The sequence below is a fragment of the Microbacterium lacus genome, from assembly GCF_039531105.1.
Taxonomy (GTDB): Bacteria; Actinomycetota; Actinomycetes; order Actinomycetales; family Microbacteriaceae; genus Microbacterium; species Microbacterium lacus.
The window spans coordinates 796,631-852,083 of sequence record NZ_BAAAPK010000001.1 but is presented as its reverse complement, the minus strand read 5'-3'; the positions used below and the strand labels follow the sequence as shown (position 1 = coordinate 852,083).

At 68.9% G+C, this 55,453-nt stretch carries 61 protein-coding genes (1 of these 61 only partly in view); 18 read left to right on the top strand and 43 right to left on the bottom strand.

Annotated elements, in window-relative coordinates; all coding sequences use genetic code 11:
* The 10 genes from ABD197_RS04075 to ABD197_RS04030 form a co-directional block, all read left to right on the top strand.
* On the top strand, window positions 1-1,080 hold the 3' portion of the coding sequence (locus ABD197_RS04075; RefSeq protein ID WP_344051864.1) for a UDP-glucose dehydrogenase family protein. 231 nt of this gene lie to the left of the window's left edge; only the last 1,080 of its 1,311 coding nucleotides appear in the window; its start codon lies beyond the left edge, outside the window; the stop codon is at window positions 1,078-1,080.
* Between the two features lie 281 nt (window positions 1,081-1,361).
* Entirely contained in the window at window positions 1,362-1,679 is a 318-nt protein-coding gene (locus tag ABD197_RS04070; protein ID WP_344051862.1) for a hypothetical protein, read from the top strand.
* Entirely contained in the window at window positions 1,592-2,599 is a 1,008-nt protein-coding gene (locus ABD197_RS04065) for a nucleotidyltransferase family protein (RefSeq protein ID WP_344051860.1), read from the top strand. The genes ABD197_RS04070 and ABD197_RS04065 overlap by 88 nt, the downstream gene beginning before the upstream one ends.
* A gap of 107 nt (window positions 2,600-2,706) precedes the next feature.
* Window positions 2,707-3,498, top strand: coding sequence for a response regulator transcription factor (locus tag ABD197_RS04060; protein WP_344051858.1), 792 nt, complete (start codon window positions 2,707-2,709; stop codon window positions 3,496-3,498).
* Window positions 3,495-5,165 carry a sensor histidine kinase gene (locus ABD197_RS04055; protein WP_344051856.1) on the top strand — a complete coding sequence of 557 codons (1,671 nt, stop codon included), beginning with the start codon at window positions 3,495-3,497 and terminating at the stop codon, window positions 5,163-5,165. The genes ABD197_RS04060 and ABD197_RS04055 overlap by 4 nt, the downstream gene beginning before the upstream one ends.
* Window positions 5,165-6,259, top strand: a complete 1,095-nt coding sequence (locus tag ABD197_RS04050) for a hypothetical protein (protein ID WP_344051854.1) — start codon at window positions 5,165-5,167, stop codon at window positions 6,257-6,259. Before ABD197_RS04055 ends, ABD197_RS04050 begins: the two co-directional genes overlap by 1 nt.
* Before the next feature lie 211 nt (window positions 6,260-6,470).
* Window positions 6,471-7,268: a hypothetical protein gene (locus ABD197_RS04045; RefSeq protein ID WP_344051852.1), complete on the top strand. Its 798-nt coding sequence runs from the start codon at window positions 6,471-6,473 to the stop codon at window positions 7,266-7,268.
* 190 nt (window positions 7,269-7,458) lie between these two features.
* Window positions 7,459-8,286 (top strand): hypothetical protein, encoded by an 828-nt coding sequence (locus ABD197_RS04040; RefSeq protein WP_344051850.1) that lies wholly within the window; start codon window positions 7,459-7,461, stop codon window positions 8,284-8,286.
* A 104-nt stretch (window positions 8,287-8,390) separates the two neighbouring features.
* On the top strand, window positions 8,391-9,914 hold the full coding sequence (locus ABD197_RS04035) for a tyrosine-protein kinase domain-containing protein (protein WP_344051847.1): 1,524 nt from the start codon (window positions 8,391-8,393) through the stop codon (window positions 9,912-9,914).
* A gap of 218 nt (window positions 9,915-10,132) precedes the next feature.
* The gene (locus tag ABD197_RS04030; protein WP_344051845.1) at window positions 10,133-11,281 is read left to right on the top strand and encodes a glycosyltransferase; all 1,149 of its coding nucleotides are present in this window, start codon (window positions 10,133-10,135) and stop codon (window positions 11,279-11,281) included.
* A gap of 518 nt (window positions 11,282-11,799) precedes the next feature.
* Here the strand turns inward: ABD197_RS04030 and ABD197_RS04025 are convergent.
* Window positions 11,800-12,492, bottom strand: a complete 693-nt coding sequence (locus ABD197_RS04025; protein ID WP_344051843.1) for an endonuclease/exonuclease/phosphatase family protein — start codon at window positions 12,490-12,492, stop codon at window positions 11,800-11,802.
* Window positions 12,493-12,726: 234 nt separating this feature from the next.
* Here ABD197_RS04025 and ABD197_RS04020 point away from each other — a divergent pair, with 234 nt between their 5' ends.
* The 3 genes from ABD197_RS04020 (at window position 12,727) to ABD197_RS04010 (ending at window position 15,343) form a co-directional block, all read left to right on the top strand.
* Complete coding sequence (locus ABD197_RS04020; RefSeq protein WP_344051841.1) at window positions 12,727-14,034, top strand: HNH endonuclease signature motif containing protein; 1,308 nt, start codon at window positions 12,727-12,729, stop codon at window positions 14,032-14,034.
* Between the two features lie 283 nt (window positions 14,035-14,317).
* Window positions 14,318-15,145, top strand: coding sequence for a signal peptidase I (lepB, locus tag ABD197_RS04015; RefSeq protein ID WP_344051839.1), 828 nt, complete (start codon window positions 14,318-14,320; stop codon window positions 15,143-15,145).
* Window positions 15,146-15,184: 39 nt separating this feature from the next.
* Entirely contained in the window at window positions 15,185-15,343 is a 159-nt protein-coding gene (locus tag ABD197_RS04010; protein ID WP_344051837.1) for a hypothetical protein, read from the top strand.
* Here ABD197_RS04010 and ABD197_RS04005 read toward each other — a convergent pair.
* The 4 genes from ABD197_RS04005 to ABD197_RS03990 all read right to left on the bottom strand — a co-directional run bounded on the left by ABD197_RS04005 (window position 15,324) and on the right by ABD197_RS03990 (window position 18,999).
* Window positions 15,324-16,163, bottom strand: coding sequence for a universal stress protein (locus ABD197_RS04005; RefSeq protein WP_344051835.1), 840 nt, complete (start codon window positions 16,161-16,163; stop codon window positions 15,324-15,326). The two genes, ABD197_RS04010 and ABD197_RS04005, sit on opposite strands and share 20 nt — an antisense overlap.
* Before the next feature lie 66 nt (window positions 16,164-16,229).
* Window positions 16,230-16,745, bottom strand: a complete 516-nt coding sequence (locus ABD197_RS04000; protein WP_344051833.1) for a hypothetical protein — start codon at window positions 16,743-16,745, stop codon at window positions 16,230-16,232.
* Window positions 16,742-17,617 (bottom strand): tRNA pseudouridine synthase A, encoded by an 876-nt coding sequence (locus ABD197_RS03995; RefSeq protein ID WP_344051831.1) that lies wholly within the window; start codon window positions 17,615-17,617, stop codon window positions 16,742-16,744. The genes ABD197_RS04000 and ABD197_RS03995 overlap by 4 nt, the downstream gene beginning before the upstream one ends.
* On the bottom strand, window positions 17,614-18,999 hold the full coding sequence (locus ABD197_RS03990; RefSeq protein ID WP_344051829.1) for an ATP-binding cassette domain-containing protein: 1,386 nt from the start codon (window positions 18,997-18,999) through the stop codon (window positions 17,614-17,616). Before ABD197_RS03990 ends, ABD197_RS03995 begins: the two co-directional genes overlap by 4 nt.
* A gap of 178 nt (window positions 19,000-19,177) precedes the next feature.
* Between ABD197_RS03990 and ABD197_RS03985 the strand changes: the two genes are divergently transcribed.
* Entirely contained in the window at window positions 19,178-20,329 is a 1,152-nt protein-coding gene (locus ABD197_RS03985) for a glycosyltransferase (protein WP_344055786.1), read from the top strand.
* A 90-nt stretch (window positions 20,330-20,419) separates the two neighbouring features.
* Here the strand turns inward: ABD197_RS03985 and ABD197_RS03980 are convergent, their stop codons facing one another.
* Both ABD197_RS03980 and ABD197_RS03975 read right to left on the bottom strand, forming a co-directional pair.
* Window positions 20,420-21,850 carry a mechanosensitive ion channel domain-containing protein gene (locus tag ABD197_RS03980; protein ID WP_344051827.1) on the bottom strand — a complete coding sequence of 477 codons (1,431 nt, stop codon included), beginning with the start codon at window positions 21,848-21,850 and terminating at the stop codon, window positions 20,420-20,422.
* Window positions 21,850-24,003: an adenylate/guanylate cyclase domain-containing protein gene (locus ABD197_RS03975; protein ID WP_344051825.1), complete on the bottom strand. Its 2,154-nt coding sequence runs from the start codon at window positions 24,001-24,003 to the stop codon at window positions 21,850-21,852. The genes ABD197_RS03980 and ABD197_RS03975 overlap by 1 nt, the downstream gene beginning before the upstream one ends.
* A 160-nt stretch (window positions 24,004-24,163) precedes the next feature.
* On the opposite strand from ABD197_RS03975, the gene ABD197_RS03970 reads away from it, so the two are divergent.
* Entirely contained in the window at window positions 24,164-26,065 is a 1,902-nt protein-coding gene (locus ABD197_RS03970; protein ID WP_344051824.1) for an acyltransferase family protein, read from the top strand.
* A gap of 3 nt (window positions 26,066-26,068) precedes the next feature.
* On the opposite strand, the gene ABD197_RS03965 is transcribed toward ABD197_RS03970, so the two are convergent.
* Window positions 26,069-27,049, bottom strand: a complete 981-nt coding sequence (locus ABD197_RS03965) for a GNAT family N-acetyltransferase (RefSeq protein ID WP_344051823.1) — start codon at window positions 27,047-27,049, stop codon at window positions 26,069-26,071.
* 272 nt (window positions 27,050-27,321) lie between these two features.
* On the opposite strand from ABD197_RS03965, the gene ABD197_RS03960 reads away from it, so the two are divergent.
* Complete coding sequence (locus ABD197_RS03960) at window positions 27,322-28,287, top strand: type IV toxin-antitoxin system AbiEi family antitoxin domain-containing protein (protein ID WP_344051822.1); 966 nt, start codon at window positions 27,322-27,324, stop codon at window positions 28,285-28,287.
* 235 nt (window positions 28,288-28,522) lie between these two features.
* On the opposite strand, the gene rplQ is transcribed toward ABD197_RS03960, so the two are convergent.
* The 32 genes from rplQ to ABD197_RS03800 all read right to left on the bottom strand — a co-directional run bounded on the left by rplQ (window position 28,523) and on the right by ABD197_RS03800 (window position 47,095).
* Entirely contained in the window at window positions 28,523-29,092 is a 570-nt protein-coding gene (gene rplQ / locus ABD197_RS03955; RefSeq protein WP_344051821.1) for a 50S ribosomal protein L17, read from the bottom strand.
* A 40-nt stretch (window positions 29,093-29,132) separates the two neighbouring features.
* A complete protein-coding gene (locus ABD197_RS03950) occupies window positions 29,133-30,122 on the bottom strand; it encodes a DNA-directed RNA polymerase subunit alpha (RefSeq protein WP_344051820.1) in 990 nt (329 codons plus the stop codon).
* Window positions 30,123-30,295: 173 nt separating this feature from the next.
* Window positions 30,296-30,694, bottom strand: coding sequence for a 30S ribosomal protein S11 (rpsK, locus tag ABD197_RS03945; protein ID WP_150448852.1), 399 nt, complete (start codon window positions 30,692-30,694; stop codon window positions 30,296-30,298).
* A gap of 29 nt (window positions 30,695-30,723) precedes the next feature.
* Complete coding sequence (rpsM, locus tag ABD197_RS03940; RefSeq protein WP_344051816.1) at window positions 30,724-31,098, bottom strand: 30S ribosomal protein S13; 375 nt, start codon at window positions 31,096-31,098, stop codon at window positions 30,724-30,726.
* Between the two features lie 162 nt (window positions 31,099-31,260).
* Window positions 31,261-31,377 carry a 50S ribosomal protein L36 gene (gene rpmJ, locus ABD197_RS03935; RefSeq protein WP_056224002.1) on the bottom strand — a complete coding sequence of 39 codons (117 nt, stop codon included), beginning with the start codon at window positions 31,375-31,377 and terminating at the stop codon, window positions 31,261-31,263.
* A gap of 64 nt (window positions 31,378-31,441) precedes the next feature.
* The gene (gene infA, locus ABD197_RS03930) at window positions 31,442-31,663 is read right to left on the bottom strand and encodes a translation initiation factor IF-1 (RefSeq protein WP_017201569.1); all 222 of its coding nucleotides are present in this window, start codon (window positions 31,661-31,663) and stop codon (window positions 31,442-31,444) included.
* A 146-nt stretch (window positions 31,664-31,809) separates the two neighbouring features.
* Window positions 31,810-32,499 carry a DsbA family protein gene (locus ABD197_RS03925; RefSeq protein ID WP_344051812.1) on the bottom strand — a complete coding sequence of 230 codons (690 nt, stop codon included), beginning with the start codon at window positions 32,497-32,499 and terminating at the stop codon, window positions 31,810-31,812.
* A gap of 8 nt (window positions 32,500-32,507) precedes the next feature.
* Entirely contained in the window at window positions 32,508-33,353 is an 846-nt protein-coding gene (gene map, locus ABD197_RS03920; protein ID WP_425560997.1) for a type I methionyl aminopeptidase, read from the bottom strand.
* A complete protein-coding gene (locus ABD197_RS03915) occupies window positions 33,350-33,943 on the bottom strand; it encodes an adenylate kinase (protein WP_344051810.1) in 594 nt (197 codons plus the stop codon). The genes map and ABD197_RS03915 overlap by 4 nt, the downstream gene beginning before the upstream one ends.
* Entirely contained in the window at window positions 33,940-35,262 is a 1,323-nt protein-coding gene (secY, locus tag ABD197_RS03910; RefSeq protein WP_344051808.1) for a preprotein translocase subunit SecY, read from the bottom strand. Before secY ends, ABD197_RS03915 begins: the two co-directional genes overlap by 4 nt.
* A 100-nt stretch (window positions 35,263-35,362) precedes the next feature.
* On the bottom strand, window positions 35,363-36,007 hold the full coding sequence (gene rplO / locus ABD197_RS03905) for a 50S ribosomal protein L15 (protein WP_344051807.1): 645 nt from the start codon (window positions 36,005-36,007) through the stop codon (window positions 35,363-35,365).
* The gene (gene rpmD, locus ABD197_RS03900; protein WP_039402995.1) at window positions 36,007-36,192 is read right to left on the bottom strand and encodes a 50S ribosomal protein L30; all 186 of its coding nucleotides are present in this window, start codon (window positions 36,190-36,192) and stop codon (window positions 36,007-36,009) included. Before rpmD ends, rplO begins: the two co-directional genes overlap by 1 nt.
* Window positions 36,192-36,860 (bottom strand): 30S ribosomal protein S5, encoded by a 669-nt coding sequence (gene rpsE / locus ABD197_RS03895; protein WP_425560996.1) that lies wholly within the window; start codon window positions 36,858-36,860, stop codon window positions 36,192-36,194. Before rpsE ends, rpmD begins: the two co-directional genes overlap by 1 nt.
* Before the next feature lie 20 nt (window positions 36,861-36,880).
* Window positions 36,881-37,240 carry a 50S ribosomal protein L18 gene (gene rplR, locus ABD197_RS03890; RefSeq protein WP_344051801.1) on the bottom strand — a complete coding sequence of 120 codons (360 nt, stop codon included), beginning with the start codon at window positions 37,238-37,240 and terminating at the stop codon, window positions 36,881-36,883.
* 2 nt (window positions 37,241-37,242) lie between these two features.
* Window positions 37,243-37,779: a 50S ribosomal protein L6 gene (rplF, locus tag ABD197_RS03885; protein WP_344051799.1), complete on the bottom strand. Its 537-nt coding sequence runs from the start codon at window positions 37,777-37,779 to the stop codon at window positions 37,243-37,245.
* A 6-nt stretch (window positions 37,780-37,785) separates the two neighbouring features.
* Entirely contained in the window at window positions 37,786-38,184 is a 399-nt protein-coding gene (gene rpsH / locus ABD197_RS03880) for a 30S ribosomal protein S8 (RefSeq protein ID WP_344051797.1), read from the bottom strand.
* 73 nt (window positions 38,185-38,257) lie between these two features.
* Complete coding sequence (rplE, locus tag ABD197_RS03875) at window positions 38,258-38,848, bottom strand: 50S ribosomal protein L5 (RefSeq protein WP_344051793.1); 591 nt, start codon at window positions 38,846-38,848, stop codon at window positions 38,258-38,260.
* The gene (gene rplX, locus ABD197_RS03870; RefSeq protein WP_344051789.1) at window positions 38,848-39,207 is read right to left on the bottom strand and encodes a 50S ribosomal protein L24; all 360 of its coding nucleotides are present in this window, start codon (window positions 39,205-39,207) and stop codon (window positions 38,848-38,850) included. The genes rplE and rplX overlap by 1 nt, the downstream gene beginning before the upstream one ends.
* A 3-nt stretch (window positions 39,208-39,210) precedes the next feature.
* Window positions 39,211-39,579, bottom strand: a complete 369-nt coding sequence (rplN, locus tag ABD197_RS03865) for a 50S ribosomal protein L14 (protein ID WP_045278746.1) — start codon at window positions 39,577-39,579, stop codon at window positions 39,211-39,213.
* Between the two features lie 35 nt (window positions 39,580-39,614).
* The gene (gene rpsQ / locus ABD197_RS03860; RefSeq protein WP_344051784.1) at window positions 39,615-39,998 is read right to left on the bottom strand and encodes a 30S ribosomal protein S17; all 384 of its coding nucleotides are present in this window, start codon (window positions 39,996-39,998) and stop codon (window positions 39,615-39,617) included.
* The gene (gene rpmC, locus ABD197_RS03855; RefSeq protein WP_344051782.1) at window positions 39,998-40,312 is read right to left on the bottom strand and encodes a 50S ribosomal protein L29; all 315 of its coding nucleotides are present in this window, start codon (window positions 40,310-40,312) and stop codon (window positions 39,998-40,000) included. The genes rpsQ and rpmC overlap by 1 nt, the downstream gene beginning before the upstream one ends.
* A complete protein-coding gene (gene rplP / locus ABD197_RS03850; protein ID WP_344051780.1) occupies window positions 40,312-40,731 on the bottom strand; it encodes a 50S ribosomal protein L16 in 420 nt (139 codons plus the stop codon). The genes rpmC and rplP overlap by 1 nt, the downstream gene beginning before the upstream one ends.
* Window positions 40,731-41,492 carry a 30S ribosomal protein S3 gene (gene rpsC / locus ABD197_RS03845; protein WP_344051778.1) on the bottom strand — a complete coding sequence of 254 codons (762 nt, stop codon included), beginning with the start codon at window positions 41,490-41,492 and terminating at the stop codon, window positions 40,731-40,733. Before rpsC ends, rplP begins: the two co-directional genes overlap by 1 nt.
* Entirely contained in the window at window positions 41,492-41,890 is a 399-nt protein-coding gene (rplV, locus tag ABD197_RS03840) for a 50S ribosomal protein L22 (RefSeq protein ID WP_344051776.1), read from the bottom strand. Before rplV ends, rpsC begins: the two co-directional genes overlap by 1 nt.
* Before the next feature lie 22 nt (window positions 41,891-41,912).
* A complete protein-coding gene (rpsS, locus tag ABD197_RS03835; RefSeq protein ID WP_344051774.1) occupies window positions 41,913-42,194 on the bottom strand; it encodes a 30S ribosomal protein S19 in 282 nt (93 codons plus the stop codon).
* A gap of 12 nt (window positions 42,195-42,206) precedes the next feature.
* Entirely contained in the window at window positions 42,207-43,046 is an 840-nt protein-coding gene (gene rplB / locus ABD197_RS03830; RefSeq protein WP_344051771.1) for a 50S ribosomal protein L2, read from the bottom strand.
* A gap of 25 nt (window positions 43,047-43,071) precedes the next feature.
* Window positions 43,072-43,383, bottom strand: coding sequence for a 50S ribosomal protein L23 (gene rplW, locus ABD197_RS03825; RefSeq protein WP_344051769.1), 312 nt, complete (start codon window positions 43,381-43,383; stop codon window positions 43,072-43,074).
* Window positions 43,380-44,039, bottom strand: coding sequence for a 50S ribosomal protein L4 (rplD, locus tag ABD197_RS03820; protein ID WP_344051767.1), 660 nt, complete (start codon window positions 44,037-44,039; stop codon window positions 43,380-43,382). Before rplD ends, rplW begins: the two co-directional genes overlap by 4 nt.
* Before the next feature lie 4 nt (window positions 44,040-44,043).
* Window positions 44,044-44,703, bottom strand: a complete 660-nt coding sequence (rplC, locus tag ABD197_RS03815; protein ID WP_344051764.1) for a 50S ribosomal protein L3 — start codon at window positions 44,701-44,703, stop codon at window positions 44,044-44,046.
* 8 nt (window positions 44,704-44,711) lie between these two features.
* Window positions 44,712-45,020 carry a 30S ribosomal protein S10 gene (gene rpsJ, locus ABD197_RS03810; RefSeq protein WP_091703640.1) on the bottom strand — a complete coding sequence of 103 codons (309 nt, stop codon included), beginning with the start codon at window positions 45,018-45,020 and terminating at the stop codon, window positions 44,712-44,714.
* A gap of 588 nt (window positions 45,021-45,608) precedes the next feature.
* A complete protein-coding gene (locus ABD197_RS03805) occupies window positions 45,609-46,574 on the bottom strand; it encodes a hypothetical protein (protein ID WP_344051762.1) in 966 nt (321 codons plus the stop codon).
* A 305-nt stretch (window positions 46,575-46,879) separates the two neighbouring features.
* On the bottom strand, window positions 46,880-47,095 hold the full coding sequence (locus tag ABD197_RS03800) for a hypothetical protein (RefSeq protein ID WP_344051760.1): 216 nt from the start codon (window positions 47,093-47,095) through the stop codon (window positions 46,880-46,882).
* Window positions 47,096-47,366: 271 nt separating this feature from the next.
* Between ABD197_RS03800 and ABD197_RS03795 the strand changes: the two genes are divergently transcribed.
* Together ABD197_RS03795 and ABD197_RS03790 are read left to right on the top strand one after the other, a co-directional pair.
* Complete coding sequence (locus ABD197_RS03795; protein WP_344051757.1) at window positions 47,367-48,839, top strand: sugar transferase; 1,473 nt, start codon at window positions 47,367-47,369, stop codon at window positions 48,837-48,839.
* Window positions 48,836-49,972, top strand: a complete 1,137-nt coding sequence (locus ABD197_RS03790; RefSeq protein WP_344051755.1) for a glycosyltransferase — start codon at window positions 48,836-48,838, stop codon at window positions 49,970-49,972. Before ABD197_RS03795 ends, ABD197_RS03790 begins: the two co-directional genes overlap by 4 nt.
* Here ABD197_RS03790 and ABD197_RS03785 read toward each other — a convergent pair.
* From ABD197_RS03785 to fusA, 3 genes are all read right to left on the bottom strand, one after another.
* Window positions 49,962-51,791 carry a DUF4012 domain-containing protein gene (locus ABD197_RS03785; protein WP_344051753.1) on the bottom strand — a complete coding sequence of 610 codons (1,830 nt, stop codon included), beginning with the start codon at window positions 51,789-51,791 and terminating at the stop codon, window positions 49,962-49,964. The two genes, ABD197_RS03790 and ABD197_RS03785, sit on opposite strands and share 11 nt — an antisense overlap.
* 100 nt (window positions 51,792-51,891) lie before the next feature.
* A complete protein-coding gene (gene tuf / locus ABD197_RS03780) occupies window positions 51,892-53,085 on the bottom strand; it encodes an elongation factor Tu (RefSeq protein ID WP_344051751.1) in 1,194 nt (397 codons plus the stop codon).
* 157 nt (window positions 53,086-53,242) lie between these two features.
* The gene (fusA, locus tag ABD197_RS03775) at window positions 53,243-55,357 is read right to left on the bottom strand and encodes an elongation factor G (RefSeq protein ID WP_344051749.1); all 2,115 of its coding nucleotides are present in this window, start codon (window positions 55,355-55,357) and stop codon (window positions 53,243-53,245) included.
* Between the last annotated feature and the right edge of the window lie 96 nt (window positions 55,358-55,453).

Here is a 55,453-nt window from a genome sequence, read left to right as displayed (position 1 = left end):
GTGCACTTCGTCGGCGTCGGAACCCCTCAGGTGAAGGACGGTTACGCCGCCGATCTGACGTATGTCAACGCTGCGGTCGACGGGCTCCTGCCTTACCTCAGCGATGGCGACATCGTGGCCGGCAAGTCGACCGTGCCGGTGGGTACGGCCGCCACTCTGGCAGAACGGGTGACACCCACCGGGGCGACCCTCGTCTGGAACCCCGAGTTCCTCCGCGAGGGATTCGCGGTAAAGGACACGATCGACCCCGACCGTCTTGTGGCCGGCATCCCTGCCGGTGAGGCGGGTGACGCGGCGACCTCTATCCTCCGCGAGGTTTACCACCCGGCGATCGACAAGGGCACGCCGTTCCTCGTCACCGACTACGCGACGGCAGAGCTCGTGAAGGTCGCGGCCAACGCCTTCCTCGCGACGAAGATCTCGTTCATCAACGCGATGGCCGAGATCGCCGAGGTGACCGGAGCCGACGTCACACAGCTGGCGGACGCCATCGGGCACGATGCACGCATCGGTCGGCGCTTCCTCGGTGCGGGTATCGGATTCGGTGGCGGCTGCCTCCCGAAGGACATCCGTGCCTTCTCGGCGCGCGCCGAAGAACTCGGCCGTAGCGAGTCCGTTTCGTTCCTCCGCGAGGTCGACGCGATCAACCTGCGTCGTCGCGACCGGGCCGTGCAGCTCGTCGTCGAAGGGCTCGGCGGCTCGGTCTTCAAGAAGAACGTCACGGTCCTCGGCGCGGCCTTCAAGCCCCACTCGGACGACATCCGCGACTCCCCCGCCCTCGACGTCGCCGTGCAGCTTCACGGTCTCGGCGCCTGGGTCACGGTCACCGATCCCGAAGCCCTCGCCAATGCGGAGCGCATCCACCCGCAGTTGAACTACGTCGCGGACCGCGACGAAGCTCTGCGCGGTGCGGACGCCGTCATCGTGGTGACCGAGTGGGACGAATACCGTCGCGAACTCGACCCCGGCCACGCCGCGTCGCTGACAAACGGGCACGTCGTCATCGACGGCCGCAACTGCCTGGATGCCGCCGCCTGGCGCGGTGCCGGGTGGACCTACTACGGCATGGGCCGCCCCTGATATCTGCAGGGTGTTTGTCCGCCGAAGGGTGGACAAACACCCTGTTTCCCGCTCGCGGTGTCCTCCGAAATGCCGACAGACAGCCGCGGGCGGGGTCCGTAGTCTTTCTCATGCGGCTCTCATGATTGTGACAAGCGTTCACGCAGACGAAACCTGACGCTTGTAGCTTGGAGAGACGCAGAGTTCGGTAATTCGGCTCGGCAAAGCTCCACCGATCAGTTCAATGGCGCCTGATCACGGATCCACCCCCAGACGCTGACGATGAACTGAAAGGTGTGACTATGAGAACCCCCCTCGCTGCCGGTATCGCCGCCGCGTGTCTCATTTCCATCAGCATCCTGGCCGTCCCGGCTGTTGCGAGCGGCTCCGAGTATCTGGCTTACGCTCGTTCGGCGTCGAACACCACCACGGTGGCCGGTGTCGTCGAGGCGAGCCAGAACACCGACGTCTCCGACGCCAGCACCGCGGCTCTCCGAGAGAACGCGGGCGGCCTCAGCCCGCTCATCACGGCGTGGGGTTTCACCGGCCTCGCTCTCTTCGGGGGCGGCGCGATCGCGGTGGCCACCTCGGTGCGCAAGCAGCGCAAGCTCGCGGTTTGACGGGGGCTGCGTCGACCGCAAGCCCGACCGTTCTCACGATCGTCGAGGCGGTCGCACTCTCGACGGCATGGCTGCAGCGCAACGCTCGCTCTCAATCGATCCGCTCGCTTGTGCTGAAAGGGCCCACTCTGCAGGAGCAGGGCCTGAGGGGTCACCACGTCTCCTCGGACGTCGATCTGCTCGTCGAGCCGGCGCGATTCGACGAATTCGTCGAGATTCTCACGACAACAGGCTGGACCGAGTTCACAGAGACCTTCGCGAGCGAGCAGTTCGTGACCCATTCGCGGACCTTCCGTCGCGCGGGCTGGCCGAACTCACTCGACGTCCACTCCTCGTGGCCCGGGTTTCTTGCCTCTGATGAAGACGTCTTTGAGGTTCTGTGGGAGCGGCGCGCTGCGGTCGAGCTCGCGCATACGAGCTGCGAGGTCCCCGATCGGAACGCGAACCTGCTGCTGCTGGCCCTTCACTCGCTTCGCGGGACGACATCTCAACCGCGGCACGAACGCGAGTTGGACGGGCTACGTCGGATCCGGATCTCCGACGAGGACCGCCAGGATCTCGCAACGCTGGCGCGCGTGACGGGCAGCGCGGCGCCGCTTCAAGACTTCCTCACTGACCTCGGCGTGAGGGTCGACGTCGATCCGTCCGAGCGGCAGACCCCCATATATAAGGAGTGGCAACGCAAAGTTGCTCATGCCCAGGGACGCACAGCGTCGTGGCTCATCGAGTTGCAGCGCGCACCCTGGCGGCGCAAAGCTGTCGTCCTCCGTCACGGTGTGTGGCCGACCGACCACGATCTCCTTGCCGAGCACCCGGACGTGCCCGACCGCTTCTGGGCCAAAATCTGGGCACGCATCGCACGCCTGGGTGGCGGCATCCGTCAACTCCGCCGCGTGGTCCCTGCACTTCGTCGGCGGTGAGGCACCCGCATGGCAATCCACCGACACACGAAACACCCCCGTAGCACGCACCCCCTACGCTCTATCCCGGGAGAGGTCAGTCACAAGGAGCACGCGAGCGAGGAGCCATGAGCACGCCGAGCCCCACCATGCCCATCCCGAACCCGACCGCGGTCGTGATCGAAGACGACGTCGCCGTGCGCGACATCCTCATCGAGGTCTTCGAGTCGGCCGGCTTCATCGCGATCGGCGCGACGAACGGCATCGACGGCGTCGCGGCCGTGCAGGCGCACGCCCCGCGCATCACCACCGTCGACATCAACATGCCCGGCATCGACGGGTTCGAGACGGTCAAGCGGATCCGCGCGATCAGCGAGACCTACATCGTCCTCGTGACGGCGCGCGCCGACGAATCGGATGCCGTCCTCGGACTCAGCGTCGGCGCCGACGACTACGTGACCAAGCCGTTCCGGCTGCGCGAGTTCCGCGCGCGGGTCGAGGCGATGCTGCGCCGACCCCGGCGTGTGGAGGCGGCCTCGCCCGAGAGCTCGGCCATCCCCGCGGCGGCGCCCGTCGAACCGGCATCCGGCAACGTCCTCACCCACCGCGATCTGCGGCTGGACCGACTCGCCCGCACCGTGCACCGCGACGGTGTCGAGGTCTCGTTGACGCGCACCGAGTTCGACCTGATCCAGACGCTCCTCGAATCCAACCGGCGCGCCCGCGCGAAGGAGGACCTCGCTCTGGTGGTGCGCGGAGACGAACCCGGCGGGACATACGTGAGCGAGCTCGACAAGCGCGCAATCGAGGCCCACGTCGCCAACCTGCGCCGCAAGCTCGGAGACTCCATCGGCAGCCCGCGCTACATCGAGACGGTCCGCGGCGTCGGATACCGCCTCACCGCCACCCCGACCAGATGATCACCGCAGCTCCGGACGCCGAGCTGAGCTCCGCCGAACGCTCCCCCGCCCTGCGGCGCCCCTCGCGCAACCGGGCCCGGTCCCGTTCCATCTGGCTGTGGCAGCTGTCGCTCGCCGCGGGCGTGATCACGATCTCGCTCGTCGGCGCCGTGATCCTGCCCGACATCTACTCCTACGTCCCGTTCGTGATCGGCAGCCTCATGATCGCCGCAATCACGATCGTGACGATCGGCCTCCCCTGGCGGCGACTGCCGGCTCGTGCGGTGCTCATCATTCCGCTGCTCGACATCATCGCGATCGGGTTCATCAGCTACGGCGGCGTGTACCGCCTGAGCTACCTGTGGGTCTTTCCGATCGCCTGGGTCGCGACCTATTACTCCGCGCGCTGGCTGGTCGCCGCGATCGGCACCGTCACGGTGCTCCTCGCCATCGATGCGCTGACCTTCGCAGCGGCACCGATGACGGTCCAGCGACTCTTGGTGATCGTGCTGAGCCTCAGCTTCCTCGGGATGTGCATCCACAACGTGGCCCGCAACGCGAGATCGCTGCGCAACCTGCTCTCGCGCCAGGCCGACCGATTGCGCCAGACCCTCGAGCGCACGCGCAAGCAGGCTGCCCGCACGACACAGATGTTCGACAGCCTCGACGTGGCCGTCGCCCGCATCAGCTCGACCGGCGAGATCCTCGCCGTGAACGAGGCGTATAGAGAGTTGTACGCCCTCGACCCCGACGACCTCAACCTCCCCGGCGGCTCGGTCGAGTACGACAGCGAGCGCGGAGACGCCCTCGCGGCATCCGAACGCCCCCTTGCCCGCGCAACCCGCGGCGAACTGACGGACGGCGAGCGGGTGTGGCTGTTCGATCCCGAGGGCAGCTGGCACGTGCTGACCGTCTCCACCCGACCGCTCCCGGCCGAGGACGGCGTCGACAGCGCGGTGCTCATCGTCCAGGACGTCTCCGAGCTGCATCGCGCCGAGCAGGAGCGCCGCACGCTCGCCGCCACCGTGTCCCACGAGCTGCGCAATCCGCTGACGGCAGCGCTCGCACACACCGAGCTCCTGCTCGAGCGCGACGATCTCCCCGCCCGCGCGCGTGAGCAGATCGCGTTGATCGAGGCCGCCGGTGAACGGATGCTGCACCTGGTGACCCAGACGATCGAAGGCACCGTGGCCGCCGGCAGCGAATGCCCGGGGTACTCCACGGTGGACCTGCGACGCATTCTCGACGCCTCGGTCGAGTCGTTCACACCGGCAGTGACGGCAGCGGGCGTGACGCTCACGGTCGATGCCCCCGACGAGGTGATCGTGGATGCCGATGCCTTCCGTCTCCGCCAGGTGATCGACAACCTGCTCACCAACGCGGTGAAGTACAGCGGCGCCGACGACCGCGTGAGCATCGTCGCCGAGGAAGACGCGGCTGAGGCGCGCGTGGCGATCGCCGACACCGGGATGGGGATCGACGCCGTCGAACTCCCGCACATCTTCGAGCCCTACTTCCGCGGCCAGGCGGCACGCGAGAGCGGCGTCACCGGCAGCGGACTCGGGATGGCCGTGGTGAAGGAGATCGTGGAGGAGCACGGCGGCAGCGTCGGCGTCGCATCCACCCCCGGGCTCGGCACCACCGTGACGATGACCCTGCCGCGTCGCCGATCGCAGGAGGAGAACTGATGCTCGGTCCCAGCCTCACGGTCTTGCACCTGGCCATCGCCACGGTGTGCACCGCGCTCATGATCGGTCTCGGCTTTCTGGCGCGCCCCCAACGCTCCACCGTGCTGTGGTCGACGATGTTCGTCGTCGCGATGGCCGGCTCCTTCGGCGCGCTCACCTCGGCAGCACTGGAATCGCGAGCCTTCTGGCTCATCTCGATGTCACTCGTCCTGACCGTCCCGTTCCTGCTCTGGTCGGGCCTGCGTGCCCACCGCGGTGCGCGGTACAGCTACGCCTGGGTCGCGGCCGTGGTCGGGGTCGTGCTCATCGTGATCTTCGTGATCGGTGCCGGACGCCCCGGCTTTCCGATCATCGGCCGAGTGAGCATGCTGCTCGCCGCCACCGTGAACATCGTCGTGCTGGGGGAACTCCTGCGCAGGCCCGAGCGCGGGCGGGGAGCAGCGGTGCCGCTGCTGCTCGCCACGGCGCTGTGGATGCTGCTGAGCGTCGTCGGGGTGATCGCAGCCATCCTCAACCTGACCGAGAACTACGAGCTGCTCACCCAGACGAACTCGGTCGGATTGAGCATCTACATGATCTGCGCTCTGGTGAGCCTCCTCTTCTTCATCCGTGGCGACGGTACGGGCGCGGTCGTCGGTGACGGCGCGGCTTTCCGGGTCGTGGCTGCCGATCGTCTCGCGCGGGCGCGCGCCGCGGAGGAGAACACCTGGACGCTCCTGGACATCCGGCTCGATGACCCCGTCGACCTGCGCGGCGCGAGCGGGGACGGCGCGTTCGCCGGGCTCAGTGCACGATTCCACGAGCTCGTGCGCGCCGCTTTTCCTGCAGAGGCGGATGTCGCCGCCTTCAGCGAGACGAGGGCAGTCGTGCTGCTCGCGCGGACCGAGACGGTGGTGCGGTCGCACGTGCGCCGCCTGATGGAATCGCTCGCCGTCGCCGATACCGAAGCGCCGGTCATGCTCCAGCTCTCGGTGAGCGTCGGCTGGGCCGATGCGACGCGGTGCGCGTTCGATGTCGACGCTCTGCTCGCGACGGCGGCCGCCCAGGCCGACGGCGCGGTCGCCGCCGGCGGCGACCGCTGGCAGCGCGCCTGACCCTCCGGATTCGCTCAACTTCCTCAAGGCGCGGTTTCGCGGGTGCGATGACACCCGAAGGATCCGCCAGAGTTCGCCCAACTGCCCGAATTCGGCGCCCCGCAGCTGTTTGCTGATGCCACGTCGAGGAAGCGGTCACGCTTCCTCTTTTGTGTGACCTCGGTTCCGTGCGAGCGGTGGTGAGGTCTGTCGAGAACCTTGGGGGGTTCCCGTGGCCACTGAGCTGCCGAGCACTGTCATCGCGCCCATCGCGTCGAAGAACGTCGACCGCCGCACCCTGCTGAAGGCCGGAGCGTGGGCCGCTCCCGTTCTGGTCCTCACGACCGCCGCGCCCGCGATGGCGGCATCCGTCTCGTCGGTGCCGGTTGCGCAGCTGAGCGTGCAGAGCTACTCGCTCTCGAACCTGACGAACGGCGGCTCGCCTGGGCCTCTGCTCTGGAACGGCGGGCAGATCGCCTGGACCTCGCCGGGCAGCGGTCAGCCCACGACCGCATCGGTTTCGTACACCGTCACTCTCTCCGGGCCCGGTGGGCTCAGCGTCACGCTCGCGACGAGCGCGACGAACCTCACCAAGTACGGCTCCTTCGAGGTTCCCGCGATCCAATGGGGCACGAAGCCGCTCGCCTCGGGCAGCTACACGGTCACGCTCACGGCCATCGGCTCCGACGGCACGAAGAGCGCGACCTCCAACACGATCACAATCGCGTCCGCAGTGACGGCGAGCGCGCCGACCGTGACGCCGGCGCAGGGAAACAAGCACACGGTGGCCTTCGTGCTCACCGGCCCCGCGGGCGCGCAGGTCACCATCACGACCACGCCTGTGAACGTGATGATCTCCACCGCGTTCCCGACGTCGATCACGATCCCCGCCTCCGGATCGGCGACCGTGTCGGGCGTCTGCAACTCGACCGGCAAGACGGCCGGGACGATCGCGTTCGCGCTCAGCGCGGCCGCCGGGTGGACGGTGACACCGAGTTCGCTCGGTCCGGTCACGGTACCCGTGAAATAGCTCGTTCCTGAAGCTCCTGTTACGCGGTCCGAACGCGCCGCGAAGGAAATCCCAGGATTGACCGAAGTTCCTGAATTCGCCCCGTCGCGCCGATTTGCTGTGGCTAGTCAAGGGAGCGACCAGCTCCCTTTTTCGTGCGACGGGTTCGGTGCGCGCCGGGTCAGTCGCCCCTAGTCCCCGGGGGTTTCTTGTGAGCATCGACACACCGATCCGTGACACCGCGTCCACTGCTTCGAAGAGCGTCGACCGTCGCACGCTTCTGAAGGCAGGCGCCTGGGCCGCGCCGGTCGTGCTCCTCACGACCGCCATCCCGGCTGCGGCAGCATCCACGAACGTCGTGCCGTCGAACGAGTTGACGGTTACGTCCGGCGCGCTCACCGCAAGCGGCGTGGCCGCGACACCGCTGCACTGGGCCGGTGGAAAGATTCTTTGGACGCCGGCATCGGGCTCAACCACGACGGCTGCGATGGTGAGCTACAGCGTTATTCTGAGCGGCCCGGCGGGCTTTGCTTCGCAGACGTTGTACACCAGCTCCACCAACCTCGCACCCGGCGGATCGATCGACTTTGCCGCTGGTAACTATGGATCTAATGCGCTGCCCCCCGGGCGTTACACGATCACCGTTCTCGCGTCGAGCGACGGTGACGCGACCGCTGCCTCGTCTTACTCGATCGTCTATACGGTCAGTGTGAGCGCCTTCTCAGGCGTCGCGACACCGGGCAAGGGGTCCGATACCTCCTATGCTCTGAGCTTCACCGTCTCGAACCCGAACCCTGTACCCGTCACCGTGTCTGTCGCGCTTTCCGGGTCGGGCTTTGCCACGGGTCCGACGCCCGCGAGCTTCATCAATCTTCTGGTGCCCGCTAACGGGTCGATCGCTCAGCCCTCGTCCGGCACGATCTCTGCAACAACCGCGAACCAGTCCACCGGCAAAACTGCGACTGCGACCATAACGGCTCCGATCGACTGGATTGTCGCGAACTCGACCAAGACGTTCAAGGGCGGCGCAAGCTTCTGACCTGCACACAGCACCCCGCCTCGCGGCCCGCCTTCGGGCGGGTCGCGAGGCATTTTCGCGAAACATGCGGCCGGTAGTGTGACCGGGACACGTCGAGGAGAACCATGGAACTACGTGACTACCTGCGCATCCTGCGGGCCCGCTGGATCGCGATCGTGCTGCTCACGCTGCTCGGCGCGGCGGTCGCGTTCGGCTACAGCGCCCTGCAGCCCCGCGTGTACACCGCGGAGGCGACCGGCTACGTGACGACGGCCGATGGCAGCACGGATGTCGGCGCCGCCCTCGTCGGCAACCAGCTCGCGCAGGCGAAGGTCAAGTCGTTCGTCGCGGTCGGCTCCTGGCGTGCGGTCGCGGAGTACGCGATCGACGAGCTCGGCCTGCAGAGTTCACCCGAATCCCTCGTCGGCCGCGTGGATGTCACGAACCCGCTCGACACGACGGTCATCTCGGTGAACGCCTCCGCGGGAACCCCCGAAGAGGCGCGCGATCTCGCCGAGGCGTGGATCCGCGGCATGATCCTGCAGATCGACGACCTCGAGGGCGACGGCACCACCGGTTCGTCCGCGGTCACCGTGGTCGCCGGTGACTCCGCGCGCCTGCCCACGTCCCCCTCCTCGCCGAACACGCGCCTGAATGTGATCCTCGGCGCCCTCATCGGCCTCGCACTGGGTATCGGGTACGCCGTCGTGCGGCACGTGCTCGACCGGCGGCTGCGCGACCCGCGCGACATCGAGCGCGAGACCGGGGTGGCGGTCGTCGGAACCATCCCGCTGGACAAAGAGCTCTCGGCATCCCGAAAGGTTCTCTCGTTCGACGAGTCGCTCGGCGACAGCGGCAGCGTGATCGTCGCCGAGGCCCTGCGCGAACTGCGGACGAACCTGCAGTTCATGAGCGTCGACAACCCGCCACGCGCGATCGTCGTGACTAGCCCCGTTCCCGGCGACGGCAAGTCGACGACCGCCGCCAACCTCGCGGTGAGCCTCGCCGCTGCCGGCGAGCCGGTCATGCTGATCGACGCGGACCTTCGCCGCCCGGTGATCTCGACCCTGTTCGCGCTGCCCGAGGGCGCCGGCCTGACCGACGTGATCGCGGGGCGCGCGGCGATCGACGACGTGTCCCACCAGGTGGGCGAGAACCTCGTCGTCGTCGGCGCCGGGCGCATCCCACCGAACCCGAGCGAGCTGCTCGGGTCGCAGCGCATGCGCGATCTCGTCGCCCAGCTGTCGCAGACCGCGCTCGTGATCATCGACAGCCCGCCGCTGCTGCCCGTGACGGATGCCGCGATCCTCGCGGCACGCGCCGATGGAGCCCTCATCGTGACGTCGGCCGGGCGGACGACCTACGACATGCTCCAGAAGGCTCTGGAGAATCTCGAGAAGGCGCACGCGCACACGCTCGGCGTCGTGCTGAACAAGGTGCCCAAGCGGGGTGTGGGCGGCGGGTACTACGGATACCAATATCAGTCGTATCAGGCCGCCGACAAGAAGGCGCCGAAGGGGCAGCCGACCGAGCCGGAGCCCGGTCCGCGCCGCTCCTCTGACGCCGGTTCCGGTGCGGGGACCGCGGATGCCGAGCAAGAGTTCGCGGGCGGTCGGCGCTCCGCGCGGCGGGCTCCGACCGCCGACTGATCGGGGTCGGATGGCACCCTTCGCGTTAGCGCAAGGGAGCGTCAAGTTTTCCACCGGATCGCACGACGGGGGTTGTCAGCGGCCCGCCGACGAGTAGCGTCGGATGTGCACCGTGCAGCTCTGGGGGCTGCAGCAGGGCCCTCGCGAAACCCGAATTCGCGAGGGCTCTGGGCGGACGGGGGTCCGCCATGTGTGCGCACTGACCTGGGGGGTCATTGATGACCAGTTTTGCGACAACGGGCGTCGATTCGCGGCAAGCGAAGACGACGGCATCCGGCCTGATCGTTCACGAGTGGGTCGAGCGGTGGGGCGGCGCGGAGCGCGTGCTCGAGGCGATGGTCGACGCGTTCCCGGATGCCGGCGTGCGGGTCCTGTGGGACGACACGCGTCTGCTCGACGGGCGCGACGTGCACGAGACCTGGATCTCGAAGACCCCGCTGCGCAACAACAAGATGCTCGCGCTGCCGGCGATGATCCCGACGTGGCGGATGCCGATGGCCTCGACGCCCGAGTGGATGCTGGTCAGCTCGCACCTGTTCGCCCACCACGTGAAGGCTCCGGCCGGGGTCAAGAAGTTCGTCTACGCGCACACGCCCGCCCGCTACATCTGGGAGCCCGAGCGCGACAACCGCGGCGCCTCCGGCTGGGCGCGCGCTGCGAGCGCCGTGCTGAAGCCGATCGACCGCCGCCGCGCCGCCGAGGCCACCTCGATCGCCGTGAACAGCAAGTTCACCGGCGAGCGCGTCGCTCGCGCGTGGGAGCAGGAGTCGCGGGTCATGTACCCGCCCGTCGACACCGAGACGATGGTCGCCACCACCGACTGGCGACGCGATCTCACCGACGACGAGCAGCGCCAGCTCGACGCGCTGCCCTCGACATTCCTGCTCGGCGCGTCGCGCATGGTCGACTACAAGCGCCTCGACCGGGTCATCCAGATCGGCGCGCAGGTCAAGGTGCCCGTCGTGATCGCCGGGACCGGACCCAGCCACGTCGCGCTCCGCTCCGCCGCCGCAGCCTCCGGCGGTGAGGTGACGTTCATCCTGGCGCCCTCCGACGCGATGCTGCGCGCGCTGTACGCCCACGCGAGCGCGTACGTGTTCCCGGCCGTCGAGGACTTCGGCATCATGCCCGTCGAGGCGATGGCCTGCGGCACCCCGATCATCGCGAACTCGGTCGGCGGCGTCCGCGAGACGGTCGAAGCCGTCGGCGGCGGCGTGACGTGCGAGATCGAGCGCTGGAACGACTGGGACGAGATTCTCCACCAGGCGATCTCGCTGGATCCCGCGCAGTTCCGACCGCGCACCCACATGTTCTCGCGCTCCCGTTTCATCGCCGAGCTGCAGGACTGGGTCGGCGCCGGGGCTTAGTCCGCGCGGCGGGGGGTATCGGACCCTGGGTCCTCCGCCGAGGTGGTGGCTCTTCCGCCGAGCTGGTGGTTTGTGCACCGAGGTGGTGGTTTCCCCGCCGAGGTGGTGGGTTCCCCGCCGAGATGGTGGGTTCCCCGCCGAGATGGTGGTTTGTGCGCCGAGATGGTGTGTTTCCCGGCGAGATGGTGGGTTCCCCGCCGAGATGGTGGGGCCATCTCGGCGCAAAGTGCACCACCTCGGCGCAAAGTGCACCACCTCGGCGGAGTGCGCGACGATGGATGCCGGCACCCCGCACGCGCGCGCTCACGCCGACCGAGCCCACGTGTCGGTACTCCCGCGCGAGGACTTACCGGTTCAGTGGGCGCCAAGCGCGGCATCCGCCTGGAGATTCAGCGAAAACCGTCCACCGAGCGGCGCCTGACGCTTTCCCCGGTCTCGTTCGTCCGCTGTGCACGGCGAACCCGCACTCACGGGGCGTGACGCGCGGCATCCGGCCCCGCGATCCAGCGAGATGGCTGTCAGGCCGCGCGAGCCTTCGCCGGCGCCGAGACCGTCGCGGTCACCAGTATCGGCAGGTGATCGCTGCGGCCCTGCGGCAGCGTGCGCACCTTGTCGATCTGCAGCCCCACCGACGTCGCGAAGTCGTAGTGCCCGCGGAAGAACCGGTACCGCGTGTACGTCCGCGCATCGCTGAGGTTGAGCTCGTAACCGTGCTCGCGGACCTTCTGGCTCAGGTTCTCCTTGAAGACCGGATAGTTGTAGTCCCCGACCATGAGCACCGGCAACCCCTCGCCCAGGCGCTGCAGCTCGGTGAGAGCGGTCCGGATCTGGTGCCTCCGCAGCGAATTCAGCGCGGTCAGCGGAGCGGCGTGGAACGAGGCCACGATGAGCGCGCGGTTCGCGTCGATGTCGTGGAGTCTGACTCCCAGCATCCGCTCTTCAGCGGGCTTGAGCACCCGGTCGTGCATCGACTTCTTCAGCGCGAGCGCCCGCACCTCTTCGAGGCGGAACGTGTTCTCGCGGTAGTAGACCGCGAGTCCGAGCCGGTTGCGGGAGGTCGCGTCGGCCAGACGCAGATCGCCGATGAATGCCGGCATGTCGGTCGTGTCGAGCTCTTGCAGACAGAGCACATCGGGGGCGTGCCGGTCGACCAGGGCGCTCAGCTCTCCGACGGCGCGGTGCTTGCGCAGGTTGTACGAGATGACCTTCATAGCGACCCCAGCCTAGAACCGCCGGGTTTCGCGCGGGTGTCTTTCCCCGGATCCCTTGTCAACCTCCCAGGGTCCGGTTGGCACGTTGGCGACACCGTTCTGCGTTGGCGCCTGAGGTTTCGTAGGGCCATTGCAGGGATGTGGCGCCGTCACCCTGGCGCTGAGCGGGGGCGTCCGCGCGGGTGTTGGGGCCTGAGCAGAACCCTCGATCTCCTCCCCGCGGAGGTCGAGGCCGTGCGCGCGATCTGGCCGGACGACGAGGTCGAGACGCTGACGGATGCCGATCTCGTCGCCGCGAACGAGCGGTATTGCCGCATGCAGCGCATGCTCGCCGCCGATCAGGCCCGGTTCGCCGCCGAGATCGCTCGTCGTTCGCGCCCCGAGCTGGGTCCCGAGAGCCTGGCGAAGACCCAGGGGTTCCGCAATCCGACAGCGCTGATCGCGGCGACGAGCGGCGGGTCCACCGGTGACGCCGCCCGCCTGGTCAAGGTGGGCGAGGCGATCGCTCCGCGGCAGCTGCTGTCGGGCGAACGCGCACCCGCCCGGCACCCGCACGTCGCCGAGGCGATGGCCCGCGCGACGATCACCGAACGAGCGGCTGCCGCGATCGTGGCACTTCTCGACCGCGTGGCGTTCCGCGCCGGGCTGGAGGCGATCGAGGTCGCCGAGAAGACGCTCGTCGAGCAAGCGCCCGGCCTGTCGATGGACCAGCTCGCCCGCGTGCTCGTCCGTGCCGAGGCGTGGCTCGACCCGGACGGGGTCGCGATCCGCGAAGACGAGAAGCGCGGCGCCGAACAGCTCACGATGCGTGAGGTCGACGGCATGTTCGAGTTCGCCGGCCGACTCACTCCGGAGCACGGCGCGCCGCTGAAGGTCGCGATCGAAGCGATGGTGTCGGCCGAGATGCGGGCGACGCGGGATGCCGCGCGGGACGGGACCGCCGACCCCGACGTCCCCCGCCGCTCCGTCGTGCAGATGCAGGCCGACGCGCTCGTGCGACTGTGCGAGCACGCGCTCGGGTGCGACCGCACCGACCTCCCGCTGCAGGGCGCCACTGTGGTGGTGCGTATCGACCACGAGAACCTGGTCAACGACACCGGGTTCGCCACGATCGACGGCATCACCGCCCCGATCTCGGTCGCCACCGCCCGCCGGATGGCCGCCGCGGGCGAGATCATCTCCTGCGTCCTCGACGGCAACGGGCAGATCCTCGACTGGGGCCGTACCCGACGGCTCTTCTCCCGCAACCAGCGCCTCGCCCTCCTCGAACGCGACGGCGGATGCGCGATGTGCGGCGCTCCACCCGGACAGGTCAAGGTCCATCACATCCGCTGGTGGGCCCGGGATGCCGGACCCACAGACCTCGCGAACGGCATCTGCCTCTGCGAAAGCTGCCACCACCGCATCCACGACAACGGATGGGAGATCCGCATCGACGGGATCGGCGTCCGCGCGAAAGTATGGTTCCTCCCCCCACCACACGTCGACCCCGCCCGCACCCCACGACTCGGCGGACGCGCCAGATACGACTACGCGGCATGACCGGCGCGGGGCACGAGGCGCGAGGGCGTGGATTCAAGGGGGCCCGGATTCAAGGGGGCGCGGATTCGAGGGCGCGGATACAAGGGGGCCCGGATTCGAGGAGGCCCGGATTCAAGGGGGCGCGGATTCGAGGGCGCGGATACAAGGGGGCCCGGATTCGAGGAGGCCCGGATTCGAGGGCGCACGGACTCGAGGGCGCGACGTGACGGCGCGAAGCACCGGCGCCCGGATACGAGTCGAGGGCGCGAACAGCATCGCCCCCGCGCACCGGTAGCGTGAGGGCGTGACCGACACGAGCGAAACCGGCGATACAACCGGCGAGCCCGCAGACGCCCCCGGCGAACGGGCAACCGCCACCACCACCGCCACGCCCGCAACCACCTCCGCCGAGGCGGCGGCCGCCCCCGCCGAGGCGGCAACCCCCGCACGGAAACCCACCTGGCGCCGCATCACCGGCAGCACGTGGTTCCACTTCGCCGCCGCCCTCGTGATCACCGGACTCATCCTGAGCTTCGTCGCGAAGCCGTACTGGGTGCCGTCCGGATCCATGGAGAACACCCTCCAGCCCGGCGACCGGGTCCTGGTCAACCGGCTCGCCTACACGGGAGCGAACCCCGGCACGGGCGACATCGTCGTCTTCGACGCCGGCGACGAATGGGACACCGAGGCGGTCCCCGAGACCAATCCTCTGAAGGCCGCACTCCGTTGGATCGGCGAAGTCACCGGCTTCGGACCCTCCAGCGCCCACACGCTCATCAAACGCGTGATCGGCACCCCCGGCGAGAGCGTCGCGTGCTGCACCGCCGACGGACAGCTCACGATCGACGACGAACCGCTCGCCGAAGCCTACGTCTTCAACGACTACGCGTTCGAACCCGGCACCCTCGACTGCACCTCGACCCCGCGCTCGCAGCGATGCTTCGACGCCGTCGAGGTGCCCGCCGACTCCTACCTCATGCTCGGCGACAACCGCGCGAACTCGTCCGACTCCGCCGCATTCTGCCGGGGCGACGCACCCGCCGGCGACTGCTGGCGCTGGGCGACCAGACAAGACCTCATCGGCAAGGCCGTCCTGCTGTTCTGGCCCTTCACGCGCTGGACCGGCCTCTGACCCGATGTACGAAATTGCGGGTCACGCCCTCCTCTCAGCATGACCACCCACGCCGAACCCGCCACCGCGCACGCCGAACCCACCATCGCGGCCGAAGACCTCACGGATGCCGCCCTCCGGCGGGCCGAGCACGACCTGCTCCGCGCCGAACTCGAGCACGAGCAGACGCGTCGCACGCTCACCGCACGATCGCAGTGACCGTCGCGAGGTGCGCGAGCACCTCCTCGCTGATCGACCCCAACAGGAACCGCGCGATCGCTCCGCGCCCGTGCGAGCCCACGACGACGAGCCGCGCGTGCGCGCCGAGCCGGTTCAGCACGGCCGATGGATACCCCTGCTCCACGTGCCGGACGACCTGCAGGTCGGGGTAGTCCGAGCTCAGCCCCGCCACCGCGAGCGCCATGGCCTCCTCGGACAGGGCCTGCATGTTCGTCAGGTATTCCGGCGGATACACGCCCGGGTTGTGCGGCGTCACGATCGGCGACCACGCCGTGACCACCGTGAGCGGCTCACCGAGCCGATCCGCCTCCGCCTCCGCGAACGCGAGCGCGTGCTCGGACACTTCCGACCCGTCCACCCCGACCACGACTCCGGTGCGGCCGTCGAGATCGCGATCCGGCACGACGACCACCGGGCAGTGCGCCCCGGCCGCGATCCGCACGCCGTGCACGCCCCGCTCGTAGCCCGTGCCCGGCCCGCGGTCATCGCTCCCGATCACCAGGAGCGCGGCATCCGTCGACGCGTCCACCAGCCGCGCGACCGGGTTGCCCCGCTCCACCCGCACACGCACCGGGATGCCGCGCGCTGCGATCCGCTCCGCTTCGGCCTCGAGCACGGACTGCCGGGCGGCCATCGCGGCCTCGATCACAGCGTGCTCGCCGACCGCGCCGACGGCTCCGCCGATCACCGACATCAGCTCGACGCCCTGGTGACGGTCGGCCGCGCGCTGCGCGGCCCAGTCGATCGCACGACGGGCGACGGGCGCCTCGGTCACGGCGACGAGGAGGGTGCTGGTCATGATGCTCCGATCTCTCGCATCCAGCCTCGCTCCGCACAGCCCGCCCGGGTAGGGCCGAAGGACCCCCTACGGGCAGGGCTGCGCGATCGCCTTCACGAACGCCGCCGACTGGTACGCGTATTGCGACGCCCACGCCGAGAACGTCTCCGGTCCCCCGGCCGCGACCACCGCGACCCCGCCCGCGTGGCACTTGTCGAACAGGTAGCGCGCCCGCGTCACGTGCGGCGTGCTCGTGATCACGATGACCGACTCCCCGGCATCCACGAGCTGGGTCTCGCCACGCGTGGAATAGGGATCAGCCACCGCGCACGTGACCGACGCCTCGTCGCACAGCGGGATGTCATCTGCCGTCTGCCCGCCCGCCGGCTGCACCGACACCACGATGCGCTGCACGACCCCGTCGTCGCGCAACTGCGCGGCGAGCGCGAGCCGCTCCTCCATCGGTGGTCCGAGCACGAGTGCGACATCGCTCGGCGCGACATCGTCGACGGCGGGGAACACGTAGAGCGGAAGCCCCGCGAGGACGATCAGCCAGAGACCGCCGACGATCGCGAGGATGCCACTCCACGCGTTCCGCATCATTCGCGGTCGCGGCGGTTGCGGGTCTGCTCCGCGCGCGCTCCGAGCAGTCCGTCGTCCGGGTAGCCCACCGCCGTCAGCGTGAGGCCCCGTGCTGCGAGGACCGCGAACTCGTTCGTCCGCTCGGCCTCGTCGCGGATCACCGCGAGGTGCTCGGCGCGCAGCCGCCCGAGTCCGACCGCGACGCACCCCCCGACGAGCGCCCGCACCATGCTGTGGCAGAACGCATCCGCCTTCACGTTCGCGACGAGCACGCCCTCGGCGTCGCGGTGCCAGTCGAACTCGAGCAGCGTCCGGATCGTCGTTCCCTCCTCGCGCGGCTTGCAGTAGGCGGCGAAGTCGTGCAGGCCGATGAGCGAACGGGATGCCGCGTCCATCGCCTCCGCGTCGAGGACCCCCCGCACGCGGGTCGTGCGATGACGCTCGAGCGGATCGTATCCGGCGGCGTCGTCTGCGATGCGGTACGCGTAGCGGCGCCACACCGCGGAGAACCGGGCGTCGAAGCCATCCGGCGCGACCGCGGTGCGGTGGACCGTGACATCCGCGTATCCGCCGAGCACACCGCGTACGCGCGCCGCGAGCCGGGTCGCCCCCGTCGGATCCTCGGGGGCAGCGCTGCGCCCGCCGCGCAGCCGCGCGGCCTGCTCGTCGTCGAGATCGACGTGCGCCACCTGACCGGAGGCGTGCACGCCGGCATCCGTCCGCCCCGCGACGACGAGGCGGGGCGTGCCACCGAGGATCCGCGCGAGCGCTTCCTCGAGCGTGCCCTGGACCGTCCGGAGCCCCGGCTGCAGAGCCCATCCGCGGAAGTGCGTGCCGTCGTAGGCGATGTCGAGGCGGACCCGGAGCCGCTCCGCCGCGCCGGGGATGCTCACAGCGTCTCGATGAGCCGGGATGCCGTCAGATCGGTCACGAACGCCTCCACCTGCGCGGGGACCTCGGCCGCGGCATCCGTCCCGGCGACCTCGAGCGTGCGTGCGATCAGCTGCGTGAGGGCCACCGGCTCCTCCAACCACTCCCAGATGAGCGCCGCCGAGCCCGTGAGCGCCGCCGGCTGCGCGAGGGTCTGGTCCTCTTCGGGGCTCAGCGCGAGGGCGACGATCCGCTCACCGCTGTCCACCCAGGCGACATCCTCGCGGCGCGCGAGCCGCGGTTCGTCCGAGGTGAGCAGCCCGGCATCCATCAGCTGACCGACCGCCATCAGCACGGCGGGGCCCGCGTCGACGCCGTCGGGCTCGCCGTACGCGTCGACCGCAGCCGCCACGAGCTCCGCGAGCGTCGCGTGATCGGCCGCGCGCCAGACGGCGGGCGCGATCCCGCCCAGAACCGTCACATGTCCCTGCTCATGGACGATCGTGAGCACGGCGATCCGGTCCGGATCGGTGAGCGCGACCTCGTCCTCGGCGGCGGCGCGTGAAAATCTGGGGAGATTCGGGCCTTCCGGGCCCTCCTGCACCCCGGAAACGTCGGAATCACCCCGGGCTTTCACGCCCGGCTCCGGAACCACGATCGGCCCAGCCTCCTGCGCGAGCGCGGGGATGAGCGCCGGCAGCGTCGCGGCCTCCCGATACCGCACGCTCCGGATGCCGCCGGTCGCCTCCGCAAGGCCCGCGATGAAGCGCAGCCCGGCGGTCTGGTGGTGCAGGAAGCTCGTCTGCGACACGAGATCCTCGAGCGCGTCGCCGAGATCGGCGACCTCGACCTCCGGCTCCTCCGGATGCTCGGGGTCGCGGTCCAGCAGCACGATCGCCGCGACGCGGAGATCGGCATCCGGCAGCGGCTTCAGCCCCACCGCCGACGGCGCGAGCTGGGTCTTCGGCGCCGCCGGGTCCTCGATGACCGACAGCGGCTTGCGGTAGGGCCACACCCGCCCGTCGGCGTCGATCGCGATCGTCTCGTCCGAGACGTACCCGTACACCGCACCGAGCGCGCGGGACGCGGTGGTCTTCCCCCGCCCGGACGGACCCACGAGCACCACGACCTGCCCGTCCGGCGTCGCGACGCCCGCCGCGTGCAGCATCCACGCGCGTCCGCGCGCCGCCTCGATCGCGGCGAGCGTCACCTGCTGCGACAGCGCCGAGAGCATGTCCACCCGGTCCGCGATCAGCGGCGTGATCGTCTGCACCGGCTGCGCGCCGTCGGGCGCGGGCGCGTCAGCCCACGCCTCCCGCACCGCATCGGCGTCCTCGGGCGACAGGGCGCTCAGGTCGATCGCGATGCACGAGCCGACGGCGTCGACAAGGAGGGTTGCAGGCACACCCGAAGCCTATGCCGACCAGCGCCCGACTACCCATCGAGCGCTCGCGCACGATAGCCTGGCCCGACGTGCACCCGGTCCTGGGGGAGCGGTGCACCGATGGACGAACGACGCGCGGCACCCGAAGCCGCGTGCTCGCCGACTCGTCGCGCGTCCATCCGGGGGTCCGGAGTCTGCCATCACCACGTCCACGCACACACCTGCGCGAGCGCCGCGCACGCAGGGAGAGGCATCCGGTGTCATCGTCCACGAGTGGGTCGAGCGCTGGGGCGGGGCGGAGCGCGTGCTCGAGGCGATGAGTGACGCCTTCCCTGCGGCCGAGGTGCGGGTGCTGTGGAACGACGCCCCCGATCTGCTCGACCGCCCGGTCGGTGAATCCTGGCTCGCCCGCACGCCGCTGCGGCACAGCAAGCCGCTCGCACTGCCGGCGATGCTGCCGACCTGGCGGATGCCGCTGCCCGGCGACCCGGACTGGGTCCTGGTCAGCTCGCACCTGTTCGCCCACCACGTGCGCACCCCCGCCGACGCCGTGAAGTTCGTCTACGCGCACACGCCCGCCCGGTACATCTGGGAGCCCGATCGCGACGGGCGCGGCAGCGGACCCGCGGCCCGCGCGGCGAGCGCGCTGCTGAAGCCGATCGACCGCCGCCGTGCGGCCGAAGCCTCGCACATCGCGGTCAACAGCGCATTCACCGCGGAGCGCGTCGAGGCCGCGTGGCAGCAGCCGTCGACCGTGATCCACCCGCCGGTGGACACCGAGACGCTCACCTCGATCACGGACTGGCTCACACCGCTGACGGATGCCGAGCGCCGGCTCGTCGAGTCCCTGCCCGCCGACTTCCTCCTCGGCGCGTCGAGGTTCGTGCCGTACAAGCGCCTGGACCGGGTGATCGCCGCCGGCGAGGCCACCGGTCTGCCCGTCGTGATCGCCGGTCAGGGGCCGGACGAAGCCGCGCTCCGCGCCCGCGCGGCGTCCGGGCGGGTCGACGTCACGTTCGTGATCGCCCCCTCGGACGCCCTCGTCCGCGCCCTGTACGCCCGCGCACTCGCGTTCGTCTTCCCCGCCGTCGAGGACTTCGGCATCATGCCGGTCGAGGCGATGGCGGTGGGCACGCCGGTGATCGGGCACAGCGCCGGCGGCGTGCACGAGAGCATCTCGCTCGTCGGCGGCGGCGTCACCGCGGATCTGCATCGCGGCACCGACTGGCTGACCCTCGTCGAACGGGCGACGGCGCTCGACCCCGCGGCGTTCCGTCCGCGCACGCTCGCGTTCTCGCGCGCACGCTTCGTCTCCGAACTCCAGTCCTGGGTCTCCGCCGGCCTCCCCTGACCCCCCTGCCGCTCGCGAGAGGGCACTTTTGTAGGGCAACACGCCGCGCGGACCCTACATATCTGCCCTCTCGCGGGAACGCAGGGGACGTCAGCCGAAGACGTTCCGACCGGGCGCGAGCCGCTCCCCCGCGGCATCCATCGCGCTGCGGGCCAGCCGCACGCGGTTCTCGCTCTCGCGCACGATCTCGCGCGCGAGCACCGGGTGCGCCCGCACGACGTCATCGAGCGCCCGCACCGGGATCGCGACGACCTCGAGCTCGCTGAGCGCGATCGCACGCGAGATCGTCTCGGTCCGGGTCAGCGCCGTGAGCCCGACCGCGTCGTGCCGTCCGAGCTCGGTCACCTGGATGAACCCCGCGTCGCTCGGGATGCCGAGCATCACGCGCCCGGCGAGGATGAACCGCGTGGCCATCGGGATCATCCCGGGCCGCAGGATCACCTCGCCCTGGCAGTACCGCTCGAGCCGCGCGGTACTGGCGAGCGCTTCGGCCTCCGCGGGACGCAGGCTCAGGATCGGCGCGATCTCGTGCAGCGCGTCCTGCAGTCTGCTCGCCGAGTTCCACTCGTCGGTCAGGTCACCGTCCAGGTGCAACCCCGCCCGCCGCGCGGCGTACCAGAGCCGGGTCGCGAACGCGTCGAGCACGCCGCCGTGATCGCCCGGTGAGGTCAGCGGGATCGAGATCTGGTAACGCGCGCCGTCGAGTGTCGTGACGCCCGGCTCGCGGTCGGGCGACACGAGCGGGATGTCACGGGCGACCTCCACCAGCAGCGCCCGCACCCGCGCGGGCGGGTCGTCGGTCGCGAACGTGTACTCCGCCGACGCGGCGTACGGCTCGGGGCTGCGCGACAGGTTCGTGAACGACCCTTCGGCGAGCTCGGCGGTCGGCATCACGAGGATGCCGTTGCCGGTGTCCAGGTGCACGGCCCGCCAGTTCACCTCGATGATCTGCCCGCGCGTCCCACCGGTCTCCAGCCAGTCGCCGATCTGGAACGGGGCCTCGAAGATGAGGAACAGTCCGGACACGATCGACCCGACCGCGTTCTGCAGCGCGAGTCCGACGATGATCGACGTGATGCCCAGCGCCGCGAAGACGCCCGCGACATCGGCATCCCACACCCACCAGAACAGCAGCGCGATGCCGACCACGATGAAGACGAAGCGGATGAGGTCGCTGAAGATCGACGGGAACCGGTCGCGCCACGACCCCTTCTCCCCGCGGTGGAAGACGAGGTGGTTGATCGCGTTGATCGTGACGACGATCACGAGCAGCCCGAAGATCGTCCAGATGACCTTGGGCCATGTGCCCTCGCCCTCCCAGGCGCCGGGCTGGCTCAGCAGCACCAGGACACCGGCGACCGGCACGAGGTAATTGCGGACCATGAGCACGATCGGCGCGGCGCGAGACCCCCGCCGCGCCATCGCGTTGTGCATCTCGGTGAGCGCGATGAGCACGAGCGGGAGTCCGACCGAGACGATCACCGCCGGCCAGAACCACGGCTGCGACACGATGTCGGCCATCACGACGCCTCCGGCACCGGCACGTTCGACTCCACCCGCCACACCCGCTGCGTCCCGCTCTGCGTCGACACGTCACCGGCCGGCGTGATCGGGACGGTGTCCGGGATGCGGTCCGCGACGCGCTGCGTGATGTAGATGCCCGGCTCATCGGAGTCGCCCTGCACCCGGAACGCCAGGTTCACGGCATCCCCCCACATGTCGTAGACGACCCGCGCGCGACCGATCAGTCCGCTCGTGACCCGGCCCGAGTCCAGCCCCGCGCGCAGGTCGAGCTTCACGCCCTGCTGCGCGGAGTACCGCTCGAGGATCGTGTCGAGCTCGATCGCGAACTCCACCGCGCGACGGGCGTTGTCCACGCGCGGGGTGCCCAGCCCGCAGCTCGCGAGATAGCTCTGCCGGGTCGTGCGCACCCGCTCGACCCCGAACCGCTCGGCAGCCTCGTCGAACGTGCGGATCAGGTCGTTGAGCTTCGCGACCGCCTCCTCGGACGTCATCGACAGCGCCATCTCCTCGAAGCCGACGATGTCGGCGAAGATGACCGTGACATCCTCGTTCTCCTGCGTGATCGCCTCGTCGCCGTGCTTGTAGCGGTCGGCCATCCCCTCCGGCATGAACGACAGGATGAGCCGCTCGTTCGCCTTCTCCTGCTCTTCGATCAGATTCGACTTCACCTGCAGGCTCCGGCTCATGTCGTTGAACGCGCTTGCGACATCGGCCAGTTCGTCGGAGGATCCGGCCTCCACCTGCACGCCCTCCTCGCCCGCGGCGATCCGCCGGGCGGCGGTCTTCAGCCGCCGCAGCGGCCGGACGAACACCTGCGCGAGCACGAGCGAGAGCAGGCACACGAAGATGATCATCCCGGCCGTGGAGAGGATCAGATTGCGGGTGAAGTCCTCGACCGGCACCAGGGCTTCGGCCGAGGACTCCTGCGCGACGATCACCCAGTTGAGCCCGCCGACGTTCAGCGGAGCGAACGCCGTCAGCGAGTCCCGGCCCAGGTAGCTTCTCTCGAGCATCGTGCCGCTGTCGCCGGCGAGCGCGGCGGTCACAGCGGCGCCGCTCACGATCTGCTGCAGCAGGGTGTTGCCGTTCTGCACGCTGAGCTCGGCCGCGGTCGGCGAGAGCCCGGCCGACACGGCGGCGTCGGCGTACCCGTCGGGGTCGTCGATCAGCTGCCGCGAGATCGACCGCATGAGCCCGTCGCGCCCCACGAGGTAGGTCTCGCCGGTCTGCCCGAGCCCGTTGATGCGCCACTCGCCGTCCGCGGTCATGACCTCGTTGATCCGGTCGATCGGCAACTCGATCGCCAGAGCGCCCTTCACCTCGCCGTCCACCGCGATCGGCGTCACGGCCCACCCGGCGGGATTGCCGAGGCTCGGGCTGTAGGCGGCGAAGTCGGCGATCACGACATCGCCGACGATGTTGCGGCTCATCGACTCGCGGTACGCGACGGCGAGGTTCGAGAGCCGGTACGGCCCGTCGAGCAGGTTCGTGCCGAGGTCGACGCCCTTGAACGCGCTGTAGACCACGTCGCCGTCGGTGTCGATCATCAGGACGTCCTCGAAGTCCTGCAGCTGCGTCATCGCGCGGAAGTAGTCGTGGTACTTCGCGTGCGCGGCCGACCAGGTGCTCCCGTCGCCCGCGTCATCCGTGAGGATCGCCTCCTCCCAGCTGTCGTACGGCACGACGTACTTGGCCTGCAGGTACTTCGCCGCCGGGGACCTGGGGGCGAACGCGGCCCCCTGCACCTCTTCACCGGTCGCCGCCGACAGATCGGCGGCGAACGTGTCACGGTAATAGGTCGCCAGGGCCGCGGCATCCGCCGAGTCGACGCTCGTCTGCTGCAGCTCGTCGAACCCGGCCGTGAAATCGACGATCGCCTGCGTGCTCGTCTCGTTCATCGCACCGAGCCGCACGGCGTTCTCGATCGTCGTGAACAGCTGGGTGACCTCGCGCGCGCGGCTCTCGCGGATCTCGACGAGCTTCTCGTACGCGATCGCCCGCAGCGCCTCGGTGCCGTTGATGTAGCCGATGATGCCGACGACGATGCTGGAGAGGACGCTGACCGACAGCAGCATGATGAGCAGGATGCTGTAGATCGACAGACCGCCGCGGCGACGGACGCGCGGAGTGCCGACCCATTCCCCTGCCATACACGCCCCCCGGTGTGCGCGGATACTCCCAGGCCCGCGCGCAAAACCCCCGGCGCGAGGTGGGCCCAGGATAGCGCCGCGGCGCTTCTCGGGGATAGAGGCCCGAAGGGGCCGCGCTGATACACGCGCTTACAATGGACGTCGCCTTTCCTGACTCCTGATGACTTCGACGACCGCCGCCGCCCCCGCCGCCCGCTATGCGGGTCTGGATGGTATGCGCGCGATCGCGGTCGCACTCGTCGTGATCTACCACCTGTTCCCGCAGTCCTGGGTGCGCGGCGGCTTCATCGGGGTCGACGTGTTCTTCGTGATCAGCGGATTCCTGATCACGACCCTGCTGCTGCGCGAGGGCGGCCGCATCGCCCTCGGCGACTTCTGGCGCCGCCGTGCTCGGCGCCTGATCCCCGCGCTGGCCGCCGTGGTCACGGTGTGTGCGAGCGCGGCATGGGTCATCGGAGGCGACGTGCTCGTGAACCTCGGCGCGCAGGTGCTGGGGGCCGCGACCTTCAGCTACAACTGGATCTCGATCGCCGCGGGCGGCGGGTACTTCTCGGCGGCGACGCCGGAGCTCTTCCGCAATTTCTGGTCGCTCGCGGTCGAGGAGCAGTTCTATCTCGTGTGGCCGATCGTGCTGCCGCTGTTCCTCCTGCTCCCCCGCGCCTGGGGGCGGGCCGGTGCCACGCTCCTCCTCGCCGGCGCGTCGGCCGCGTGGATGGGAACGCTCGTCGCGACCGGCGGCGACGTCACGAGGGCCTACTTCGGCACCGACACGCACGCGTTCGGCATCCTGCTCGGCATCGCGCTCGCGTTCGTGCTGCAGCGCGTGCTCGGGCACGCGCCCGCGCGGGCGCCGCGGTGGGCGCCGTGGGTCGGCGGCGCGGCTCTTGCCGGGCTCGGGGCCCTCGCGCTCGTGCCGCCGAGCCCCACCCCGGTGACCTTCCCGGGCGCCGTGCTCGCGGCGAGCCTGTGCAGCGCGGTCGCGATCGTGGCGGGTGTGTGGCCCGGGTCCCGCTTCGGACGGGCGCTGGATGCCGCGCCGCTGCGCTGGGTCGGCGATCGGTCGTACGGCATCTACCTCTGGCACTGGCCGCTGCTCGTGCTGCTGACCGCCGGGTTCGTCGGCGGTGGCCCCGAGACCGGCATCCCGATCTGGATCGGCGTGCTGACACTCGGCCTCACCCTCGTCATCGCCGAGCTGTCGTACCGGCTGCTGGAGACCCCCGTGCGTCGCCACGGCTTCCGCGGATCCCTCGCGCGCCTGGGCGCGCGCCTGTCCGGCTCCCCCCGCGCGCGGGTCCGGGCGCTCGGCGCGGTCGCCGCCGGTGTCGTGCTGCTCGGCGGGACCACGGCCGCGATCGCCGCCGCCCCCGAGGTCTCCTCCGGTCAGGCGGCGGTTCTCGCCGGCGCCGACGCGGTGCAAGATGCTCCGGATGCCGCTCCCGCCGAGTCAGAGACCCCGACGCCCCCACCGGTCGGCGACCCCCGGCCCGTGCCCTCCCCCGATCCCGTGACGGGCGACGAGGTCACCGCGGTCGGCGATTCGGTCATGCTCGCGTCGGCGCCGGCGCTGCTGGAGGAGATGCCGGGGATCCAGGTGGATGCCGAGGTCTCGCGCTCGACGTATGCCGGGCCCGGCATCCTTCAGTCCCTCGCCTCGGCCGGACAGCTGCGTCCCTACGTCGTCGTCGCGCTCGGCACGAACGGACCGCTCAGCCCCGACGCGATGGAGCAGATGGCGCAGATCGTCGGTCCCGACCGCGAGCTCGTGCTCGTGAACGCATTCGCGCCGCGCGACTGGATCCCGGGTGTGAACGCCGACCTCGCGGCCTTCGCCGCGTCCCACCCGGGCGTCGTGGTCGCGGACTGGTCCGGCGCGATCGCCCCGCACACCGATCTGCTCGCGGGCGACCAGATCCACCCGGGCATGGCGGGCGGGCGGATCTTCGCCGACGCCGTCGAGGAGGGGCTCGAGGCCGCCGAGCTGCAGCGGGCGCTCGCCGAGTACGAGGTCGAGATACGCGCCTACCGGCGGGCGCACCCCGACCTGCCGCTGCCGCAGTAGGTTCTAGAGCCGCTGCACCAGCGCCTGCTGGCGGTGCGTCGAGGTGAACCCGAGGCGCTCGTACAGCGTGTTCGCGCCGGTCTTGCTCTCGGTGTCGACGTCGAGCACAGCCTGCTCGAGCCCGGCCGCGCGCGCCGCCTCGAGCGTGCCGGCGATCACGAGCGGAGCGAGCCGCCGACCGCGCTGATCGCGCACGACGCCGATCAGGTCGATGTACGTGTTCGGCGCGCCGAGGGCGACCCAGTCCTCCTCGTTCACCGAAGCCAGGCAGAACGCCACGATCCGCCCGTCGATCAGGGCGAGGGTGGACAGGTCGGGCCGCAGGAACGGTCCGTTCACGAACTGCTCCCACCGCTCGGGCGGGCTGGGCAGGCTGCCCCAGTGGTCGCGGAACGCGTCGTTGCGAGCGATGCGGACATCCTCTGCGCGGTCGGGCGTGTAGGCCACGACCTCGACACCGTCGGGCCTGGCGGGCGCGTCGATGGGCTCGGCAAGATCGCGCTGCATCGAGCTGAACCAGCGCTCGGTCACAAGGCCCAGGCGTTCGCCGAGGGTGGCGGCATCCGCGTTCTCCTCGTCGACATACTGGTAGATCGCGGCGGGCGCGTCCGAGCCCGATTCGTCGAGCAGCTCGCGCGTACGCGTGTAGGTCCACGCGATGAGTGCGGTGCCGATGCCGCGGCGCCGGTGGTCGGGGCGGACGGTGCCTTGCAGATAGGCATGCCGCTCTTCCGCGGTGTTCGGGTGGAGCATCGCATGGGCCATCGCGACGACCTCGCCGTCGGGCAGGACCGCGAGCAGTGTGTCGCGCGCAGGATCCACGTGCGAGAGCTCGAACATGTCCGCGATGTCCTCGCGCGGTGTCACCCAGCTCGGGTGGTCCACCCGGTCCGCCGCGGCCACCGCCGCGTGGATCGCGTCGATGTCCGCCTCGGTCGCCGCCCGGAAGGTCACCTCGGGGTGCTGCGGGATCGTCGGGCTCATCGCTCCAGCCTAGGGCGGGGGTCGCCGCATGTCTCTGCGCGCGCTCGCGCGCTCGCGGCTCGCCTTTTCGCTCGCGGCCCGCCTTTTCGCTCGCGGCCCGCCGCCGTCGTCGCGGCACGTGCAGCACCGCGGGCCGCGGGCCGCAGCAGGTGCCGCGAGAGCCGCGCGGCCATGCGGTGCCGGCTCCTCCCCAACGACCGGGGCGTCGCGGTCGTCCACGGATGCCGTCAGCCGGCGCATCCGCGACGGCTCGGTGCGCGACGCTCGGGCGCATGGCGCTCTCCGACACGCAGATCCAGGACGGCCTTGCGGCGGCCACCCTGCGCGGCGACGGAGTCCTCCTCTTCAGCGACCTCGCGGAGCAGGGCCTGACGCCCGCCGCGGTCGGCAGGCTGGTCCGGGGCGGCGCTCTGGTGCCGCTCCGTCGCGGCGCCTACGCTCCGACCGCGAGTGTTGCCCGCCCGTCGGACCGCTATCGCCTCTTCGTGCGTGCATCCGTGATGCTCGGCGACCTCGATCGCATCGTGTCCCACTGGTCCGCTGCCGCGATCCACGGACTCCCCTTGATCGGCAGCTGGCCGGACGCGCTCCATGTCATCGACCCGGATGCCCGCGGCGGAAGCAGCGCGACCCTGGTCCGGTCGCACCGGGGCGCGCTCTCCGAGGCGGCGGTCGAGGCGAGGGACGGCATCCGCGTGACCACGCTCGCACGCACGGTCGCCGATATGGTCCGGGTCCTCACCTACCCCGCCGCCGTCGCGATGGTCGACGACGCGCTGCGGCGCGGACTCGTGCACGCCGACCTGCTCGCCGCGCTCGAGGCCGCCGCACCCCGGTACGGCCGAGCGCGGGCGGTGCGGACGATCGAGTTCGGCGACCCCCGGGCGGCGAATGCGGGTGAGTCGCTCTCGCGCGCGCGGATCCACGAGCTCGGCTACGTCGTGCCCGATCTGCAGGTGCCGTTCACCGACACGCGCGGCGACCACCGCGACGTCGACTTCTTCTGGCACTCGATGCGCAAGGTCGGCGAGTTCGACGGCATCCACAAGTACACGCGCGCGAGGTACACCGGAGGTTCACCGCCCGCCGACATCGTCGTCCGCGAGAAGCTCCGCGAAGACGCGCTCCGACCCCTCGTCGACTCGTTCGACAGATGGGTCTGGGCCGATGCGATCTCACGCGAGCGCTTCGAGCGCTACCTCCGCGAACACCGGATGCCGCGCCGAAGCGGACGGTAGTGACGAGTCCCGCTCGTCATGCTCCTTCCCGGCCCGTCGCCGCCTCGCGGCACGTGCTGCACCGCGCGGACCCCCGCGTCCCGGCCCGTCGCCGTCCTCGCGGCACGTGCTGCATGGCGGGCCGCGAGTTCAAGCACGTGCCGCGAGCGATCGGCGGCGCCGACCAAGCCGCCCGAAAGCACGAGACCCGCGCCCCTCGGGGGCGCGGGTCTCGGGAACAGCAGGTGCGAGAGGGTCAGGCCTTCTCTTCGACGACCGCGTCGTCGGCGGCAGCCTGGGCCGCCGCGCCCTCCTCGGGCGACTCTGCACCGGCATCGGCGGCGGCCTCGTCGGCCGGAGCCTCCTCCGAAGCCACAGCCTCGTCGGCCGGAGCCTCCTCCGCCGCGACCGGAGCAGCAGCAGGAGCGGCGACAGCCGACTTCTTCGCGCTCTTCGGCTTCGGGCTCACCGGCTCGAGCACGAGCTCGATGACGGCCATGGGCGCGTTGTCGCCCTTGCGGTTGCCGACCTTGGTGATGCGGGTGTAGCCGCCCTCACGGTCCGCGACCAGCGGCGCGATCTCGGTGAACAGGACGTGCACGACTTCCTTGTCACCGATGACCGACAGCACCCGGCGACGGGCGTGCAGGTCGCCGCGCTTGGCGAACGTGATGAGGCGCTCGGCGAGCGGACGCAGGCGCTTGGCCTTGGTCTCGGTCGTCTTGATGGACTTGTGCGTGAACAGCGCCGCGGCGAGGTTCGCAAGCAGCAGGCGCTCGTGGGCCGGACCGCCGCCGAGGCGGGGACCCTTCGTGGGCTTGGGCATTCTCAGTTACTCCAGTGTCTTAAAGGTCGAAAGCCGAAACTCAGACGGTCTCGTCGTCGTATCCGCCGTAGAAGTGCGCACCGTCGAACCCGGGGACCGAGTCCTTCAGCGACAGGCCGAGCGAGATGAGCTTGTCGCGCACCTCGTCGACCGACTTCTGACCGAAGTTGCGGATGTTCATCAGCTGCGTCTCCGACAGGGCGACGAGCTCCGACACGGTGTTGATGCCCTCGCGCTTGAGGCAGTTGTAGGAGCGGACCGACAGGTCCAGGTCCTCGATCGGCATCGACAGCTCGTTGGAGAGGACGGTCTCGACCGGCGCGGGGCCGATCTCGATGCCCTCGGCCTCGACGTTCAGCTCGCGGGCGAGGCCGAACAGCTCGGTGAGCGTGCGACCGGCCGACGCGACGGCGTCGCGCGGGGCGAGCGAGTTCTTCGTCTCGACGTCCAGGACGAGCTTGTCGAAGTCGGTGCGCTCACCGGCACGGGTGGCGTCGACGCGGTAGCTGACCTTGAGGACCGGCGAGTAGATCGAGTCGATCGGGATCTGACCCGACTCGGCGTACTCGTTGCGGTTCTGCGTCGCCGAGACGTAGCCGCGGCCGCGCTCGATCGTGAGCTCGAGCTCGAACTTCGCGGTGTCGTTCAGGGTCGCGATCACGAGCTCGGGGTTGTGCACCTCGACGCCGGCGGGGGCGGAGATGTCGGCGGCCGTGACCTCGCCGGCACCCGTCTTGCGCAGGTACGCGGTGATGGGCTCATCGCGCTCGCTCGAGACGACGAGCTGCTTGATGTTCAGGATGATCTCGGTGACGTCTTCCTTCACGCCGGGGATCGTGCTGAACTCGTGCTGGACGCCGTCGATTCGGATGCTGGTGACGGCTGCGCCGGGGATCGACGAGAGCAGGCTGCGACGCAGCGCGTTGCCGATCGTGTAACCGAAACCGGGCTCCAGCGGCTCGATGATGAACCGGCTGCGGAACTCGCCGATCTTCTCCTCGGTCAGAGTGGGACGCTGTGCGATGAGCACTATGTGTTCCTTTCGATCACGTATCCGCTATATGACACGTGCAATGGGTGAGAGTGTTGAGTTGTCTTCGGGATGCCGTCAGCCAGGCGGCGCGGCATCCGGCGTGCATGATGACCGCTGCGCGGCCTGCTCGAGCCGAAACGGGCGCGAGCAGACCGGCGCAGCGGAGTGCGTCAGACGCGGCGGCGCTTGGGCGGGCGGCATCCGTTGTGCGCCTGCGGCGTCACATCGTTGATGGAGCCCACCTCGAGGCCGGCGGCCTGGAGGGAACGGATCGCGGTCTCGCGGCCCGAACCCGGACCCTTCACGAAGACGTCGACCTTCTTCACGCCGTGCTCCTGCGCCTGGCGGGCGGCGGACTCCGCAGCCATGCCGGCCGCGTACGGCGTCGACTTGCGCGAGCCCTTGAAGCCCACGCCGCCCGAGGACGCCCAGCTGATGACAGCGCCGGCGGGGTCGGTGATCGAGACGATCGTGTTGTTGAACGTCGACTTGATGTGGGCCTGGCCCAGCGCGATGTTCTTCTTTTCCTTGCGACGCGGCTTGCGCGCGGCGGTCTTGGCCTGTGCCATGTTCTGGTTCTCCTAAACCGGGGCCGCGCTTAGCGCGCCTTCTTCTTGCCGGCGACGGTGCGCTTGGGTCCCTTGCGGGTGCGGGCGTTGGTCTTCGTGCGCTGACCGTGCACGGGAAGGCCGCGGCGGTGACGCAGGCCCTGGTACGAGCCGATCTCGACCTTGCGGCGGATGTCGGCGGCGACCTCGCGGCGCAGGTCACCCTCCACCTTGTAGGTCCCCTCGATGTGGTCGCGCAGCGCGATGAGCTGGTCGTCCGTGAGGTCCTTGACCCGGATGTCGGGGCTGATCTCGGTCGCTGCGAGGATGTCCTTCGAGCGGTTCGGACCAACGCCGTAGATGTACGTGAGGGCGATCACCACGCGCTTGTCGCGCGGGATGTCAACGCCGGCAAGACGTGCCATGCGGTTCTCCTGAGAGTGAAGTGGAGGTGTGGAGCAGAGCCGGTGCCCGGGCCTCCAGCCCGAGGTGTCCCCTCCGAAGAGGTTCTGGTCCTGCCGAGTGTGTGTTCAGTTGTGTGATGTTCCGGATGCCGGGGCACCGGCATCCGGAACGAAATCTGTGGACTAGCCCTGGCGCTGCTTGTGGCGCGGGTTCGACTTGCAGATGACCATGACGACGCCGTGACGGCGGATCACCTTGCAGTGATCGCAGATGGGCTTGACGCTGGGGTTGACCTTCATGATGTTTCCTGTTCGCTGTCTTCACCGGGCAGGCCGGAGCCTGGGGTGTTACTTCTCGACCGGCCTAGCGGTAGCGGTAGACGATGCGGCCGCGGGTGAGGTCGTAGGGGCTCAGCTCCACGACGACGCGGTCCTCCGGAATGATGCGGATGTAGTTCTGCCGCATCTTGCCCGAGATCGTGGCGAGGACTTTGTGCCCGTTGCTCAGCTCGACGCGGAACATCGCGTTGGGCAGGGCCTCGGAGATCACGCCTTCGATCTCGATGACACCGTCTTTCTTCGCCATACACTCGCTAACGCTCAGCAGACCGGTCGGTCTGCGGTTTGGGTGGGAGTCGGTGCGCAGACACGCCGATAAGGCATAACGCACCAAAGATCAAGCATACGTGATATTGCAGCACCCGGCAAACCGGGCGTGTCGCGGTTCCCGCCCTACTGGAACAGCGTCGCCAGGTCGGCGGGCGCCGGCAGCGAGGAGTTGTCGATGACCTGACCGTTGATCGCGATGGTCGGCGTGCCGATCCCCTGTGCGCTCGGCGCGACGGGGGTCTTCTCGGTCATCGCCGTGACGTAGCCCTTATAGGTGCCGTCGTTCACGCACGAGTCGATGCCCGTGACGCCGACACCGGCGGCGATCGCCAGGATCTGCTCGTCGGTCAGCCCGGTCGATCCCTCGGCGGGCTGATTGGCGTACATCGCCTGCATGAACGGCACCGCGGCCGATCCGTCGGCAGCCGCGACGCAGTACATCGCGCTCGCCGCGCGCGTGGAGTACTCGGTGCCCTGCGACGCGCGGTCCAGGATCGAGATCGGGTGGATGTTCAGGGTGATCGTGCCGTCGTCCACGAGCGACTGGATCGCCTCGCCGTACGCCTGCTCGAACTGGTTGCACACCGGGCACATGAAGTCGATGTACGTGTCCATCGTCCCCGCGCCGTCGCCGACGGTGATCGCACCGGTCTCCTGGTTGATGACGGCGGCGTCCGGTGTGTTGACCGGGTCGGGTGCGGTGGCGGTGTTGTTCATCCACACCACGAGACCGGCGACCGCGACCAGCAGCACGACCACGGCGACACTCACCCAGATCGCGAACCAGTTCGTCTTGCGTGCAGGGGCTGCCATGGAGGTTCCTATCCGATCTCGCGCGGGGTGATGCCGAACGGCGCCAGGCCCGCTGCGCCGCCGTCGGGCGCGGTGAGCACCCAGATACCGTCATCATGCACGGCGACGCTATGTTCCCAGTGTGAGCCGGCTGTGCCGTCGAGGGTCGACACGGTCCAGTCGTCGTCCTCCACGAACGTCGCCTGGTCGCCGATCACGACCATCGGCTCGATCGCGACCGCGAGGCCGGGGCGCACTTCGGCGCCGCGGTCGGGTGTGCGGTAGTTGAACACCGAGGGCGACTCGTGCATCTTCCGCCCGATGCCGTGGCCGACGTACTCGCGGAGGATGCCGTACCCGTGGCCCGACGCGTCGATGTGGTCCTGGATGGCGGCGCCCACCTCGCCGAGGTGCGACGCGGTCGCGAGCGCCGCGATCCCCGCCCACAGCGACCCCTCGGTCACGCGGGAGAGCTCCTCGCGCTCCGCGACGAGCTCAGGACGCGTGTCATCGGGCACGACGAACGTGAAGGCAGAGTCGCCGTTCCAGCCGCGCAGCTCCGCCCCGGCATCCACCGACACGATGTCGCCGGGTTCGAGGACGCGGCCGGACGGGATACCGTGCACGACCTGCTCGTTCACCGACGTGCACACGGTGTGGCGGTAGCCGCGCACCATCTGGAAGTTCGAGATCGCGCCGCGGGCGACGATGACCTCGGATGCCGCTGCGTCCAGTTCGAGCGTGGTGACCCCCGGGGCGATGAGCGCCCGGGCGGCGTCGAGGGCGGCAGCGGTGATGAGCCCGGGCTCGATCATCGCGCGCAGCTGCGCCGGCGTCTTGTAGATCGACCGGCGCCCCGGCAGCAGCGGACTCACGCGGCGGCGGAGCGCGTCAGACCGTGACCCTCGAGGGCGGCGATGACGCGGGCGGTGATCTCATCGAGCGAACCGACGCCGTCGACCTCGAGCGCGATGCCCTGCGCGCGGTAGACATCCAGGATCGGAGCGGTCTCGCGCTCGTAGATCGCCAGGCGGTTCTCGATGACCTGCTCGGTGTCGTCCGTGCGCCCCTGCTCCTTCGCGCGCAGCGTGAGGCGCTCGATGCTCTCCGCGCGCGGCACGACGAGCTCGATCACGGCGTCGAGCTTCTCGCCGCGTCCACCGAGGAACGCATCGAGGTCGGCGACCTGGCCGAGGTTGCGGGGGTAGCCGTCGAGCAGGAAGCCGCCCTCGGCATCCGACTGCGAGAGGCGATCGCGCACGACGGCGCTCGTCAGCTCGTCCGGGACGAGATTGCCGGCCTCGATGATCTCGGTCACCTTCGTGCCGAGCTCGGAGCCGCTCTTGACCGCCGCGCGGAACATGTCGCCCGTGGAGATCGCGGGGATGCCGTACGCCTCGGCGATGCGCACGCCCTGCGTGCCCTTGCCCGAGCCCTGCGGGCCGACGATGAGGAGACGCGTCATCGGAGGAGCCCTTCGTAGTGGCGCTGCTGGAGCTGCGCGTCGATCTGCTTCACGGTCTCGAGACCGACACCGACGATGATGAGGATCGAGGCGCCGCCGAACGGGAAGTTCTGGTTCGCGCCGACCGCCGCCAGGGCGATGAGCGGGAGCAGGGCGATGAAGCCGAGGTACAGCGAACCGGGCAGCGTGATGCGCGTGAGCACGTAGTCCAGGTACTCCGCGGTGGGACGACCCGCTCGGATGCCGGGGATGAAGCCGCCGTACTTCTTCATGTTGTCGGCGACCTCGACCGGGTTGAACGTGATCGCGACGTAGAAGTACGTGAATCCGACGATGAGCAGGAAGTACACGAGCATGTACAGCGGGCTGTCGCCGGTCGTGAGGTACTGCGCGATCCACGCGACCCACGGCTGCGCCGCCTGGCCCGCCTGCGGCTGGTTGAACTGCGCGATCAGCGCGGGGATGTACAGGAGCGACGACGCGAAGATCACGGGCACGACGCCGGCCATGTTGACCTTGATCGGGATGTACGTGTTCGTGCCGCCGTACGTGCGACGGCCCACCATGCGCTTGGCGTACTGCACCGGGATGCGGCGCTGGGACTGCTCGACGAAGACGACGAGCGCGACCACGACGATGCCGACCGCGAGCACCAGCAGGAACGTCTCGAACCCACGCGACTGCCAGATCGCCCACATCGACGCGGGGAAGGCCGCCGCGATCGAGGTGAAGATCAGGATCGACATGCCGTTGCCGATGCCGCGCTCGGTGACGAGCTCGGCGAACCACATGATCAGGCCGGTGCCGGCGGTCATCGTGATGATCATCAGCAGCTGCGCCCACCACACGTCGTTCGTGAGGAGCTGCTCGCACTCGGGGATGCCGGTGGTGCCGAAGAGCTGGCCGCTGCGGGCGACCGTCACGAGCGTCGTCGACTGCAGCAGTGCGAGCGCGATCGTCAGGTAACGGGTGTACTGGGTGAGCTTGGACTGGCCCGCCTGGCCCTCTTTGTAGAGGGTCTCGAAGTGCGGGATGACCACGCGCAGCAGCTGCACGATGATCGTCGCGGTGATGTAGGGCATGACCCCGAGCGCGAAGATCGACAGCTGCAGCAGGGCGCCGCCCGAGAAGAGGTTGACCAACGACAGCAGCCCCTCGGTACCGGCGCTCTGCCGGAGGCAGGACTGCACGTTGGGGAAGTCGACGAACGGCGCCGGGATGTGCGCGCCGAAGCGATAGATGGCGATGATCGCCAGAGTGAAGCCGATCTTCCGACGGAGGTCGGGTGTACGGAAGACCCGCGCGATGGCGCTGAACAAGAGGATGCCTCCAGAGGGGATGCCGATGCGACGAGGCGCATCAACCTCCAGGGTAACGCAGAGGGGGCCGGAGACTTCTCTCCGGCCCCCGCTGGGTGAACTACTTGACCGAACCGCCCGCGGCGACGATCTTCTGCTCGGCAGAACCCGAGACCTTGTCGACCGACACGGTGAGCTTCACGTCGATGTCGCCGGTGCCGAGCACCTTGACCTTCTCGTTCTTGCGCACGGCGCCCTTGGCGACGAGATCGCCGACGGTGACATCGCCACCGGCCGGGTACAGCTCGGCGAGCTTGTCGAGGTTGACCACCTGGTACTCCACGCGGAACGGGTTCTTGAACCCGCGCAGCTTGGGCGTACGCATGTGGAGGGGCATCTGCCCACCCTCGAAGCCGGCCTTGACCTGGTAGCGGGCCTTCTGGCCCTTCGTGCCACGACCGGCGGTCTTGCCCTTCGAGCCCTCACCGCGACCCACGCGGGTCTTGGCGGTGTTCGAGCCCGGGACCGGACGCAGGTGGTGCACCTTCAGCACGCCGGGGCGCGACGCCGGAGCGTCAGCCTTCTTCGCGGCGGGCTTGGCCTTCGGCGCGGCCTTCTCAGCCTTGTCCGCCTTCGCGGCGGAGTCAGCCTTGGCGGCCTTCGGCGCGGCGGACTTCTCCGCAGCAGCCTTCTTGGGAGCGGCCTTCTTGGGGGCCGCCTTCTTCTCGGTGACCTCTTCGGTCGCCTTCTCAGCCTTCTCGGCCATTAGTCGATCTCCTCAACCTTGACGAGGTGCGCGACGGTCTTGACGTAACCGCGCGTCTGCGCGTCGTCGGGACGGACGACGGAGTCGCCGATCCGCTTCAGACCGAGCGAACGCAGCGTGTCACGCTGGTTCTGCTTCTCGCTCACCTTGGACTTCGTCTGCGTGACCTTCAGTCGCGCGGCCATCAGGCACCTACCTTCGCAGCAGCGGCGGCGTCGGCCTCCGCACGCACGAGACGGGCGGGAGCGACCTGGTCGAACTCGAGGCCGCGACGCGCGGCGACCGCACGGGGCTCCTCGAGCTGCTTCAGGGCCGCGACCGTCGCGTGCACGATGTTGATCGTGTTCGACGAGCCGAGCGACTTCGACAGGACGTCGTGGATGCCGGCGCACTCGAGCACGGCACGCACCGGTCCACCGGCGATGACACCGGTACCGGCGGCGGCGGGGCGCAGCAGCACCACACCGGCGGCGGCCTCACCCTGGACGGGGTGCGGGATCGTCACGCCGACACGGGGCACGCGGAAGAAGTTGCGCTTGGCCTCTTCGACACCCTTCGAGATCGCGAGGGGAACCTCGCGCGCCTTGCCGTAGCCGACACCGACGACGCCGTTGCCATCGCCCACGACGACCAGCGCCGTGAAGCTGAAGCGGCGACCGCCCTTGACGACCTTGGACACGCGGTTGATCGTGACGACGCGCTCCAGGAACTGGCTCTTGTCGGCATCGCGCGAACCACGGTCACGCTGGTTGGCGTTGCGCTCGCGGCCACCGCGGCGCGGCTCGCGCTCGCGCTCGGCGGGCGCCTCGGTGGCGGCCGCCTGAGCCTCGGGAGCGGTCTGCTCGGTGGTCACTTCGGTCTCCTTGATTTCACTCACAGGTTCAGTCCCCCTTCGCGGGCGCCGTCGGCGATCGCCGCGACACGGCCCGCGTAGCGGTTGCCACCGCGGTCGAACACGACATCCTCGATGCCGGCGGCCTTCGCGCGCTCGGCGACGAGTTCGCCGACCTTGCGGGCCTTGGCGGTCTTGTCACCGTCGAACGAACGCAGGTCCGCTTCGAGAGTGGACGCCGAGGCGACGGTGTGACCCTTCGCGTCGTCGACCACCTGGACGAAGACGTGACGGGCCGAGCGGGTCACGACGAGACGCGGACGCTGCTCGGTGCCGACGATCTTCTTGCGAAGACGGGCGTGGCGGCGCGAACGCGCCTGAGACTTGGTCTTGACAGCCATGGTTACTTACCACTCTTTCCGGCCTTGCGACGAACGACCTCGCCGGCGTACCGCACACCCTTGCCCTTGTACGGCTCGGGCTTGCGGATCTTGCGGATGTTCGCGGCGGCCTCGCCGACCGCCTGCTTGTCGATGCCGCTCACGGTGACCTTGTTGTTGCCCTCGACCGTGAGCGTGATACCCGCGGGCGGGTCCACGAGCACGGGGTGCGAGAAGCCGAGGGCGAACTCGATCGAGCTGCCCTTCTGCGCGACGCGGTAACCGGTGCCCACGACCTCGAGGCCCTTCGTGTAGCCCTGGGTCACACCGATGATGTTGTTGTTGATGAGCGTGCGGGTCAGGCCGTGGAGCGACCGCGACTCGCGCTCGTCGTCGGGCCGGCTGACCAGAACCTGGTTCTCTTCGACCTTGACTTCGATCGGGCGCGAAACGGTGAGCAGCAGCTCGCCCTTCGGGCCCTTCACCGCGACGTCCTGGCCGTCGACCGAGATGGTCACGCCCGCGGGGATGTCGATGGGGAGGCGTCCAATACGCGACATGTCAGATCACCACACGTAGGCGAGGACTTCCCCACCCACGCCCTTCTGCTCGGCCTGGCGGTCCGTGAGGAGGCCAGAGGAGGTGGACAGGATCGCGACGCCGAGGCCGCCGAGGACCGTGGGGATCTCGGTCGACTTCGCGTAGACGCGCAGGCCCGGCTTGGAGACGCGCTTGATGCCGGCGATCGACCGCTCGCGGTTCGGGCCGTACTTCAGCGTCATCGAGAGGGTCTGACCGACGCGGGCGTCCTCGACGCTCCAGTCGGCGATGTAGCCCTCCTGCTTGAGGATCTCGGCCAGGTTGGTCTTGAGCTTGGAGCTCGGCAGCGACACGGTGTCGTGGTGCGCCGAGTTCGCGTTGCGCAGACGGGTCAGCATGTCTGCGACCGGGTCTGTCATTGTCATGAGGTTGTTCCTTTGTTCACCAGGTTTCGTACGCCTTTACAAGACGGCCGACCTGTGGTGGCGAGTGTCCCGATTAGGACTGGTTCTCTTCGGTGCGGAAGGGGAAGCCGACCGCACGCAGCAGCGCCCGACCCTCGGCATCCGTCTTCGCCGTGGTGACCACGGTGATGTCGAAGCCGCGCACGCGGTCGATCTTGTCCTGGTCGATCTCGTGGAAGACCGACTGCTCCTGCAGACCGAACGTGTAGTTGCCGTTGCCGTCGAACTGCTTGGGCGAGAGGCCCCGGAAGTCGCGGATGCGGGGCAGCGCGAGCGAGACGAGACGGTCCAGGAACTCCCACGCGCGGTCACCGCGGAGGGTGACGTGCGCGCCGATGGCCTGGCCCTCGCGCAGCTTGAACTGCGCGATCGACTTGCGGGCGGCGGTGACGACGGGCTTCTGACCGGTGATCTTGGTCAGGTCGTCCACGGCGCCGTCGATCACCTTGCTGTCGCGAGCGGCCTCGCCGACACCGGTGTTCACGACGACCTTGACGATCTTCGGGATCTGGTTGACGTTGGCGTAGCCGAACTCGTCCTGCAGCGCCTTCTTGATCTCGCTGTTGTACTTCTGCTTCAGGCGGGGCTGGATCTTGCCAGCCTCCACGGCAGTGGTGGTGCTCATCAGAGGTCCTTGCCTGACTTCTTCGCGTAGCGGACGCGCACGGTGCGCTTCACGCCGTCCTTCGTCTGCTCCTCGACGCGGTGACCGACACGGGTCGGCTTCTTGGTCGAGGGGTCGACGAGAGCGACGTTGGAAATGTGGATGGGGGCTTCGAAGGTCTCGATGCCGCCCGTCTTGGTGCCGCGCTGGGTCTGGCCCACGCGGTTGTGGCGGGTGGCGTAGTTGACGCCCTCGACGATGACGCGGTTCTGCTCGGCCAGGACCTCGAGGACCTTGCCCTGCTTGCCGCGGTCTCCGCCGCGCTCGGGCTTGGCGCCCGAGGTGACCTGAACCAGGTCGCCCTTCTTGATCTTCGCCATGACTTAAATGACCTCCGGCGCCAGCGAGACGATCTTCATGAACTTCTTGTCACGAAGCTCGCGACCGACGGGTCCGAAGATGCGGGTGCCGCGGGGCTCCCCGTCGTTCTTCAGGATCACGGCGGCGTTCTCGTCGAACTTGATGTACGAGCCGTCGGGACGGCGCGTCTCCTTCTTGGTGCGGACGATGACGGCCTTGACCACATCGCCCTTCTTGACGTTGCCGCCCGGGATCGCGTCCTTGACCGTGGCGACGATCGTGTCACCGAGGCCCGCGTAACGGCGCTTCGAGCCGCCGAGCACGCGGATGGTGAGCAGCTCCTTCGCGCCGGTGTTGTCGGCGACCTTGAGGCGGGATTCCTGCTGAATCACTTGTTACTCCTTGGGTTCCAAGTAGGCCCGGGGGCTTACTTGGCCTTCTCGAGGATCTCGACCAGGCGCCAGCGCTTCGTGGCGCTCAGCGGGCGGGTCTCGTTGATGAGGACGAGGTCGCCGATGCCGGCGGAGTTGGTCTCGTCGTGCGCCTTCACCTTGGAGGTGCGGCGGATGACCTTGCCGTACAGCGGGTGCTTCACGCGGTCCTCGACCTCGACGACGATGGTCTTGTCCATCTTGTCGCTGGTCACGTAACCGCGGCGCGCCTTGCGGTACCCGCGGGCGTCGGCGTCGCGCACGTCGTGCGCGGCCGACTCGTGACCCTTGGCCGCGACCGGAGCCTCGACGGCCTCGGCCTTGGCAGCGGTCTTCTTCGGGGCCGCCTTCTTGGGGGCGGCGGGCTTGGTCTCAGCCATTACTCGGCCTCTTCCTTCTCGGCCTTGTCAGCGGCATCCGCCTTCTTGGCCTTCGTCTTCTTCGCCTTCGTCGCGACCTCCACAGGGGCGGGCGTGGCACGGATGCCGAGCTCGCGCTCCCGGATCACGGTGTAGAGCCGCGCGATGTCGCGCTTGACGGCGCGGATGCGCCCGTGGCTCTCGAGCTGGCCGGTGGCCGACTGGAAGCGCAGGTTGAACAGCTCTTCCTTGGCCTTGCGCAGCTCCTCGACGAGGCGCTGGTCTTCGAACGTGTCGAGCTCGCTCGTGGCGAGCTGCTTGGTGCCGATCGCCATTACGCGTCGCCCTCCTCGCGCTTGATGATGCGTGCCTTCAGCGGCAGCTTGTGGATGGCACGGGTCAGGGCCTCACGAGCGAGTTCCTCGTTGACGCCGGCGACCTCGAAGAGGACGCGACCCGGCTTGACGTTCGCGACCCACCACTCGGGCGAGCCCTTACCGGAACCCATGCGGGTCTCAGCGGGCTTCTTGGTCAGCGGACGGTCGGGGTAGATGTTGATCCACACCTTTCCACCACGCTTGATGTGACGCGTCATCGCGATACGAGCGGACTCGATCTGACGGTTGGTCACGTAAGCGGGCGTGAGCGCCTGGATGCCGAACTCACCGAACGTCACCTTGGTGCCGCCGGTGGCCTGGCCCGAGCGACCCGGGTGGTGCTGCTTGCGGTACTTGACCTTGCGGGGGATAAGCATCAGGCAGACGCTCCTTCTGCGACGGGCGCGTCGCCACGAGGCCCACGACGACGGTCGCCACCGCGGTCATCGCGACCACGGGGTGCCTTCGGAGCGTTGGCCTGCTCGCGCGCGAGTTCCTTGGCGGTGAGATCGCCCTTGTAGATCCAGACCTTCACGCCGATGCGGCCGAAGGTGGTCTTGGCCTCGTAGAAGCCGTAGTCGATGTTCGCGCGCAGGGTGTGCAGGGGCACACGGCCTTCGCGGTAGAACTCCGACCGGCTCATCTCGGCGCCGCCCAGGCGACCGGAGACCTGGATGCGGACACCCTTGGCACCGGCACGCTGAGCGCCCTGCAGACCCTTGCGCATCGCGCGGCGGAACGCCACACGTGCGGAGAGCTGCTCGGCGATGCCCTGCGCGACCAGCTGGGCGTCGGCCTCGGGGTTCTTGACCTCGAGGATGTTCAGCTGGATCTGCTTGCCGGTGAGCTTCTCGAGGTCGGTGCGGATGCGCTCCGCCTCGGCGCCGCGGCGACCGATCACGATGCCCGGGCGGGCGGTGTGGATGTCGACGCGGACGCGGTCACGCGTGCGCTCGATCTCGATGTTGCTGACGCCTGCGCGGTCGAGGTTCGACTGCAGGAGCTTGCGGATCTTGATGTCCTCGGCCACGTAGTCGGCGTAGCGCTGTCCGGGCTTCGTCGAGTCGGAGAACCAGCGCGACACGTGGTCGGTGGTGATGCCGAGGCGGAAGCCGTACGGGTTTACCTTCTGGCCCATTACTTGCTCGCCTTCTTGGTCTTGGCTGCCGGGGCGGACTCGGCCACCTCGGGCGTTGCGAGCACGACCGTGATGTGGCTCGTGCGCTTCTTGATCTGGAATGCGCGACCCTGGGCGCGGGGCTGGAAACGCTTGAGCGTCGTGCCCTCGTCCACGTACGCGTTGGCCACGTACAGGTCCTGCTCGTCCAGGTACTCGCCGTCCTTGTCGGCCTTCACGCGAGCGTTCGCGATCGCCGAGGCGACGAGCTTGTAGATCGGCTCGCTCGCGCTCTGCGGCGCGAACTTCAGGATGGCCAGGGCCTCCTGAGCCTGCTTGCCCTTGATCAGGGCGACGACACGACGAGCCTTCTGAGGGGTCACGCGGATGTGTCGCACACGTGCGATGGACTCCACCATTTCTCTCTCCTCTCGCGCCGCCTTAGCGGCGACGGCCCTTCTTGTCGTCCTTCACGTGGCCGCGGAAGGTGCGGGTGGGCGCGAATTCGCCCAGCTTGTGACCGACCAGGGTCTCGGTCACGAACACGGGGATGTGCTTGCGACCGTCGTGGACGGCGATCGTGTGGCCGAGCATGGCCGGCACGATCATCGACCGGCGCGACCAGGTCTTGATGACGTTCTTCGTTCCCGCTTCGTTCTGAGCGACGACCTTGCGAAGCAGGTGATCGTCGACGAAGGGGCCCTTCTTGAGACTGCGTGGCATCTTCCTCTACTCCTACTTGCGCTTCTTGCCGGCGTTGCGACGACGGACGATGTACTTGTCGCTTTCCTTGTTGGCGTGACGCGTGCGGCCTTCCTTCTGGCCCCACGGGGTCACCGGGTGACGTCCACCGGACGTCTTGCCCTCACCACCACCGTGCGGGTGGTCGACCGGGTTCATCGCGACACCGCGGACGGTCGGGCGGATGCCCTTCCAGCGGTTGCGGCCGGCCTTGCCCCAGTTGATGTTCGACTGCTCGGCGTTGCCCACCTCGCCGATGGTCGCGCGGCAGCGCGCATCGACGTTGCGGATCTCGCCCGAGGGCAGACGCAACTGGGCGTACGGGCCGTCCTTGGCGACCAGACGCACCGACGCACCCGCGGAGCGGGCCATCTTCGCACCGCCGCCGGGGCGGAGCTCGATCGCGTGGATGACCGTACCGGTCGGGATGTTGCGCAGCGGCAGGTTGTTGCCGGGCTTGATGTCGGCACCGGGGCCGGACTCGACGACGTCACCCTGCGACAGCTTGTTCGGCGCGATGATGTAGCGCTTCTCGCCGTCCGCGTAGTGCAGCAGCGCGATGCGCGCCGTGCGGTTGGGGTCGTACTCGATGTGCGCGACCTTCGCGTCGATGCCGTCCTTGTCGTTGCGACGGAAGTCGATCACGCGGTACTGGCGCTTGTGGCCACCACCGATGTGACGGGTCGTGATGCGACCCTGGTTGTTGCGACCACCGGTCTTGGCGAGCGGGCGGAGGAGCGACTTCTCGGGCGTCGATCGGGTGATCTCAGCGAAGTCCGCCACCGACGAGCCGCGGCGACCCGGGGTCGTGGGCTTGTACTTGCGAATTGCCATTGTTGTTAGTCCTTCGTCCCGGTCGTCAGCCGACGGCCGTGAAGATGTCGATGGTGCCCGAGCGCAGCGTCACGATCGCGCGCTTGGTGTCCTTGCGCTTGCCGGTGCCGAAGCGGGTCCGGCGCGACTTGCCCACGCGGTTGATCGTGTTGACCGCGGCGACCTTGACGCCGAAGATCTTCTCGATCGCGAGCTTGATCTCGGTCTTGGTCGCGCGCGGGTCCACGAGGAACGTGTACTTGCCCTCGTCGATGAGCCCGTAGCTCTTCTCCGAGACGACCGGCTTGAGGATGATGTCGCGCGGGTCCTTGTTCAGGGCGTTCTGCAGGGTGCTCATGCCGAGACCTCCTCGGTGACCGTCTTCGCAGCGACGAACGCGTCGTAGGCGGCCTTGGTGAAGACGATGTCGTCCGAGACGAGCACGTCGTAGGCGTTGAGCTGGCCGACGGGGAGCACGTGGACGTACGCGAGGTTGCGCACGCTCTTGACCGTGATCTCGTCACCGGGCTCGATGACGACGAGCACGTTCTTCACGGCGCCGAACGCCGTGAGGACGGATGCCGCCGCCTTGGTCGAGGGGGCACCGTCGATGCCGAAGGAGTCGACGATGTGAAGGCGGTCGCCGCGGGCGCGGTCGCTGAGCGATCCGAGCAGTGCTGCGGCGATCATCTTCTTGGGGGTGCGCTGGGCGTAGTCGCGGGGCTTCGGCCCGTGGACGATGCCACCACCGGTCATGTGCGGCGCGCGGATCGAGCCCTGACGGGCGTTACCCGTGCCCTTCTGCTTGAAGGGCTTGCGGCCGGCACCCGAGACCTCACCGCGACGCTTGGTCGAGTGGGTTCCCTGACGGGCGGCGGCGCGCTGGGCGACGACGACCTGGTGGATCAGCGGAATGTTCGTCTTGACGTCGAAGAGCGCGGCGGGCAGCTCGACCGAGCCTGCCTTCTTGCCGTCTGCGCTTCGCACGTCGAGCGCGAGAGTCTGGTCAGCCATGGACTCAAGCCCCCTTCACTGCGTTGCGGACGAAGACGATGCGGCCACGAGCACCGGGGACGGCGCCCTTGACGAGCAGCAGACCCTTCTCGGCGTCGACGGCGTGCACCGTGAGGTTGAGGACGGTCACGCGCTCGCCGCCCATACGGCCGGCCATGCGCATGCCCTTGAAGACGCGGCTCGGGGTCGACGACGCGCCGATCGAACCGGGCTTGCGGTGGTTGCGGTGCGCACCGTGCGATGCCGAGACGCCCTTGAAGTTGTGACGCTTCATGACACCGGCGAAGCCCTTGCCCTTGCTCGTGCCGACGACGTCGACGAGCTGGCCGGCCTCGAACGTGCCCTCTGCCGTGATCTCCTGGCCGAGCGTGTAGTCGGAGGCGTCAGCGGTGCGGACCTCGGTGAGGTGGCGACGCGGGGTCACGCCGGCGGCCTCGAAGTGGGCCGTCTGCGGCTTGTTGACCTTGCGCGGGTCGATCTGGCCGTACGCGATCTGGATCGCGTTGTAGCCGTCGCGCTCGGGGGTGCGAACCTGGGTGACCACGTTCGGCGCGAGCTCGATGACGGTGACGGGAACGAGCTTTCCGCTTTCGTTCCAGACCTGGGTCATGCCGAGCTTGGTGCCCAGCATCCCCTTGGAAATCTTGGAGTTGATGTCAGCCATGTCGGACCTCAGAGCTTGATCTCGATGTTGACGTCAGCCGGCAGATCGAGGCGCATCAGCGAGTCGACGGCCTTGGGCGTCGGGTCGATGATGTCGATCAGACGCTTGTGGGTGCGCATCTCGAAGTGCTCGCGGCTGTCCTTGTACTTGTGCGGGGAACGGATCACGCAGATCACGTTCTTCTCGGTCGGCAGGGGCACGGGGCCCACGACCGTGGCACCGGCACGGGTCACGGTGTCGACGATCTTGCGGGCCGACGAGTCCAGGCCGGCGTGATCGTACGACTTCAGGCGAATGCGGATCTTCTGTCCCGCCATTGTCTGCTCTCTCTCTTTACGCGTCTTACGTGCTCGGGATCCGAACCGCATTGGACGCACGAAGGCGTGGAAGGGTTCTTCCCTCGCCCTGGGCACTTCGCTCACCGTCTTGCGGCGGTGATGCTGCACCACTGTTCTGCTGTCAACCCGACGGCCGAAGCCTCCGGTTCCCCCGCCCGCCCGCGCACGGATGCGCTCCCGTCTCCGGGATGCTGGTGTGGGAAGTTTCGTTCTCCTGCCTGCGGCCTAGGACCCTGCGCTCTCGCGCCGCCTATGCACTGCCTGGCAGTGATCCGGGCACGCCCGAAGGGGCCCGGAGTGTGGAACTTCACTAGTCTACGTGCACCCCGGGCGTGTCGCAAACTCGGGCGTGTCGCGTTTCCACCCCGCGCCCCCCCTCGCGAGATGGTGGGTTTCCCGCCGAGATGGTGGGTTTCTCGCCGAGATGGTGGGTTTCCCCGCGAGATGGTGGGTTTCCCCTCGAGATCGTGCAGACCATCTCGGGGGAAGAACAACCATCTCGGGGGAAGAATGGCCATCTCGGGGCAGAAGCAACCACCTCGGCGCGAGGCGGGGCGGGGACAGCGGTCAGATCGTGAAGCGCAGCCGACGCATGAGCGCGGCGAAGGACGCGAAGCTCGGCGCCTGATCCCAGCCCCAGCGACTCACTTCCCAGCCGGTCGCGCGGCGGACGGCATCCTCCCGCGCGTTCTGCAGGTGACGAACCTCATCCGCGGACCGGCCTGCGAGCATTCCCGGGTCGGTGTACTTGACCGCGCCGTCGAATTCCGCCCACCGGCCGAGGGCGGGCCACGCGAAATCGAGCAACGCAAGTCCGCCGATGTCCAGTTCGACCCTCCGCTGCAGCTCAGGGTCCGGCATCCCGAGCTGCCACATCCACAGGCGACTGACACTCTCGCCGGGCAGGTGCGCGCGTCCGTCGGCGAAGTCGGTGACGAAGCGCGCGTGACGGATGCCGCGGGCACCGGTGTGCGCGATGATCCGGTCGAGCACGCCCTGGCGGAAGCCCGCCGCGGCGACCGCGTCGTACTCACGCGTGTCGTCGTCCCACGCGACCTGGCGGAGGGCCGCGTCGAAGCAGGACACGCCCGCCTCCAGCGAGGTCATCCGGATGACGTCGTAGACCGTCCGGCTGAGGGTCGTGACTCGCAGTCCGTCGATGATCTCGACATCCGCCTCACTCAGGGGGAGGTGGTGGCGGACGACGTCGGGACTGTCATGTCGGCTGCTCGGGCCGGGAATCGTCAGGTGGACGCGATCCGCGCGCGTGCGGAACAGGGGAAGGCCGTGGATCGCCGCGGCCGTCGTGTGCGAGTTCGTCGCCCGCGGGCTCTCCGTCCGCAGGGCGACGGCGTGAGCGAGCGTCCGCAGCCGGGCCTCGCCGTACAGCCGCTCCCAATCCGCCGCGTGCACGCGCACACCCGGACGGAGCCGCATGAGCCCGTCCCCCGCGACCCCGCCGTAATCCAGCCCGCGCTCGCGCTCGGCGCGGGTGCGGGTGACGAGGAGCGCTCGATTCGGGATGCCGGTCACCCACACACTGTGACGCGAGCGCGGTCGCGCGGGGCGCCCCGTCCGCGATCTGTGGGGAGTGCGCCGTCGGGGGCCCCTGGGGAGGAACCGCCGAGATGGTCCCCTTCCCGCCGAGATGGTCCCCTTTTCCCCGAAGTGGTCCCCTTCGCGCCGAGATGGCGTGCACCACCTCGACGGGAGACCCACCGCCTCGACGGGAAACCCACCATCTCGGCGGGAAACCCACCACCTCGACGGGAAACCCACCATCTCGGCGGGAGACCCACCACCTCGACGGGAGGGAGAGAGAAAGGGAGAAAGCGGGGCTACTCGGTACCGATGCTCTTGTCGATGTTGTCGCGCACGTCGTCGACCGTGCCGTGGGCGCTCTCGGGCGCGACCTTCTTCACGAACTCCGCGGCCGCGTCGAGGGCTCCGTCACTGACGTTCTCGGCCTGCTCGCTGCCCAGGGCCTCCGCGATCTTGTCCTTGTTCTGCTCGAGGAAGTCCTTGCCCTGATTCACCAGGTCGTCGATGCCCATGCTGATCCCTTCCGGTCGGCGCCACGTCGCGCGCCCCCAGTCTGTCCGTCCGCCGCGCCTGAGGGAAGAGCGGAGCACCTATGCGAATCCTGAGGGACGGATTCCCCCGATCGGTGGCAGAATGGCCCCACTGCGGCGAACGCCGCGTGTGTTCTGGGGACGCACGCGATGCGCACCTCCTTCGGGCGGTCTTCGCCGCGAAAGGGGAATCGTGGCGACCACTGTCGTCCGTTCGGCGACGTCGCCGACGGCAGAACGAAATCCGATGCGCATGACGCACGCACCAGGAGGGCTGGTCGGCGCACCCGCGCCCGACTGGCGCTCGCGCTACACCGTGCGGTTGTGGCTGAGCGATCTGGCGGCGCTCATCGTCGTCGCGTTCGGCACGCAGATCGCCTGGTTCGGCCTGGGCAACGCACAGGTCTCCATCCGCGAGGACTCGCGCTTGAGCGTCGTGTCCTACTGGTTCTTCTCCGCGCTGCTCGTGGTGGCGTGGATGTGGGCGCTCAGCCTCGTGGACTCGCGCAGCGACCGCACGATCGGCACCGGCTCGACCGAGTACATCCGCATCATCTCGGTGAGCGTGCGCCTGTTCGGCATCATCGCGATCCTCGCCTTCCTGCTGCGCGTGGACGTCGCCCGGGGCTACCTCCTGATCGCCTTCCCGCTCGGGATGCTGTTCCTCCTGCTCGAGCGATGGCTCTGGCGTCAGTGGCTCGTGGTCAAGCGTGCCCGCGGGGAGTTCAGCGCCCGCGTGGTCCTCGTCGGCTCCGAGAGCTCGGTCGCGCAGATCGGGGACGCGCTGCGCCGCTCCCCCAGCGCCGGCTACCTCGTCGTGGGGGCGTGCGTGCCGCTCGCGGTCCCCGGCGGGACGGTGCGCGGCACCGACATCCCGATCGTCGGCTCGGTCCTGTCGATCTCGGAGGCCCTGACGGCCGTGCACGCCGACACCGTGGCGATCTCCAGCACGGACGAGCTGCCGCCGTCCGTGGTCAAGCGCATCTCGTGGCAGCTCGAGGCGGGGCGCCAGCACCTCGTCCTGGCGCCCAGCATCATCGATGTCGTCGGCCCCCGCATCCAGACGCGACCCGTCGCGGGTCTGCCGCTCATCCACGTCGAAACTCCGCGCTACAGCAAGGGCCAGCGGCTCGCGAAGCGGGGTCTGGACGTTCTGCTGTCCGCGATCGGACTGGTGGTGCTCAGCCCCCTCCTGCTGGCGATCGCGATCGGCATCCGTTCGACCTCCCCCGGCCCCGCCCTGTTCCGTCAGGTCCGCGTCGGCCGCGACGGTCGCGAGTTCGGACTGCTGAAGTTCCGCACGATGGTCGCGAACGCCGAGGACCTGCTGCCGGAGCTCGAACCGCAGCGGGATGCCGGCAACGAAGTCCTGTTCAAGATGGTCGAGGATCCGCGCGTGACGAACCTCGGCAGGTTCCTGCGCCGCTACAGCCTGGACGAGCTCCCGCAGCTGATCAACGTCCTGGCCGGCTCGATGTCGCTCGTGGGCCCGCGGCCCTCGCTCCCCCGGGAGGTCGAGCGCTACGCGGATCACGTGCACCGCCGGTTCATGGTCAAGCCCGGCATCACCGGACTCTGGCAGATCAGCGGCCGCTCGACCCTGTCATGGGAGGAGTCGGTTCGGCTGGACCTCTCCTACGTCGAGAACTGGACGCTCGTCGGCGACGTGGTGATCCTGTTCAAGACCGCCCGCGCGGCCCTCGCACCCGGAAACACCGCCGCATGAGCCGGGGCCTGCTCGTCAGCGAGTGGATCGAGCAGACCGGCGGCGCCGAGCGCGTGCTCGACCGACTCGCGGGGCTGTACCCGGATGCCGACATGCTGTGCCTCTGGAACGATGCGCCGCAGCGCTACGGCTCCCGGCGGGTGCGCGAGACGTGGCTCGCACGGACGCCGCTGCGCCGACGCAAAGCCCTCGCCCTCCCGCTCATGCCGCCGACGTGGCGCGTTCCGCGGCACGGCTACGACTGGGCGCTGGTGAGCTCGCACGCGTTCGCACACCACGTCAACGTCGGACCCGACGTGCCGAAGTACGTCTATGTCCACACGCCGGCGCGCTACCTGTGGGCTCCGGAGCTCGATGCGCGCGGCGACAACCTGGCCGCACGCCTGGCCGGACCCCCGCTGCGCGCGATCGACCGGCGCGCGGCCCAGGAAGCGACGCGGCTCGCGGCGAACAGCCGGTTCGTCGCCGACCGCATCGAGCGCGCGTGGGGGCGTGAGGCGACCGTGATCCACCCGCCGGTCGAGGTCGCGCACATCCGCAGCGGGCGGTGGGAGCGAGAGCTGACGGATGCCGAGCGCCGGGCGCTGGACACGCTGCCCACGGACTTCATCCTGGGTGTCTCCCGGTTCATCCCGTACAAGCGCCTCGATGTCGTGGTGCGGACGGGAGAGCTGCTGGGGCTGCCGGTGGTCCTGGCCGGTCACGGCCCGCTCGAAGAGCAGCTGCGTGCGATGGCGGCGGTCGCGGACGTCCCGGTGCGGCTGCTGGTTCAGCCGAGCGACGCGCTCGTGTTCGCCCTGATGCGGCGCGCGCGCCTGTTCGTCTTCCCGCCGGTCGAGGACTTCGGTCTCGTCGCCGTGGAGGCGATGGCGTCCGGGACGCCGGTGATGGCGAATCGGATCGGCGGCGCCGGCGAGTCGGTCCGCGCCGGCGTGGGCGGCGCGCTGTTCGACCCGTCCTCCCCCGCCGAGATCCGGGCGGCCGCCGCCGCGTGCGCCGGTCTGCGCCCGGAAGCGATCTCCGCCCACGCCGAGCACTTCGACGCGACGGTCTTCGACCGGGCGCTGCGGGAGTGGATGAGTCCGCACGTCGCCCCGTCCGCCGGGGCGACAGTGCCGCGTTCTACGGCGTGAGCGCCGCGCAGCCCTGATCGATCGTGATCGGCGTGTCGGTGACCGTCGGGCTGTAGCGGACGGACAGCGGACCGAGCGGCCCCTCGGGAAGCACGCTGGTGTACGACACGGTGCGGGTCTGGCCGCGATCGAGCAGGATCGCGATGCTCTGAGCGTTGCGGCCGTCCTCGGTGCTCGCTCGGTCCAGGCCCTCCGCGTCGCCCGATGCCGGACTCACGCTCGTGATGGACGCACCCGGCGGCGCGAAGTAGAGGACGTCCAGGAGCATCGAGGTGCCCGACCCGCCGTAGGTCGGCGAGCGCCGCGCCAGGATGTGGAAAGTGAGGTCGTCGCGGTCCACGGAATTCGTCATCGTGATCGCCGTCGTGACCGTGCGATTCGTCGCGTCGCATGTCACGGCGATGGACGTGGAGAGGTAGTACTCGAGCTTGCTGACCGCGGCATCGTTCAAGAAGATGCCCACCTCGGTGGTGTCGATGTTGTCCGAGGTCATCGCGCCGTCGATGCCGAGTTCCTGCGCGACGACCTCCTCCTCCGGGCGGGTGAACCACCCGTACAGCCGCTGCTGCTCGCCCGCGGCGCCGAAGACGTCGAGCATCGCCATGAGGTTCCAGTCGCCTCCGACGAGCTTCTGGAAGACCGTCGCCGACGTGGCCGCGAAGAACGCGTCGGCCGGAGCCTGGTCTCCGGGGAAGCGCAGATACGTGTCGCTCAGGAGAACCTGCACCGCGTTGTCGGCGGTGATCTCGATGCCGTCGACCGTCACGGGCCCGGTGACGGAGAGGATGTCGGCGAGGACGACCGGATCGAGGGAGAGCACTCCGTCGACGGCGAAGCCGGTCTTGGCGGCGATCCCCTGGAACAGCTTCGCCGCCGTCGGGAAGTTGGGTGTCTTGGTGTAGTTCTGCGAGAACCGCGCGAACTCGTCGTCGTAGAGCGCGAGGGTGTCGGCGGGCAGCTCGACGTGCTGCACGCCGCTGAGCCCCGGAGACTCGAACGTGGTCGAGCCGGTCAGCCCTTCCAGCGTGATCCGGCCACCGTCGGCACGTACGTAGACGGCCGCAGCACCCTCACCCCCGGTCGCGCGGATCTCGGCGTTGTTCTGGAAGATCACCAGGTAGGTGCGCGGTCCGTCCTCGCCGAGCATCTTCAGCGCGGTGGGCAGCACTTCCGTCGCCGTATGGGCGATCGGCGCGGACTGTTCGATCACGTCGATGACCTGCCCGACGGCGTCGTCGACGAACGGCAGGAGCGCGTCACGGTCGATGTCGGAGATCTTCACGCTCGCCTCGGTGAACGCCGCATCGACGGCCGGGAGGGCGTCCAGCGCGCCACGGAAGGTCGCGAGGTTGAAGCCACCTCCTTCGAAACGGATGTTCTCGCGCTGCATCGCGCCGAGGACGGTGAAGCTCGCCGGCAGGGCGTCGCGGACGAGGATGTGCGTCGCCTCGGTCGTGTCGCGGATCGCAGCGACGTTCTGCCCCACGAACGGCACCCACGACGCGTACTGCCAGAGGGGTCCCTGCACGATGCGGTCGGCATCCGAGGTGTAGGTCAGCACGTCGGCGGCGACCGCCGAGAACTGCTCGGCGTCCCCGCTGCGAACGAGTTCTGTCACGTTGCCCAGGCGCGACTTCGCCGCCTCGAGGTCGTCGCGCACATCCATCGCCTCGCTGAAGAGGCGGGCACCGAGGATGCCGGCGGCCACCAGGACGATGACGATGAGCCCGAAGAATCCGAGCACCCACGGCCAGATCCGACGACGACGACGGGGAGCGGGCTCGTCGATGAGCACGTCGTTCGACGGTGTTTCGGGCACGGGGGAACTGTAACGCGGGCGGCCCGGAAATCACCGAGAACGACGCAGAAGAGGGCCGGGCCCGAAGGCCCGACCCTCTTCCGATCGCGTGTCGCGAGTATTACTTCAGGATCTTCGTGACCGTGCCGGCGCCGACGGTGCGGCCACCCTCACGGATCGCGTAGCCGAGGCCCTCTTCCATGGCGATGGGCTGGATCAGCTCGACCGTCATGTCGGTGGTGTCGCCGGGCATGACCATCTCGGTGCCCTCGGGCAGCGTGATGACGCCGGTGACGTCGGTGGTGCGGAAGTAGAACTGCGGGCGGTAGTTCGTGAAGAACGGGTTGTGACGGCCGCCCTCCTCCTTGGACAGGATGTACGCCGTGCCCTCGAAGTTGGTGTGCGGGGTGACCGAACCGGGCTTGACGACGACCTGGCCGCGCTCGACGTCGTCACGCTTGGTGCCGCGAAGGAGCAGACCACAGTTCTCGCCGGCCCACGCCTCGTCGAGCTGCTTGTGGAACATCTCGATACCGGTGACGATCGTCTTCTGCGTCGGGCGCAGACCCACGATCTCGACCTCGGAGTTGATCGCGAGCGTGCCACGCTCGGCGCGGCCCGTGACGACCGTGCCACGACCGGTGATCGTGAAGACGTCCTCGATGGGCATGAGGAACGGCTTGTCCTTGTCACGCACCGGGTCGGGGATGGACGCGTCGACGGCCTCCATGAGCTCGACGATCTTCTCGGTCCACTCGGCGTCGCCCTCGAGCGCCTTCAGGCCCGAGACGCGGACGACGGGGGCGTTGTCGCCGTCGAAGTCCTGCGACGACAGCAGCTCGCGGACCTCGAGCTCGACGAGCTCCAGGATCTCCTCGTCGTCGACCATGTCGCTCTTGTTCAGCGCCACCAGCAGGTACGGCACGCCGACCTGCTTGGCCAGCAGCACGTGCTCGCGCGTCTGGGCCATCGGGCCGTCGGTCGCGGCGACCACGAGGATCGCGCCGTCCATCTGGGCGGCACCGGTGATCATGTTCTTGATGTAGTCGGCGTGACCGGGAGCGTCGACGTGCGCGTAGTGGCGCTTCGGCGTCTCGTACTCGACGTGGGAGATGTTGATCGTGATACCGCGCTGACGCTCTTCGGGAGCGGAGTCGATCGACGCGAAGTCACGCTGCACGTTGGTGGCCGACGGGTACTTGTCGGCGAGCACCTTCGAGATGGCAGCGGTGAGCGTGGTCTTGCCGTGGTCGACGTGACCGATCGTTCCGATGTTTACGTGCGGCTTGGTCCGCTCGAACTTGGCCTTAGCCACTGGGTCCTCCTAGGACATTCGTGTAGATCGTCCGGGCGCTGGATTGCGACCGGTTTTCTACGGGGATTGATTCCACATTAGTGGAGAGGGGTCGTGCGAGTCTGTGAAGTTGTGGAAGGGGTGGGATGCCGGGGCCTGAGCCCCGGCATCCACCGGGCTATTCGCCCTTGTTCTTCTGGACGATCTCGTCCGCGACGTTGCGCGGAACCTCGGCGTAGCTGTCGAACTCCATGGAGTAGACGGCGCGGCCGGAGGTCTTCGAGCGCAGGTCGCCGATGTAGCCGAACATCTCGGACAGCGGCACCTGGGCGCGCACGACCTTGACGCCGGCGGCGTCCTCCATGGACTGGATCTGGCCGCGACGCGAGTTCAGGTCGCCGATGACGTCGCCCATGTACTCCTCGGGCGTACGGACCTCGACGGCCATGATCGGCTCGAGGATGACCGGGTTCGCCTTGCGGACGGCCTCCTTGAAGCCCATCGAGCCCGCGATCTTGAACGCCATCTCCGACGAGTCGACGTCGTGCGAGGCACCGTCGATCAGGATCGCCTTCACGCCGACCATCGGGTAGCCCGCGAGCACGCCGACGTTCATCGCGTCCTGGAAGCCCTGGTCGACCGGCGCGATGTACTCGCGCGGGATACGACCACCGGTGACCTTGTTCTCGAACTCGTAGGTCTTGTCGGCCGTGACCTCGAGGGGCTCCAGGCCGAACTGGATCTTCGCGAACTGGCCGGAACCACCGGTCTGCTTCTTGTGCGTGTAGTCGTGACGCTCGACGGCCTTCTTGATCGTCTCGCGGTAGGCCACCTGGGGCTTTCCGACGTTGGCCTCGACCTTGAACTCCCGCTTCATGCGGTCGACCAGGATGTCCAGGTGCAGCTCGCCCATGCCCTTGATGACCGTCTGGCCCGTCTCGGAGTTCTGCTCGACGCGGAACGTCGGGTCCTCTTCGGCGAGCTTCTGGATCGCGAGACCCAGCTTCTCCTGGTCGGCCTTGGTCTTGGGCTCGATCGCGACCTCGATCACCGGCTCCGGGAACGTCATCGACTCGAGGACGACCTGGTTGGCGCTGTCGGACAGCGTGTCACCGGTCGTGGTGTCCTTCAGGCCGATCACGGCGTAGATGTGACCTGCGGTGACGGAGTCGACCGGCATCTCCTTGTTGGCGTGCATCTGGAAGATCTTCCCGATGCGCTCCTTCTTGCCCTTGGTCGCGTTGACGACCTGGGCACCGGAGTCCAGGTGACCGGAGTACACGCGGATGTAGGTCAGGCGACCGAAGAACGGGTGCGTCACGATCTTGAACGCCAGGGCCGCGAAGGGCTCCTCGCGGTCGGCGTGGCGCTCGATGATGATCTCTTCGTTCTTGGGGTCCTTGGCCTCGATCGCCGGGACGTCCAGCGGCGAGGGCAGGTAGTCCACGACCGCGTCGAGCATGGGCTGCACGCCGCGGTTCTTGAACGCCGAGCCGCAGAGGACCGGGTAGACCTCGGAGGCGATCGTGAGCTTGCGGATCGCGGCCTTGATCTCCTGCACCGTGAGGCCCTCGCCCGAGAAGTGCTTCTCGAGGAGCTCCTCGTCGGACTCGGCGACCGTCTCGAGCAGCTGCTCGCGGTACTCGGCGGCCTTGTCGACGAGGTCGGCCGGGATCTCCTGGATCTCGTACTTCGCACCCATGGTGACATCACCCTTGGCGTCGCCGGGCCACACCAGCGCGCGCATCTCGACGAGGTCGATCACGCCGACGAAGTCGTTCTCGGCGCCGATGGGCAGCTGGATGACGAGGGGCTTGGCCTTCAGGCGGTTGATGATCGTGTCGACCGTGAAGTAGAAGTCCGCGCCGAGCTTGTCCATCTTGTTGACGAAGCAGATGCGGGGGACGTCGTACTTGTCAGCCTGACGCCACACGGTCTCGGACTGGGGCTCGACGCCCTCCTTGCCGTCGAAGACGGCGACGGCGCCGTCGAGGACGCGGAGCGAACGCTCGACCTCGACGGTGAAGTCGACGTGACCGGGCGTGTCGATGATGTTGATCTGGTTCTTGTTCCAGAAGCACGTCACAGCGGCGGACGTGATCGTGATGCCGCGCTCCTGCTCCTGCTCCATCCAGTCGGTGGTCGCCGCACCATCGTGCGTCTCGCCGATCTTGTGGTTGACGCCCGTGTAGAACAGGATGCGCTCGGTCGTCGTCGTCTTGCCGGCATCGATGTGCGCCATGATGCCGATGTTGCGGACCTTGTTGAGGTCGGTGAGCACGTCTTGTGCCACGGGGTTTCCTCTCGGGTGATCGACCGGACGCTCGTGCGCCCGACCGAGATCAGGGGTGAAGTGCGGGGACCGGGTCGCGGTCCCCGCACATTCGGA

Excerpts from the sequence above, each read along its gene's own strand:
- ABD197_RS04070 (WP_344051862.1), top strand. The coding sequence starts at position 1,362 with ATGAGAACCCCCCTCGCTGCCGGTATCGCCGCCGCGTGTCTCATTTCC.
- ABD197_RS04060 (WP_344051858.1), top strand. The coding sequence starts at position 2,707 with ATGAGCACGCCGAGCCCCACCATGCCCATCCCGAACCCGACCGCGGTC.
- ABD197_RS04055 (WP_344051856.1), top strand. The coding sequence starts at position 3,495 with ATGATCACCGCAGCTCCGGACGCCGAGCTGAGCTCCGCCGAACGCTCC.
- ABD197_RS04050 (WP_344051854.1), top strand. The coding sequence starts at position 5,165 with ATGCTCGGTCCCAGCCTCACGGTCTTGCACCTGGCCATCGCCACGGTG.
- ABD197_RS04035 (WP_344051847.1), top strand. The coding sequence starts at position 8,391 with ATGGAACTACGTGACTACCTGCGCATCCTGCGGGCCCGCTGGATCGCG.
- ABD197_RS04030 (WP_344051845.1), top strand. The coding sequence starts at position 10,133 with ATGACCAGTTTTGCGACAACGGGCGTCGATTCGCGGCAAGCGAAGACG.
- ABD197_RS04025 (WP_344051843.1), bottom strand. The coding sequence starts at position 12,492 with ATGAAGGTCATCTCGTACAACCTGCGCAAGCACCGCGCCGTCGGAGAG.
- ABD197_RS04010 (WP_344051837.1), top strand. The coding sequence starts at position 15,185 with ATGACCACCCACGCCGAACCCGCCACCGCGCACGCCGAACCCACCATC.
- ABD197_RS04005 (WP_344051835.1), bottom strand. The coding sequence starts at position 16,163 with ATGACCAGCACCCTCCTCGTCGCCGTGACCGAGGCGCCCGTCGCCCGT.
- ABD197_RS04000 (WP_344051833.1), bottom strand. The coding sequence starts at position 16,745 with ATGATGCGGAACGCGTGGAGTGGCATCCTCGCGATCGTCGGCGGTCTC.
- ABD197_RS03980 (WP_344051827.1), bottom strand. The coding sequence starts at position 21,850 with ATGGCCGACATCGTGTCGCAGCCGTGGTTCTGGCCGGCGGTGATCGTC.
- ABD197_RS03975 (WP_344051825.1), bottom strand. The coding sequence starts at position 24,003 with ATGGCAGGGGAATGGGTCGGCACTCCGCGCGTCCGTCGCCGCGGCGGT.
- ABD197_RS03970 (WP_344051824.1), top strand. The coding sequence starts at position 24,164 with ATGACTTCGACGACCGCCGCCGCCCCCGCCGCCCGCTATGCGGGTCTG.
- ABD197_RS03965 (WP_344051823.1), bottom strand. The coding sequence starts at position 27,049 with ATGAGCCCGACGATCCCGCAGCACCCCGAGGTGACCTTCCGGGCGGCG.
- ABD197_RS03960 (WP_344051822.1), top strand. The coding sequence starts at position 27,322 with ATGGCGCTCTCCGACACGCAGATCCAGGACGGCCTTGCGGCGGCCACC.
- rplQ (WP_344051821.1), bottom strand. The coding sequence starts at position 29,092 with ATGCCCAAGCCCACGAAGGGTCCCCGCCTCGGCGGCGGTCCGGCCCAC.
- rpsK (WP_150448852.1), bottom strand. The coding sequence starts at position 30,694 with ATGGCACAGGCCAAGACCGCCGCGCGCAAGCCGCGTCGCAAGGAAAAG.
- rpsM (WP_344051816.1), bottom strand. The coding sequence starts at position 31,098 with ATGGCACGTCTTGCCGGCGTTGACATCCCGCGCGACAAGCGCGTGGTG.
- rpmJ (WP_056224002.1), bottom strand. The coding sequence starts at position 31,377 with ATGAAGGTCAACCCCAGCGTCAAGCCCATCTGCGATCACTGCAAGGTG.
- infA (WP_017201569.1), bottom strand. The coding sequence starts at position 31,663 with ATGGCGAAGAAAGACGGTGTCATCGAGATCGAAGGCGTGATCTCCGAG.
- ABD197_RS03925 (WP_344051812.1), bottom strand. The coding sequence starts at position 32,499 with ATGGCAGCCCCTGCACGCAAGACGAACTGGTTCGCGATCTGGGTGAGT.
- ABD197_RS03915 (WP_344051810.1), bottom strand. The coding sequence starts at position 33,943 with ATGACGCGTCTCCTCATCGTCGGCCCGCAGGGCTCGGGCAAGGGCACG.
- rplO (WP_344051807.1), bottom strand. The coding sequence starts at position 36,007 with ATGGCCGAGAAGGCTGAGAAGGCGACCGAAGAGGTCACCGAGAAGAAG.
- rpmD (WP_039402995.1), bottom strand. The coding sequence starts at position 36,192 with ATGGCCGCGCGACTGAAGGTCACGCAGACGAAGTCCAAGGTGAGCGAG.
- rplR (WP_344051801.1), bottom strand. The coding sequence starts at position 37,240 with ATGGCTGTCAAGACCAAGTCTCAGGCGCGTTCGCGCCGCCACGCCCGT.
- rplF (WP_344051799.1), bottom strand. The coding sequence starts at position 37,779 with ATGTCGCGTATTGGACGCCTCCCCATCGACATCCCCGCGGGCGTGACC.
- rpsH (WP_344051797.1), bottom strand. The coding sequence starts at position 38,184 with ATGACAATGACAGACCCGGTCGCAGACATGCTGACCCGTCTGCGCAAC.
- rplE (WP_344051793.1), bottom strand. The coding sequence starts at position 38,848 with ATGAGCACCACCACTGCCGTGGAGGCTGGCAAGATCCAGCCCCGCCTG.
- rplX (WP_344051789.1), bottom strand. The coding sequence starts at position 39,207 with ATGGCGAAGATCAAGAAGGGCGACCTGGTTCAGGTCACCTCGGGCGCC.
- rpsQ (WP_344051784.1), bottom strand. The coding sequence starts at position 39,998 with ATGGCTGAGACCAAGCCCGCCGCCCCCAAGAAGGCGGCCCCGAAGAAG.
- rpmC (WP_344051782.1), bottom strand. The coding sequence starts at position 40,312 with ATGGCGATCGGCACCAAGCAGCTCGCCACGAGCGAGCTCGACACGTTC.
- rplP (WP_344051780.1), bottom strand. The coding sequence starts at position 40,731 with ATGCTTATCCCCCGCAAGGTCAAGTACCGCAAGCAGCACCACCCGGGT.
- rpsC (WP_344051778.1), bottom strand. The coding sequence starts at position 41,492 with ATGGGCCAGAAGGTAAACCCGTACGGCTTCCGCCTCGGCATCACCACC.
- rplV (WP_344051776.1), bottom strand. The coding sequence starts at position 41,890 with ATGGTGGAGTCCATCGCACGTGTGCGACACATCCGCGTGACCCCTCAG.
- rpsS (WP_344051774.1), bottom strand. The coding sequence starts at position 42,194 with ATGCCACGCAGTCTCAAGAAGGGCCCCTTCGTCGACGATCACCTGCTT.
- rplB (WP_344051771.1), bottom strand. The coding sequence starts at position 43,046 with ATGGCAATTCGCAAGTACAAGCCCACGACCCCGGGTCGCCGCGGCTCG.
- rplW (WP_344051769.1), bottom strand. The coding sequence starts at position 43,383 with ATGAGCACCCTGCAGAACGCCCTGAACAAGGACCCGCGCGACATCATC.
- rplD (WP_344051767.1), bottom strand. The coding sequence starts at position 44,039 with ATGGCTGACCAGACTCTCGCGCTCGACGTGCGAAGCGCAGACGGCAAG.
- rplC (WP_344051764.1), bottom strand. The coding sequence starts at position 44,703 with ATGGCTGACATCAACTCCAAGATTTCCAAGGGGATGCTGGGCACCAAG.
- rpsJ (WP_091703640.1), bottom strand. The coding sequence starts at position 45,020 with ATGGCGGGACAGAAGATCCGCATTCGCCTGAAGTCGTACGATCACGCC.
- ABD197_RS03800 (WP_344051760.1), bottom strand. The coding sequence starts at position 47,095 with ATGGGCATCGACGACCTGGTGAATCAGGGCAAGGACTTCCTCGAGCAG.
- ABD197_RS03795 (WP_344051757.1), top strand. The coding sequence starts at position 47,367 with ATGACGCACGCACCAGGAGGGCTGGTCGGCGCACCCGCGCCCGACTGG.
- ABD197_RS03790 (WP_344051755.1), top strand. The coding sequence starts at position 48,836 with ATGAGCCGGGGCCTGCTCGTCAGCGAGTGGATCGAGCAGACCGGCGGC.